At 70.4% G+C, this 57,188-nt stretch carries 52 protein-coding genes (2 of these 52 running past the window's edge); 31 read left to right on the top strand and 21 right to left on the bottom strand.

The window, feature by feature from the left end:
• From OG788_RS13415 to OG788_RS13405, 3 genes are all read right to left on the bottom strand, one after another.
• A protein-coding gene (locus OG788_RS13415; protein ID WP_406370956.1) for a glutamate synthase subunit beta crosses the window boundary here: on the bottom strand, nt 1–109 show its 5' portion. 1,385 nt of this gene lie to the left of the window's left edge; only the first 109 of its 1,494 coding nucleotides appear in the window; its start codon is at nt 107–109; its stop codon lies beyond the left edge, outside the window.
• Nucleotides 110–371: 262 nt separating this feature from the next.
• Nucleotides 372–851: an anthrone oxygenase family protein gene (locus tag OG788_RS13410; RefSeq protein ID WP_356757203.1), complete on the bottom strand. Its 480-nt coding sequence runs from the start codon at nt 849–851 to the stop codon at nt 372–374.
• Between the two features lie 428 nt (nt 852–1,279).
• On the bottom strand, nt 1,280–1,975 hold the full coding sequence (locus OG788_RS13405) for a DUF2293 domain-containing protein (RefSeq protein ID WP_406370954.1): 696 nt from the start codon (nt 1,973–1,975) through the stop codon (nt 1,280–1,282).
• Between the two features lie 169 nt (nt 1,976–2,144).
• Here OG788_RS13405 and OG788_RS13400 point away from each other — a divergent pair, with 169 nt between their 5' ends.
• Nucleotides 2,145–2,786 carry a uridine kinase gene (locus OG788_RS13400; RefSeq protein ID WP_406370952.1) on the top strand — a complete coding sequence of 214 codons (642 nt, stop codon included), beginning with the start codon at nt 2,145–2,147 and terminating at the stop codon, nt 2,784–2,786.
• A 132-nt stretch (nt 2,787–2,918) separates the two neighbouring features.
• Entirely contained in the window at nt 2,919–3,356 is a 438-nt protein-coding gene (locus tag OG788_RS13395) for a CBS domain-containing protein (protein ID WP_406370951.1), read from the top strand.
• 230 nt (nt 3,357–3,586) lie between these two features.
• On the opposite strand, the gene corA is transcribed toward OG788_RS13395, so the two are convergent.
• Nucleotides 3,587–4,714, bottom strand: a complete 1,128-nt coding sequence (gene corA / locus OG788_RS13390; protein WP_351548028.1) for a magnesium/cobalt transporter CorA — start codon at nt 4,712–4,714, stop codon at nt 3,587–3,589.
• A 257-nt stretch (nt 4,715–4,971) separates the two neighbouring features.
• Between corA and OG788_RS13385 the strand changes: the two genes are divergently transcribed.
• A complete protein-coding gene (locus tag OG788_RS13385; RefSeq protein WP_406370949.1) occupies nt 4,972–5,766 on the top strand; it encodes a methyltransferase in 795 nt (264 codons plus the stop codon).
• 57 nt (nt 5,767–5,823) lie between these two features.
• Here the strand turns inward: OG788_RS13385 and OG788_RS13380 are convergent, their stop codons facing one another.
• Together OG788_RS13380 and OG788_RS13375 are read right to left on the bottom strand one after the other, a co-directional pair.
• Nucleotides 5,824–6,819 (bottom strand): carbohydrate kinase family protein, encoded by a 996-nt coding sequence (locus OG788_RS13380; RefSeq protein ID WP_406370947.1) that lies wholly within the window; start codon nt 6,817–6,819, stop codon nt 5,824–5,826.
• A 32-nt stretch (nt 6,820–6,851) separates the two neighbouring features.
• Nucleotides 6,852–7,757 carry a pseudouridine-5'-phosphate glycosidase gene (locus OG788_RS13375; protein WP_351548019.1) on the bottom strand — a complete coding sequence of 302 codons (906 nt, stop codon included), beginning with the start codon at nt 7,755–7,757 and terminating at the stop codon, nt 6,852–6,854.
• Nucleotides 7,758–7,865: 108 nt separating this feature from the next.
• On the opposite strand from OG788_RS13375, the gene OG788_RS13370 reads away from it, so the two are divergent.
• Nucleotides 7,866–8,294, top strand: coding sequence for a VOC family protein (locus tag OG788_RS13370; RefSeq protein ID WP_356757195.1), 429 nt, complete (start codon nt 7,866–7,868; stop codon nt 8,292–8,294).
• Between the two features lie 176 nt (nt 8,295–8,470).
• Nucleotides 8,471–8,833: a cupin domain-containing protein gene (locus OG788_RS13365; RefSeq protein WP_406370945.1), complete on the top strand. Its 363-nt coding sequence runs from the start codon at nt 8,471–8,473 to the stop codon at nt 8,831–8,833.
• Between the two features lie 29 nt (nt 8,834–8,862).
• On the opposite strand, the gene OG788_RS13360 is transcribed toward OG788_RS13365, so the two are convergent.
• Nucleotides 8,863–9,417: a methylated-DNA--[protein]-cysteine S-methyltransferase gene (locus OG788_RS13360; protein ID WP_406370943.1), complete on the bottom strand. Its 555-nt coding sequence runs from the start codon at nt 9,415–9,417 to the stop codon at nt 8,863–8,865.
• A 78-nt stretch (nt 9,418–9,495) separates the two neighbouring features.
• On the bottom strand, nt 9,496–10,362 hold the full coding sequence (locus OG788_RS13355) for a glycerophosphodiester phosphodiesterase (protein ID WP_406370942.1): 867 nt from the start codon (nt 10,360–10,362) through the stop codon (nt 9,496–9,498).
• A gap of 279 nt (nt 10,363–10,641) precedes the next feature.
• Here OG788_RS13355 and OG788_RS13350 point away from each other — a divergent pair, with 279 nt between their 5' ends.
• From OG788_RS13350 to OG788_RS13320, 7 genes are all read left to right on the top strand, one after another.
• The gene (locus OG788_RS13350) at nt 10,642–11,517 is read left to right on the top strand and encodes an MHYT domain-containing protein (protein WP_406370940.1); all 876 of its coding nucleotides are present in this window, start codon (nt 10,642–10,644) and stop codon (nt 11,515–11,517) included.
• A 40-nt stretch (nt 11,518–11,557) separates the two neighbouring features.
• A complete protein-coding gene (gene uvrB / locus OG788_RS13345) occupies nt 11,558–13,690 on the top strand; it encodes an excinuclease ABC subunit UvrB (protein ID WP_356757192.1) in 2,133 nt (710 codons plus the stop codon).
• Nucleotides 13,691–13,850: 160 nt separating this feature from the next.
• Nucleotides 13,851–14,429, top strand: a complete 579-nt coding sequence (locus OG788_RS13340; protein ID WP_351548001.1) for a TerD family protein — start codon at nt 13,851–13,853, stop codon at nt 14,427–14,429.
• A gap of 43 nt (nt 14,430–14,472) precedes the next feature.
• Nucleotides 14,473–16,503: a TerD family protein gene (locus OG788_RS13335; protein ID WP_406370938.1), complete on the top strand. Its 2,031-nt coding sequence runs from the start codon at nt 14,473–14,475 to the stop codon at nt 16,501–16,503.
• Between the two features lie 320 nt (nt 16,504–16,823).
• Nucleotides 16,824–17,813, top strand: a complete 990-nt coding sequence (locus OG788_RS13330) for a TerC/Alx family metal homeostasis membrane protein (protein ID WP_266757501.1) — start codon at nt 16,824–16,826, stop codon at nt 17,811–17,813.
• A 128-nt stretch (nt 17,814–17,941) separates the two neighbouring features.
• The gene (locus tag OG788_RS13325; RefSeq protein ID WP_406370936.1) at nt 17,942–18,244 is read left to right on the top strand and encodes a hypothetical protein; all 303 of its coding nucleotides are present in this window, start codon (nt 17,942–17,944) and stop codon (nt 18,242–18,244) included.
• Between the two features lie 97 nt (nt 18,245–18,341).
• Nucleotides 18,342–19,442 (top strand): ionic transporter y4hA, encoded by a 1,101-nt coding sequence (locus OG788_RS13320; protein ID WP_351547990.1) that lies wholly within the window; start codon nt 18,342–18,344, stop codon nt 19,440–19,442.
• A gap of 7 nt (nt 19,443–19,449) precedes the next feature.
• On the opposite strand, the gene OG788_RS13315 is transcribed toward OG788_RS13320, so the two are convergent.
• Both OG788_RS13315 and OG788_RS13310 read right to left on the bottom strand, forming a co-directional pair.
• Nucleotides 19,450–20,751, bottom strand: a complete 1,302-nt coding sequence (locus tag OG788_RS13315; protein WP_406370935.1) for an MFS transporter — start codon at nt 20,749–20,751, stop codon at nt 19,450–19,452.
• A gap of 60 nt (nt 20,752–20,811) precedes the next feature.
• A complete protein-coding gene (locus OG788_RS13310) occupies nt 20,812–21,858 on the bottom strand; it encodes a S66 peptidase family protein (protein ID WP_406370933.1) in 1,047 nt (348 codons plus the stop codon).
• Between the two features lie 101 nt (nt 21,859–21,959).
• Between OG788_RS13310 and aroQ the strand changes: the two genes are divergently transcribed.
• Entirely contained in the window at nt 21,960–22,433 is a 474-nt protein-coding gene (gene aroQ, locus OG788_RS13305; protein ID WP_406370931.1) for a type II 3-dehydroquinate dehydratase, read from the top strand.
• Nucleotides 22,434–22,502: 69 nt separating this feature from the next.
• Here the strand turns inward: aroQ and OG788_RS13300 are convergent, their stop codons facing one another.
• From OG788_RS13300 to OG788_RS13280, 5 genes are all read right to left on the bottom strand, one after another.
• Nucleotides 22,503–23,270 (bottom strand): amino acid ABC transporter ATP-binding protein, encoded by a 768-nt coding sequence (locus OG788_RS13300; RefSeq protein ID WP_356757189.1) that lies wholly within the window; start codon nt 23,268–23,270, stop codon nt 22,503–22,505.
• Nucleotides 23,267–24,193, bottom strand: coding sequence for an amino acid ABC transporter permease (locus OG788_RS13295; protein WP_406370930.1), 927 nt, complete (start codon nt 24,191–24,193; stop codon nt 23,267–23,269). Before OG788_RS13295 ends, OG788_RS13300 begins: the two co-directional genes overlap by 4 nt.
• A complete protein-coding gene (locus OG788_RS13290) occupies nt 24,190–25,074 on the bottom strand; it encodes an ABC transporter substrate-binding protein (protein ID WP_406370928.1) in 885 nt (294 codons plus the stop codon). The genes OG788_RS13295 and OG788_RS13290 overlap by 4 nt, the downstream gene beginning before the upstream one ends.
• Nucleotides 25,075–25,430: 356 nt before the next feature.
• Nucleotides 25,431–26,087 carry an MBL fold metallo-hydrolase gene (locus OG788_RS13285; RefSeq protein ID WP_356757186.1) on the bottom strand — a complete coding sequence of 219 codons (657 nt, stop codon included), beginning with the start codon at nt 26,085–26,087 and terminating at the stop codon, nt 25,431–25,433.
• A gap of 9 nt (nt 26,088–26,096) precedes the next feature.
• A complete protein-coding gene (locus OG788_RS13280; RefSeq protein WP_351547965.1) occupies nt 26,097–26,786 on the bottom strand; it encodes a maleylpyruvate isomerase family mycothiol-dependent enzyme in 690 nt (229 codons plus the stop codon).
• A 224-nt stretch (nt 26,787–27,010) separates the two neighbouring features.
• On the opposite strand from OG788_RS13280, the gene uvrA reads away from it, so the two are divergent.
• Complete coding sequence (gene uvrA, locus OG788_RS13275) at nt 27,011–30,082, top strand: excinuclease ABC subunit UvrA (RefSeq protein WP_406370925.1); 3,072 nt, start codon at nt 27,011–27,013, stop codon at nt 30,080–30,082.
• 216 nt (nt 30,083–30,298) lie between these two features.
• On the opposite strand, the gene OG788_RS13270 is transcribed toward uvrA, so the two are convergent.
• Nucleotides 30,299–31,210 (bottom strand): carbohydrate kinase, encoded by a 912-nt coding sequence (locus OG788_RS13270; protein WP_406370923.1) that lies wholly within the window; start codon nt 31,208–31,210, stop codon nt 30,299–30,301.
• Entirely contained in the window at nt 31,207–32,274 is a 1,068-nt protein-coding gene (locus OG788_RS13265) for a LacI family DNA-binding transcriptional regulator (RefSeq protein WP_406370920.1), read from the bottom strand. The genes OG788_RS13270 and OG788_RS13265 overlap by 4 nt, the downstream gene beginning before the upstream one ends.
• A 268-nt stretch (nt 32,275–32,542) precedes the next feature.
• On the opposite strand from OG788_RS13265, the gene OG788_RS13260 reads away from it, so the two are divergent.
• The gene (locus OG788_RS13260; protein WP_406370918.1) at nt 32,543–32,968 is read left to right on the top strand and encodes a Rieske (2Fe-2S) protein; all 426 of its coding nucleotides are present in this window, start codon (nt 32,543–32,545) and stop codon (nt 32,966–32,968) included.
• 48 nt (nt 32,969–33,016) lie between these two features.
• Here the strand turns inward: OG788_RS13260 and OG788_RS13255 are convergent, their stop codons facing one another.
• On the bottom strand, nt 33,017–33,964 hold the full coding sequence (locus tag OG788_RS13255) for a hypothetical protein (protein WP_406370916.1): 948 nt from the start codon (nt 33,962–33,964) through the stop codon (nt 33,017–33,019).
• Nucleotides 33,965–34,199: 235 nt separating this feature from the next.
• Here OG788_RS13255 and OG788_RS13250 point away from each other — a divergent pair, with 235 nt between their 5' ends.
• The 13 genes from OG788_RS13250 (at nt 34,200) to pgi (ending at nt 49,677) form a co-directional block, all read left to right on the top strand.
• A complete protein-coding gene (locus OG788_RS13250) occupies nt 34,200–34,571 on the top strand; it encodes a hypothetical protein (protein ID WP_406370914.1) in 372 nt (123 codons plus the stop codon).
• Nucleotides 34,572–34,651: 80 nt separating this feature from the next.
• Entirely contained in the window at nt 34,652–36,826 is a 2,175-nt protein-coding gene (gene uvrC, locus OG788_RS13245) for an excinuclease ABC subunit UvrC (protein ID WP_406370912.1), read from the top strand.
• Nucleotides 36,823–37,842, top strand: coding sequence for an RNase adapter RapZ (gene rapZ, locus OG788_RS13240; RefSeq protein ID WP_351547935.1), 1,020 nt, complete (start codon nt 36,823–36,825; stop codon nt 37,840–37,842). The genes uvrC and rapZ overlap by 4 nt, the downstream gene beginning before the upstream one ends.
• Nucleotides 37,839–38,909 carry a uridine diphosphate-N-acetylglucosamine-binding protein YvcK gene (gene yvcK, locus OG788_RS13235; RefSeq protein ID WP_406370910.1) on the top strand — a complete coding sequence of 357 codons (1,071 nt, stop codon included), beginning with the start codon at nt 37,839–37,841 and terminating at the stop codon, nt 38,907–38,909. Before rapZ ends, yvcK begins: the two co-directional genes overlap by 4 nt.
• Nucleotides 38,900–39,889 (top strand): DNA-binding protein WhiA, encoded by a 990-nt coding sequence (gene whiA, locus OG788_RS13230; RefSeq protein WP_266757464.1) that lies wholly within the window; start codon nt 38,900–38,902, stop codon nt 39,887–39,889. The genes yvcK and whiA overlap by 10 nt, the downstream gene beginning before the upstream one ends.
• Before the next feature lie 191 nt (nt 39,890–40,080).
• The gene (locus OG788_RS13225; protein ID WP_406370909.1) at nt 40,081–43,038 is read left to right on the top strand and encodes a M14 family zinc carboxypeptidase; all 2,958 of its coding nucleotides are present in this window, start codon (nt 40,081–40,083) and stop codon (nt 43,036–43,038) included.
• A 191-nt stretch (nt 43,039–43,229) separates the two neighbouring features.
• On the top strand, nt 43,230–44,240 hold the full coding sequence (gap, locus tag OG788_RS13220) for a type I glyceraldehyde-3-phosphate dehydrogenase (protein ID WP_266757460.1): 1,011 nt from the start codon (nt 43,230–43,232) through the stop codon (nt 44,238–44,240).
• A gap of 128 nt (nt 44,241–44,368) precedes the next feature.
• Nucleotides 44,369–45,580: a phosphoglycerate kinase gene (locus OG788_RS13215; protein ID WP_406370908.1), complete on the top strand. Its 1,212-nt coding sequence runs from the start codon at nt 44,369–44,371 to the stop codon at nt 45,578–45,580.
• A gap of 5 nt (nt 45,581–45,585) precedes the next feature.
• On the top strand, nt 45,586–46,362 hold the full coding sequence (tpiA, locus tag OG788_RS13210; RefSeq protein WP_356757173.1) for a triose-phosphate isomerase: 777 nt from the start codon (nt 45,586–45,588) through the stop codon (nt 46,360–46,362).
• A 98-nt stretch (nt 46,363–46,460) separates the two neighbouring features.
• The gene (secG, locus tag OG788_RS13205; RefSeq protein ID WP_261703385.1) at nt 46,461–46,697 is read left to right on the top strand and encodes a preprotein translocase subunit SecG; all 237 of its coding nucleotides are present in this window, start codon (nt 46,461–46,463) and stop codon (nt 46,695–46,697) included.
• A gap of 236 nt (nt 46,698–46,933) precedes the next feature.
• Complete coding sequence (locus OG788_RS13200; RefSeq protein ID WP_003957010.1) at nt 46,934–47,269, top strand: RNA polymerase-binding protein RbpA; 336 nt, start codon at nt 46,934–46,936, stop codon at nt 47,267–47,269.
• Between the two features lie 109 nt (nt 47,270–47,378).
• Nucleotides 47,379–47,657, top strand: a complete 279-nt coding sequence (locus tag OG788_RS13195; protein ID WP_406370906.1) for a hypothetical protein — start codon at nt 47,379–47,381, stop codon at nt 47,655–47,657.
• 367 nt (nt 47,658–48,024) lie between these two features.
• Nucleotides 48,025–49,677, top strand: coding sequence for a glucose-6-phosphate isomerase (gene pgi, locus OG788_RS13190; protein ID WP_406370904.1), 1,653 nt, complete (start codon nt 48,025–48,027; stop codon nt 49,675–49,677).
• A gap of 247 nt (nt 49,678–49,924) precedes the next feature.
• Here the strand turns inward: pgi and OG788_RS13185 are convergent, their stop codons facing one another.
• Genes OG788_RS13185 through OG788_RS13175 form a run of 3 tightly spaced genes read right to left on the bottom strand, consistent with a single transcriptional unit; the run spans nt 49,925 to nt 53,542 of the window.
• Nucleotides 49,925–52,216, bottom strand: a complete 2,292-nt coding sequence (locus tag OG788_RS13185) for an ABC transporter permease (RefSeq protein WP_406370903.1) — start codon at nt 52,214–52,216, stop codon at nt 49,925–49,927.
• 1 nt (nt 52,217) lies between these two features.
• Entirely contained in the window at nt 52,218–53,030 is an 813-nt protein-coding gene (locus OG788_RS13180) for an ABC transporter ATP-binding protein (protein WP_351546372.1), read from the bottom strand.
• On the bottom strand, nt 53,027–53,542 hold the full coding sequence (locus OG788_RS13175) for a PadR family transcriptional regulator (protein WP_406370901.1): 516 nt from the start codon (nt 53,540–53,542) through the stop codon (nt 53,027–53,029). Before OG788_RS13175 ends, OG788_RS13180 begins: the two co-directional genes overlap by 4 nt.
• 221 nt (nt 53,543–53,763) lie before the next feature.
• Here OG788_RS13175 and OG788_RS13170 point away from each other — a divergent pair, with 221 nt between their 5' ends.
• From OG788_RS13170 to OG788_RS13160, 3 genes are all read left to right on the top strand, one after another.
• Nucleotides 53,764–55,038 carry an ABC transporter substrate-binding protein gene (locus OG788_RS13170; protein ID WP_406370900.1) on the top strand — a complete coding sequence of 425 codons (1,275 nt, stop codon included), beginning with the start codon at nt 53,764–53,766 and terminating at the stop codon, nt 55,036–55,038.
• A 164-nt stretch (nt 55,039–55,202) separates the two neighbouring features.
• The gene (locus tag OG788_RS13165) at nt 55,203–56,876 is read left to right on the top strand and encodes an alpha-amylase family glycosyl hydrolase (RefSeq protein WP_351546363.1); all 1,674 of its coding nucleotides are present in this window, start codon (nt 55,203–55,205) and stop codon (nt 56,874–56,876) included.
• Nucleotides 56,877–56,982: 106 nt separating this feature from the next.
• On the top strand, nt 56,983–57,188 hold the start of the coding sequence (locus tag OG788_RS13160; RefSeq protein WP_406370898.1) for an ABC transporter substrate-binding protein. It continues 1,120 nt past the right edge of the window; only the first 206 of its 1,326 coding nucleotides appear in the window; the start codon lies at nt 56,983–56,985; the stop codon falls past the right edge of the window.

Genomic DNA, 57,188 nt, shown 5'->3' with positions numbered 1-57,188 from the left:
GCAGGGCTCCGGGAACGTACACCTCGTTCCAGTCCCGCACCCGCTCCTGGACGGGGCGGCGCGGATTCTCCTGGCGCGGTGTGGTCATGAAACCCTTGGGATCGGCCATGGCCGTCTCCCTCATGTGCGCGTACCGGTGCGGGGCCGCACGGCCGTCGGCAGCCGTGATCGGCCGCGGAATCCGGACAGCACTCCCTTCCCGCCACGATACGTCGCCTCCGCACGCGGCGCCGCCCCGGACGACGGTGTACGCGGACGCTGCGACCAGGGCTCGGGCCAGGGCCGGACGAGGGCCGGACGAGGGCCGGACGAGGGCGGGACGAGGGCGGGACGAGGGCGGGACGATGGAGGGACTAGGGAGGGCGGACGGCTCAGGTGAGGGCGAGCGTGTACGACACCGCCGCGGCGGCCGAGGCGACCGTGCGCACGTGATTCCACATCGTCCACTCGCGCACATAGGTGGGCCAGTAGACGGCGGCCTCCGGTGTCCCGGACTCCAGCTTCAGCAGCGCGTCATTGCGCGGGACGTTCGCCGCGATCGTCACCCCGAACGAGCCGAACAGATACAGCGCGCTGCCGAGCAGCAATTCCACCGTCCCCTCGTCCGGCAACAGCACGAACGTCACCACCGCCAGCACCGCGCACAGCACCGCCGACCCCATGAACACCAGCATGAACGGGGGACGGACCGCGGCGACGTTGATCGCGTTCATCGCGGCGACCCCCTGCGCCGGCGGCAACTGGGCGAGCGCCCTCATCACGAAGGTCGAGAAGCCGCAGAACACCCCCGCCACCAGCCCGCAGCCGAGCACCCCCAGCAACGTCAGCACGAAATACGGTCCCTCGATCATGTCCACTCCCGCGTCGAAACCGCCAAGCCCAAGATCCTGCACAGCGCCAACCGTCACCACAAGTGAAATCCGCTACGACGACAGTCGCCATGGCCGAGCGACGCGGACACATGCGCGACCGTCCACCCCCCTCGTCGCGGTGACGGCACGTCTCCGCTCCGCTTCCACAGCCGGGTGCCCGGTCCGGTGCACGTACTCCCCCCAGCCCGATTCACGCACCCCACCCGTCCCGGTTCAGCGCACCCTGCCCTGCCCTGCCCTGCCCGGTCCGGTCCGGTCCGGGTCGTCCCGGCCCTCGGTATCCGGCCCGAGCCGCCCCAGCCCACCCGTCTCGGCGGCTGAGCGGACCCAGGCCTCTGCCGCTGACGCCCGCGCGGCCCCTGGTCCTCTGCCCGCTCGCGCCCGCGTGGCCCCGGTCCTCTGTCAGCTCACGCCCGAGCGGTGATGTCGTCGCGCCATTCCCAGAGCCTCGTGTCCACCGTGGCCGCGATCCGGCGGCGCGCCTCGTGCCGCGGAACGCCGCTCATCAGCAACTGGTCGTACGGGGTCTCCGTGTGCCGGACGGACGCGCGGACCGCCGCGGTCACCGCCGCCTCGGACAGCGCGCGGCCCGCCGAGCTCCGTCCGACCCGCCCGCTGCCGCGCACCGAGGCATGTGCGGCGATCGCTCGCGCCCGGTCGGCCGGACAGTGCGGAAACAGCCGGCGTATCTCCCGCGCGAACGCGTCCGTGAAGCGGACGTCCTCCGCCTCCCGGCGCCGCGCGTCGCGTGCCCGCCGTCGCCGACGTGCCTCGGCGTCCGCCAGGCACCGGTCCTCGGCCCGGGCGAGCGCCGCCTCCTCGACCAGGACGCCCTGCCGCTCGTACCGGCCCCGCCGCCGGTTGAACCGCACCACCACGGCCGACAGCGAGCTGCCCTCCCGCGATCTGCGCGTCAGCGCGGTGTCGCCGCGGGCCAGGAACACAAGGTGCCCGAGATCCACGCAGTCCAGACACCGAGGTGCGCCCTCCTCCAGAACCAGCAGGGGGAGCGGCCCGCTCCGGCACTCGGCACAGTGCCGCTTCTTGAGCGGCTGGACGACGAGAGGCCCGTTCCGGTACGGGGGAGCAGCGATCGGTGCCATACGCGGTTCCTTCCCCGCACCGGCCCGACACCTACGTCGTCCGAGGGCGCCTTCTCGCGACCGGTGCCCCGGCCACGCGATGTCGGCCACGCGATGTCGGCCACGTGATGCAGGCCGCGCCCGCTCGCCGCGGGCCTCGCCCACCGGACCCCTTCCCGGTCGCGGCATCATGGGCCCTGTGCGACTCGAAGCGATCACCTGGGAACGGCTCGGCGACCTCCTCGCCGACCGCCTGCTCGACCTGAAACCGGACGATGGCAGCCCCTGGCCACGGATCGCCTTCGACGGAGCCCCGGCCGCCCGCCCCGGCGAACTCGCGCACCGCGTCTCCGAGGCGCTGCGTGTACGCGGCCGTTCCTCGCTGGTCGTCGCCGCCGAGGACTTCCTGCGTCCCGCGTCGCTCCGGTTCGAATACGGCCACCAGGACGTCGACGCCTATTACGACGGCTGGTTCGACACCGGCGCTCTCTGGCGCGAGGTCTTCGGTCCCCTCGAACCCGGCGGCGACGGCAGGCTCCTGCCCGACCTCTGGGACCCCGCCACCGACCGGGCCACCCGCAGCCCCTACGTCCAACTCCCTCCCGGCGGAATCCTGTTGCTCCATGGCCCCCTCCTCCTGCGCCACTGGTTCCCGTTCGACCTCAGCGTCCACATACGCCTCTCCCCGGGCGCCCTGCGCCGCCGTACCCCCGAGGGTGAGCACTGGACCCTCCCCGCTTTCGCCCGCTACGAGAGCGAGGGGGACCCGGCCGGCGCGGCCGACGTCCTCGTGCGCGCCGACGACCCCCGGCACCCCGCGTGGAACGGCTGATCACGAGGGCCGGCCCCGTCCCCTCGATGGTCGCCCAGGTGCGTAGCCCCTGGGGCGCGGCGAGAATGTAGGGCGCCGGGACTAGCGGTGTGTTCCGCGCCGCGCCGGCCGTCCGGCACCGGGAGGTACTACATGACCACCGCCGGAGACATCATGCATCGTGGTGCCCAGTGGATCCCCGCCCACGAGACCCTGGACCGCGCCGCCCAGCTGATGCGCGAGCTCAACGTGGGCGCCCTGCCCATCAGCGACGAGAACGAACGCCTCTGCGGCATCCTCACGGACCGCGACATCGTCGTCGGCTGCGTGGCCATGGGCCACGACCCCGCACGGATCACCGCGGGCGAGATGGCCCAGGGCACACCGCGCTGGATCGATGCCGACGCCGATGTCGGCGAAGTGCTCCAGGAGATGAAGGGGCACCAGATCCGCCGGCTTCCGGTGATCGAGAACAAACGACTGGTCGGCATGATCAGCGAGGCCGACCTCGCCCAGCACGTCAGCGACGAACAACTCGCCGCCTGGGTAGAGAGCGTCTACGCGAGGGGCGCGAGCAGCGCGACGGGCTGAACCCGTCGATCCTCCCGACCCGACCCGACCGACCCGATCCAACTCGACTCGACCCGGCTCGAATTGACCCGGCTCGACTCGACCGAGCCGCCCCGGTCGACTCGATCGACTCCGACCAGGGCGAATGGGTACGGAGACAAGCGAAGCGAGTCACCCGCTCGCGTCTCCGGTCCCTGCGGAGTACGCGACCGCACTCTCGTCCGGCCGGCCGTGCCGGGCGAGAGACGTGTTCAGAGCCAGCCGTTGCGCCGGAACCCCCGGTAGAGGACGAGACAGGCGATGGATATGACGCCGATGACGATGGGGTAGCCGAACCGCCAGTGCAGTTCGGGCATGTTGTCGAAGTTCATGCCGTACACGCCGCAGACCATGGTCGGAACGGCGATGACCGCCGCCCACGCCGTGATCTTCCGCATGTCCTCGTTCTGCGCCACCGTCACCTGCGCCAGATGCGCCTGCAGGATCGAGTTGAGCAGTTCGTCGAAGGCGGCTATCTGCTCCGTGACCCGCAGCAGATGGTCGGAGACGTCCCGGAAGTACGCCTGTATCTCCGGGTCGACGACACGGATCGGCCGGGTCGCCAGCTCCTGGACCGGCCGGGCGAGCGGGACCACCGCCCGCTTCAGTTCGAGGAGTTCGCGCTTGAGCTGGTAGATGCGGCCGGCGTCCGTGCGTGCGCCGTTCTCGGCGAACACATCGGCCTCGACCTGGTCGATGTCGGCCTGGACCGAGTCCGTGACGTTGACGTACTCGTCGACCACGTGGTCCGCGATCGCGTGCAGGACCGCGGCCGGTCCCTTGGACAGCTGCTGCGGATCGGACTCCAGCTCTTCGCGCAGCGGGCCCAGCGACCCGTGTCGTCCGTGCCGCACGGTGATGACGAAGTCCGGCCCGACGAACAGCATGATCTCGCCGGTGTTCACCACTTCGCTGGTCGCCGTCAACTCCGTGTGCTCGACATAGCAGACGGTTTTGAACACCGCGAACAGGGTGTCGCCGTACCGCTCCAGCTTCGGGCGCTGATGCGCCTCGACGGCGTCCTCGACGGCGAGGGGATGGAGGTCGAAGAGCTCGGCGATACCCGCGAACTCCAGGTCGGTCGGCTCGTGCAGTCCGAGCCAGACGAATCCCTCGTCGCGCTTGCGGATCCGCTCCACGGTGTCGACCAGATCGCGGCCCTCGGGGATCCTGGAGCCGTTCTGGTACGCCACGCAGTTCACCACCGCGGAGCCCAAGGGCGACCGGGCGGGGTGGCTCAGGTCGACACGGGTGCGCCGCCGTGTCAGCCGCGCCACCTTGCGGAGGCCGTCGACCGCACCGAGAGCCGTCACCTTCCGCAAATTCCCTGCCATGGACATCTGGATCTCCTCGCGTGGATCTCCTCGGGCCGCACTCTGCGCCTGGCGGGCCAGTCTGCCAGGCCTGATCGGACTCCGGAAAAGGCTGTGGGAACGGAACATTCCGTTCCGTAGTGCGGAACACTCGGACGGCTCGGCGGCATGGGGCGGCACGTGGCGGGGTGTGGTGCCGCGGGCGGTACCCGTCGGGTGACGCGGCGCCGACAACGGGAGCGTCGGCGATTCCGGACAAGCAGGTCAACTGGGATGATCTCCCCATGACGCAAGCCGACGGGTATCTCCTCGACAACCAGCAGACCGAGGCGGGACAGCGTTTCGACGCCTTCGCCACGCTCTTCGACCCCACCACGTTCAGGCACCTGGAGCGCTTCGGCGTCGGGTCCGGCTGGCGCTGCTGGGAGGTCGGGGCGGGCGGTACGTCCGTCGTGTCCTGGCTCGCCAAGAAGGTCGGTCCGACGGGGAAGATCGTCGCGACCGACATCGACACCTCGTGGGCGGCGTCCGTCGCCCGCTCGCCCGTCGAGGTCCGCGTCCACGACGTGGGCGCCGAGGAACCGCCGGGGGAAGGCTTCGACCTCGTGCACGCCCGGCTCGTCCTGGTTCATGTGCCGGACCGGGAGTGGGCGTTGCGGTCGATGATCAAGTCCTTGCGGCCCGGCGGCAGGATCCTGGTCGAGGATGCCGATCCCGCCCTGCAGCCTCTGCTCTGCCCCGACGAGTACGGCCCCGAGCAGCAACTGGCGAACAGGCTGCGCCAGGGCTTCCGCAAGCTGCTCGCCGAGCGCGGTGCCGACCTCGCCTACGGCCGCAAACTCCCGCGGCTTCTCCGGGAGGCGGGGCTGCGGGGCGTGGAGGCCGACGCGTACTTCCCCGTCACCTCACCCGCCTGCACCACCCTGGAATCCGCGACGATCCGGCAGATCCGCGACCAGCTCGTCTCGGCGGGCCTGGCCACCCAGGAGGAGATCGACCGGCACCTGGCGAACGTCGCGGCCGGGTCCATGGATCTGGCGACCGCACCGATGATTTCGGCCTGGGGGCGCAAGAACTGAACGCGATGCGGGAGTTGGGCATCGGTACCCGGGCGCGATGCCATGCGGGTCAGGCGTTCAGCGAACCCGCGTCTCTCCTTCTCCTCCTTCTCCTTCTTCTCGCCGTCGACTTCCCGAGGGCGGCCTTCCACCGACCCGCTCCACCGCCTTCGCCCCCGCCGCGCACCCCGCCGTCGCCGCCTCCTCGGAGCCGGCGCCCGCGAGCAGTGCGGCGAGGAACGCACCGGTGAACGCGTCACCGGCGCCCGTCGTGTCACGCGGCGTCGCGGGCAGCGCCGGGACACGGGCCCGGACGGCTCCGGAACGGGCCACCAGGGCCCCGGCACCTCCCTGTTTGACGACGACCGAGGGGAAATGGCGGCTCAGCTTGGCCGCCGCGTCGGCCGGATCGGGCAGCCCCGTCAGCAGGCACGCCTCGTCACGGCTGGGCAGCAGGACGTCCACGCCCTCGGCGAGTTCGAGGAAACGGCCCACGCCCAGCCTGGTGAGGAACCCCGCCGACGCGGGGTCGAGGCTCACCGGCACCCCCCGCGCTCGCGCGGACTCCAGTGCGGCCGACACCAGCGCCCGGCTCGGCCCGGAGAAGAACAGGTAGCCCGACAGATGCAGCCGCGCGACCCCGTCGAGCAGCGCGGGCGACCAGTCGTCCGGTGCGAGCCGAAGCGACGCTCCGCTGTCCGTGAGGAACGTGCGCTCCGCCGACGCGCCGGTGTCCACCAGGCAGATCACCGTCCCGGTCGGTGCCTCCGGATCGGTCACCAGGAGGGGCCGCACGCCGCTCGCCGCGAGTTCGCGCTCGTGCCACGCCGCTGCGTCGCCGCCCACCCGGCCGAGCAGCCGTACGTCGGCACAGCCCTCGTACGCGGCCCAGCACGCGACATTGGCGCCCGCGCCGCCGGGCACGGTCCGGATGACGGCGGCCGTGTCGGTGCCGGCCGCCAGCGGCCCGCGATGGCGGGCCACGACGTCGGTGACCACGTCTCCGACGACGAGCAGCGCGCCCGCGGCATCCCCCGCGTCCCCTGCGGCCCCCGAGCGTCCCGACCCGCTCACGCCACGCCCCGGGTCGCCCCGATCCGTGCCGCTCACGCCCCCGCCCAGGCCGCCGCGATCCGTCCCGCGAGGCGTACGTTGCCGCGTACCGCCGCCAGATTGGCGTCGAGCGAGGCACCGTCCGTGTGCCGGACCAGATAGCCGAGCAGGAAGGGCGTCACCGCCTGTCCGGTCACGCCCTCCGCCTCGCACGCGTGCAACGCGTCGGCGAGCACGCGCGCGTGGAGCTCGGGATCGAGCTGCTCCTCCTCGGGGACGGGGTTCGCGACGATGAGCGACGACTCGGGGGCGTGCAGCGCGTCCTGGGCGCGCATCACCCGCGCCACCTGTTCGGGGGAGTCCAGGGTCCAGTCCACGGGGTGCCCCGAGTCGGACAGATAGAAGCCGGGGAACCGGTCCGTGCCGTACCCGGCCACCGCCACACCCAGCGTCTCCAGACGCTGCAGCGTCGCCGGCACGTCCAGGATCGACTTGACGCCCGCGCACACCACCGTGATCCGGGTGCGCGCCAACAGGCCCAGATCGGCGGACTCGTCCTGGGTCACCGTCCACTCGCGGTGCACACCGCCGAGCCCTCCCGTCGCGAACACCCGGACCCCCGCGCGGGCCGCCAGCAGGGCTGTCGCGGACACGGTCGTCGCCCCGCTCGCCCCCGCGGCCACCGCGAGCGGCAGGTCGCGGTGGCCCAGCTTGCGGATCCCGTCCTCGTTCGCGACCCGTTCCAGCTGTTCCTTGTCCAGACCGACCCGCGGCCGGCCGTCGAGCACGGCGATCGTCGCGGGTACCGCGCCCTCCTCCCGGACCACATCCTCCAGTTCGAGCGCGACCTGCAGATTGCGCGGGCGGGGCAGCCCGTGCGCGATGATCGTCGACTCCAGGGCCACCACCGGCCGGCGCGCGTCGAGCGCCTCCCGCACCTCATCGGACACCACGATCACGCGCCTGCCTCCTGTCGTCGGTCGACGTTCCCCGTCCCTGGATCTCTGGCGAGCGGCGCGCCCGGCCAAACCCTTGCGACCCGCGGCGTACGACACCAGCCTGGGTGCATGACGGACAACTCGCCACGTCTCGACCATGTCGTCCTCTGGGTACGCGATCCGGTCGCCTCGGCCGACTTCTACGAGAAGGCGGTCGGCCTGGAGTCCCTGAGAGTCACCGAATTCGCCGCCGGAACGGTCTCCTTCCCCTCCGTACGTCTCAACGAGGAGACCGTCCTCGACCTCGCCCCCCTGGCTCTGGCGCCCGGCATGAACATGGTTCCCGGGGGTGCCGACAGCGCAGGCCACCCGGTGAACCATGTGTGCGTCGCGTTCCCGAGAGACACGTTCGACGCGCTCCGGGCCCGCCTGGAGGAACGGTCGGTACCGGTCTCGGACTTCTCGTACGACTCCTTCGGAGCCCGCGGAATGGCCAGGCGCAGCTTCTACTTCCGTGACCCGGACGGGAATGTCTTCGAGGCCCGGCACTACGAGTAGCCCCCTCCGTGCAGGGGGCCGGCCGCAAGTACGTCCTCGATCCGCACGGGGCACTGGCCGGCGTTCGGCCGGGCTGACCCGGCTCGCCGAAGGGGTGCTCCCGCGGAACGGCCTCCCGCCCCACAGGGAGACCCTCGTCGCTCCGGGCGGCGGACAAGCCCCTAGGGTGTCCGCTCATGACCATGAACTCCCAGGCCACGCCCTCCTTCGCCGTGCACATTCCCGATGCCGAACTCGAACCCGAGCCGCTGGATCCGGCCCAGATCGTCTCCGGCGACCCCGCCGTGACGGGCAAGGTGCTCTGGGAGTCCGCCGACGGCAAGCAGCTGCGTGGCATCTGGCAGATCACGCCCGGCGTGGTGACCGACACCGAGGCGAACGAGCTCTTCGTCGTCGTCAGCGGCCGGGCCACCATCGAGGTCGAGGGCGGCGACGTCATCGAAGTGGGGCCCGGCGACGCGGCGTTCCTGCACGAGGGCGACCGGACGACGTGGACCGTCCACGAGACGCTTCGCAAGGCGTACCACATCAGCCTCTGACGACCCCGGGGAAGGCTCCCGCCGCCACCTCAGAACAGTGGCTCCGGGAGCACTCCTTCCAGCGCCAGCAGCTTCCGCTTCGTCTCCAGGCCGCCCCCGAAACCGCCGATCCCGCCGTCTCTCTCGACCACGCGATGGCACGGCACCACGACCGGCAGCGGATTCGATCCCATGGCCACCCCCACGGCCTGCGCCGCGCCGGGCTGGCCGACCCGCGCGGCCAGGTCGCCGTAGCCCACGACGGAACCGAACGGAACACCCGAGTTCAGCTCGCGCAGCACCTGGCGGTTGAACCCCGAGATCAGCGACCAGTCGAGCGGCAGGTCGAAGTCGTGCCGCTCGCCCGCGAAGTACGCCTCGACCTGGAGTATCGCCTCGGCCAGCAGGGGTGACCCGGGCGCCTCGACGGGCTCGCTGCCCAGCCGGGACGCGAGCCGCTCGAGCGTCTTGCCGCGCACCGCGTCCGACGCGTGGAAGACGACGTTGACCAGGCCGGCCGGTGTCGCCGCGAGGAACAGCGGCCCGATGTCCGTGCCGAGGACGGTCCACACGACCTGCTGCTCGTACTGCCCGTGGCTGTTCATGCGATCCACCGTACGGCCCGCCACCGACAACGCCCGTGGCGCGGAAACCGGCACCCGTCCGCGCCACGGGAGAGGACGCTATTCCAGGGCCTCGCGGACCACGTCGGGCGCGTTCGTGATGACCCCGTCCGCGCCGAGGCCCGCCATGCGCCGGGCGGTGGCCGCGTCGTCCACGGTCCAGGCGAAGACCTTCATCGGGCCGTGCGGACCGTGGAGGGCATGGACCGCGGAGACATAGTCGGACGACAGCGACGTGTGGTCCGGGTTGATCTGGTCGGCGAACTCCGCGTACCGGGGCAGCCGCGCGAGCGGAGGTGTCCCCAGGAAGGCCGTCGTGATACCGGGCCGCAGATCGTGCACCGTCCGGACGCTGGCGGCGCTGAAGCTCTGGACGATCAGCCTGTCCCTGAGGTGCACCGGGTCGAGCCAGCCCTCGTTGCTCAGGAGCTTGAGGGTCTGTCGTTCGATGCCGGGGTAGAGCTCGGGGTTCTTGATCTCCAGGACGAGCTTCTGATGGTTGCGCGAGAGGCGTTCCATGTACGCCCGCAGCGTCGGCACCCTCTCGCCCGTGAACCACGGATCGAACCAGCTCCCGGCATCCAGGCGGGCGATCTCGGACGCGGTGAAGTCCTTGACCTTCCAGGGGCTTCGGCCGGGAAAGACCTCCTCGACGTCGGTCGTGCGCGCCAGCGAGGCGTCGTGGAGGACGACCAGCTGACCGTCGCGGGTGCGCTGGACGTCGTTCTCGACCCAGTCGAACCCCAGCTCGGCCGCGCGGTCGATGGCGGCCAGGGTGTTCTCGGGCGCGTAGGCCGAGGCGCCGCGGTGGGAGACGACCAGCGGAGCCGCGCTCCGGCTGTCGGCCCTGGCGTGCGGGCCGGGCAGTATGAAAGCGGTTCCCCCAAGAAGCGCGGCGGTCGTGGCGGCGGCAACGCGCGCGTGCATGCCTTCTCCTCGCGTAGGGCGATCACGGTCAGTACAAGATTGACAGCAGAGAGTCGCCGAAGGGTGGAAGCGAGATGGCCGCGGATTGAATGGAGTTGTCCAAGTCCGGTCGCTGGCGCGGTGCAAGTGAGGAGAGGTCGTGATTCTTTGCCGGATTATCGTTCGACCATTCCGGTGGGGGTCATACTCTCTGCCTCGACCCGGTCCGCTCCGGTGGTCCGGAAGGCGGGGGCAGTTCGGGTATTTCCATGAGTAACGGGGCGGGAAGGGCAGCCGCGCATGCAGGGCACGGTCGACGGCTTCACCTACGGACTCGTCACACCGCTGGTGGCGTACTTCATGGCTTGCCTGGGCGGAGCGCTCGGACTTCGCTGCACCACCAGATCCATGCTCGTCGCCGGTTCCTGGCGGGCCGGCTGGCTCGCGCTCGGCTCGGTCGCGATCGCCTCCGGCATCTGGACGATGCACTTCATCGCGATGATGGGCTTCACGGTCGAGCAGACCCCGGTCCACTACGACAAGCCGACCACGTTCGCGAGTCTGGGTGTCGCCGTCCTGATGGTCGGCGCCGGGATCTTCATCGTCGGCTACCGGGGTGCCACCGGGACGGCACTCTTCACCGGAGGGACCGTCACGGGCCTGGGTGTCGCCTCGATGCACTATCTGGGCATGGCCGGGATGCGGCTCAACGGAAGGCTCGAATACAACACCCTCACCGTCTCCGCCTCGGTCGTCATCGCCGTCGTGGCCGCGACGGCCGCCCTCTGGGCGGCGGGACAAGTGCGTGGATTCCTCTGGAGCGTGGGCGCGAGCCTCGTCATGGGGCTCGCCGTCAGCGGTATGCACTACACAGGCATGGCCGCCCTCAGCGTCCATCTGCACGGTTCGACCGGCGCCAACCCGGCCGGGGATTCGGCCGCCGCACTGCTCGCGCCCATGATGATCGGTCCCTTCGTCTTCCTCTGCCTGGCGGGCGTCGTCGTGATGTTCGACCCGCTGATGGTCATGGGCAAGCCCGACTGGAGCCCCGCGGAGATCAAGCGGCCGGGCGTTCCGGCCCATCCCGTCGCCACGCACGTCGTCGGCCGTCGTCCGGCCGTGCGCCCCGTGCAGGAGCGGGGGCACCGCCGCTCCCGGACCCCGCAGAGCCGCTGATCCCGCCCGGTTGTCAGTGCGGGGTCGTACGGTGGATTCCATGCGGCCCGTATCCAAGATCGAACGTTCGGTGGCGCCCTTCGAGGTCGTCAGCCCCTTCCAGCCGGGCGGCGACCAGCCCACGGCCATCGCCGACCTGGAGAAGCGCATCCGCGCAGGTGAGAAGGATGTCGTGCTGCTGGGCGCGACCGGCACCGGAAAGTCCGCCACCACCGCGTGGATGATCGAGAAGCTCCAGCGCCCGACGCTCGTCATGGCACCGAACAAGACACTGGCCGCCCAGCTGGCCAACGAGTTCCGCGAGCTGCTGCCGAACAACGCCGTCGAGTACTTCGTCTCGTACTACGACTACTACCAGCCCGAGGCCTACGTCCCGCAGTCGGACACCTACATCGAGAAGGACTCCTCGATCAACGAGGAGGTGGAGCGCCTGCGCCACTCCGCGACCAACTCCCTGCTCACCCGCCGCGACGTCATCGTGGTCGCCTCGGTGTCCTGCATCTACGGCCTCGGCACTCCGCAGGAGTACGTGGACCGGATGGTCAGCCTCAAGGTCGGCGACGAGATCGACCGCGACGACCTCCTGCGCCGCTTCGTCGACATCCAGTACACGCGCAACGACGTGGCCTTCGCGCGCGGCACCTTCCGGGTCCGCGGCGACACCATCGAGATCTTCCCGGTCTACGAGGAGCTCGCCGTCCGCATCGAGATGTTCGGCGACGAGATCGAGGCACTGTCCACGCTGCACCCGCTCACCGGTGAGGTCATCACCGACGACAACCAGATCTACGTCTTCCCGGCGTCCCACTACGTGGCGGGTCCCGAGCGCATGGAGCGCGCCGTCAACGACATCGAGAAGGAGCTGGGGGAGCGCCTCGCCGAGCTGGAGAAGCAGAGCAAACTCCTGGAGGCCCAGCGCCTGCGCATGCGTACGACGTACGACATCGAGATGCTCCGCCAGATCGGCTCCTGCTCCGGTGTCGAGAACTACTCGATGCACTTCGACGGCCGTGATCCCGGCTCCCCGCCGAACACGCTGATCGACTACTTCCCGGACGACTTCCTGCTCGTCATCGACGAGTCGCACGTCACCGTCCCGCAGATCGGCGCGATGTACGAGGGCGACGCCTCCCGCAAGCGCACGCTCGTCGACCACGGCTTCCGTCTGCCTTCCGCGCTGGACAACCGCCCCCTGAAGTGGGAGGAGTTCCAGAAGCGCATCGGCCAGACCGTCTATCTCTCGGCGACCCCGGGGAAGTACGAGCTCTCCCGCTCGGACGGCTTTGTCGAGCAGATCATCCGCCCCACCGGCCTCATCGACCCCCAGGTCGTCGTCAAGTCCACCGAGGGCCAGATCGACGACCTGGTACACGAGATCCGGCAGCGCACCGAGAAGGACGAGCGCGTCCTGGTCACCACGCTCACCAAGAAGATGGCCGAGGACCTCACCGACTACTTCCTGGAACTGGGCATCCAGGTGCGCTATCTGCACAGCGACGTCGACACCCTGCGCCGCGTCGAGCTGCTGCGCGAGCTGCGTGCCGGCGAGTTCGACGTCCTGGTCGGCATCAACCTCCTGCGCGAGGGTCTCGACCTTCCCGAGGTCTCCCTGGTGGCCATCCTCGACGCCGACAAGGAGGGCTTCCTGCGCTCGGGAACCTCCCTGATCCAGACCATCGGCCGCGCGGCGCGCAATGTCTCCGGCCAGGTCCACATGTACGCCGACAAGATCACCCCGGCGATGGAGAAGGCCATCGAGGAGACCAACCGCCGCCGGGAGAAGCAGATCGCCTACAACAAGGAGAGGGGCATCGACCCGCAGCCCCTCCGCAAGAAGATCAACGACATCGTGGCGCAGATCGCCCGCGAGGACGTCGACACCGAGCAGCTCCTCGGCTCCGGATACCGCAAGACGAAGGACGGCAAGGGGGCCAAGGCCCCCGTCCCCGCGCTCGGCGGCAAGGCGGCCCGGGCCGCCAAGTCCGCCAAGGGCAAGGAGACCGTGCCGACCGACCGCCCCGCCGCCGAACTCGCCGGGCAGATCGAGGAGCTGACGGAACGGATGCGCGCCGCCGCGGCCGATCTCCAGTTCGAGATTGCGGCCCGGCTGCGCGACGAGGTCTCCGAGATGAAGAAGGAGCTGCGGCAGATGAAGGAAGCGGGGATCGCCTGACCGCCCCGCAGGCGGCGCCGGACCTCGGGCGACGCGCGCTGTGTTGCAAGACCGACACAAAGTGCGCCCCAGGGTTCGGCGCTGTCAGTGCCGCTGCGTAGGGTTCTGCTCATCCGCGGACTCCGCGGCAACAGGGGACAGTTCGAGAGGGGAACAGCGCGTGACGGTCAACATGACCAAGGGTCAGGCCATCAGTCTGCAGAAGAACGACGGGGGCACGCTGACCGCGGTCCGTATGGGACTCGGATGGCAGGCCGCCCCCCGGCGCGGCCTGTTCGGCTCGCGCACCCGAGAGATCGACCTCGACGCCTCCGCCGTGCTGTTCGCGGACAAGCAGCCCGTCGACGTGGTGTTCTTCCGTCACCTCGTCAGCGACGACGGCTCGGTGCGGCACACCGGGGACAACCTGGTCGGCGGTGTGGGTCAGGGCGGTGACGACGAGGCCATCCTCGTCGACCTGCAGCGCATCCCGGTCCACATCGACCAGATCATCTTCACCGTGAACTCCTTCACGGGCCAGACCTTCCAGGAAGTGCAGAACGCGTTCTGCCGCCTGGTCGACGAGACCAACGGCCAGGAGCTCGCCCGCTACACGCTCGCGGGCGGCGGCCAGTACACGGCCCAGATCATGGCGAAGGTGCACCGCGCCGGAACCGGCTGGCAGATGACGGCCCTCGGAACGCCGGCCAACGGCCGCACGTTCCAGGACCTGATGCCCGCGATCCTGCCGCACCTGTAGGCAGCCGGCGCACACGCACGAAGCGACATAGGGGGACAAGACGATGACGGCCGAGCTGGTCAGGGGGCAGAACCACCCGCTCTCCCAGGTCCGTCTCGAGGTCCGTGTCTCGGCCGGGAAGCCGATCGTGGCAGGGGCCACGCTCAGCGACGAGCAGGGCAGGGTCCGAGGCGTCGAGTGGGTGGCACATCCGGGCGCGCCCACGCTGCCCGGACTCGAGGTCTCCAAGCAGGCGGCGGCCGATCACCGCCTGGCCTTCGACCTGGACGCCCTGCCGCCGACCGTGCACCGGGTCAGCGTGCTGCTCGCGCTGCCCACCGGGGTCGGCGGGCCGGTCCGGTTCGGCGCCGTCGCCGCCCCCTTCGTCGCGGTCACCGGCCTCGACGGCTCCGAGGTCGCCAGCTACACCGTCACCGGCCTGGACGCCGAGTCCGCCGTCGTGGCCCTGGAGCTCTACCGTAGGCAGGGCGCCTGGAAGGTCCGCGCGGTCGGCCAGGGCTACGCCGGCGGCCTCGCCGAACTCCTCACCGACCAGGGACTCCCCGAGGCCCGACAGCTCGCCGGAACCATCAACGAGGCGGTGGCCCAGGGCCTGGCCCGGTCCGTGGCGGCGCCCCCGCCCCGCACAGCGGAGGGGGACCGGTCACGGCAGACGGCCACCTCGGCACCGGGACCGGATCAGCCGTACGCCGGACCTGGACCGCAGGGCGCTCCCGGGACCGTGACACCGCACCAGTCCCCGTACGACACGCCCGGTCCGCAGGGAGTCACGGCGCCGCAGACCGGCGGTCCGGTGGGCCCCGTGCAGCCCGACCCCTCCACCGTCACCCAGCCGACGTCACCCACCGGTGGCGGTCCTGTCGACTACAGCCACCCGGGCCGGCAGACCGCTGCCCCGCCACCGCCCCCGCCGACCGCGCCGCCGGTCCAGCCGGGGCAGCCCGCCCAGCCCGTCGCGGGAGACGCGACCGGCTGGTCCATGGAGGAGCGGCTGTACAACCAGGTGTGGGGGATGTTCGAGGACCTGGCCAGGACCGTCGCCGCGTACCGCAGCGCCGTCGACTTCGCCGACTCGCGCATGGAGAAGGAGCTCGACCACGTCCTCTCCGACCCGCGCAGCCGGATCGGCGGGCAGGGCGATGCGGCGCGCGACGCCGCCCGCGCCAAGCACGCACTCCTCGTGGACCAGGCCAGGGCCGCCCTCGACCGGGACCTCGCCCAGCTGACCGCCGAGGCCGAGGTCGTGGAGCCCGCGCTGCCGTTGGCGTACGCGAGCTGGGACAACCCCGTCTGGCACGGCTACCGCGTACCCATGGAGATCCCCATGGCGCTGCGCCTCGGCGAGCTGCGTCTGCCGGAGAGCGAGAACCTGAGCATCCCGATGCTGATGCGCCTGCCGCTGGAGCGCGGCCTGTGGATCGACAGCGGTCGCGCCTCCCTGGACGGCACGCTCGCCGACTCCGACCAACTGCGCCGCCTCGCCATGGACACCGCGGTGGCGCACGCCGCCCGGCTGCTCGCCGCGTATCCCGCGGGCGAGTTCACCGTGCACGTCATCGACGCGGCCGGTGCCGGAGCCTCGTCCCTGTCACCTCTGGTGCAGTCCGGGGTGCTCCACAGCCCGCCGGCCGTGGGTGCGGCGGGTGTGGCGGACGTACTGGCCCGGCTCACCGAGCGCGTCGACCTGGTGCAGATGGCGTTGCGCGGGGGCGCGGCCGACTCGCTGCCGCCGGGCCTCGACACCGCCGAGCAGTTGCTGATCGTCAACGACTTCCCGCACGGCTTCGACGACCGTGCCGTGACCCAGCTCCGCTACCTGGCGGACGAGGGGCCGGCCGTCGGCGTCCATCTGATGATGGTGGCCGACCGCGAGGAGGCGGCCGCGTACGGACCGCTGCTCGACCCGCTCTGGCGGTCGCTGCTGCGGATCACGCCGGTGCCCGACGACCATCTCGCCGACCCGTGGGTCGGACACGCGTGGACGTACGAACCCTCGCTCGTTCCCGCGAACAGCCAGGTGCTCCAGCAGGTCCTCGCCCAGGTGGCGGCGGCCCGCCGGTCCTGGAACCGCTGACTCCGACCTCCTTCGCGCATCCCTGGGCGCAGGGGCCTCAAGCCGCTTTACCAAGCATCGGTAAAGCGTCCTGACCAGGCAATTTGGTCTTTCTTTTACTAATCCCTTTACCTTCCCTTGGTGGTTCGGGTACTCTTTTTCCATACGGAGGGGAGTACTCCCTACCTGCTGCGACGTACCCGTCAATACGGATCAGGCCAGATCCCGGGGCGTCGGCCCGCGGGCTCCGGGCGCACCCAGCGCCCCGGCAGCCGCGGGTGGAAGAGACCTCCGGTAGCGCGACGACGCTGAATCTGCCGTTACGAACTGCCGGAGGCGCAGTGGATGTTTCCCTGACCCTGTGGGTCCTGACCATCGTGGGGCTGGCCGCACTGATCGCGGTCGACTTCTTCATCGGCCGCAAGCCGCACGACGTATCGATCAAGGAAGCCGGAATCTGGACCGTCGTCTGGATCGCCCTGGCCGGGCTGTTCGGACTCGGACTGCTCCTCTTCTCCGGCGGTGAGCCGGCCGGAGAGTTCTTCGCCGGCTTCATCACCGAGAAGTCGCTGAGCGTCGACAACCTCTTCGTCTTCGTCCTGATCATGGCGAAATTCGCCGTGCCCTCGAAGTACCAGCAGCGCGTGCTGCTCGTGGGCGTTCTCATCGCCCTCGTCCTGCGCGCGATATTCATCGCCGCGGGCGCCGCGATCATTGCGAACTTCGCGTGGGTCTTCTACATCTTCGGCGCGTTCCTCATCTACACCGCCTGGAAGCTGATCCAGGAGGCGCGGGCGGACGAGGAGGACGAGGAGTTCGAGGAGAACAAGCTGCTCAAGGCGGCTGAGCGGCGCTTCGGCGTGGCCGACCGCTATCACGGCACCAAGCTGTGGATCCGGGAGAACGGCAAGCGCGTCATGACGCCGATGCTGGTCGTGATGCTGGCGATCGGCACCACCGACGTGCTCTTCGCGCTCGACTCGATCCCCGCGATCTTCGGCCTGACCCAGGACCCGTACATCGTCTTCACGGCCAACGCGTTCGCGCTGATGGGTCTGCGACAGCTGTACTTCCTCATCGGAGGCCTGCTCAAGAAGCTGGTCCACCTCAGCTACGGGCTCTCGGTCATCCTGGGCTTCATCGGCATCAAGCTCGTCCTGCACGCGCTCCACGAGTCCGGCGTCCACGTTCCCGAGATCTCCATACCGGTCTCCCTCGGCGTGATCTGCGCGGTCCTCGTGGTCACCACGATCACGAGCCTGACCGCCACCAGGAAGCAGGCGGCGCGCGAGCGGGCCGAGAGCGCTCCGAAGGAAAGCATCGACGTCTGACCACATCGAACGGAGAAACAACCACCCCCGGGAGCGGTGCGTGACGAATTGCCGACCACCGCTCCCGGTGCTTGCTTGGATCCCGAGCGTCTCCCGCCCGGGAGCGCCCGGGCCGGGTGGAGGAATCCATGAAGTTCGTACAGATCATCGACATCGAATCCGAGCGAATGGACGAGATGCGGCTGCTCGTCGAGCAGGCGGAAGGGCGCAGCGCCGGACGCGAGGGCGGCCCCACCCACCGTCTCGTGCTGAAGGACCGCAACACGCCCAACCGCTACCTCGTGCTGATCGAGTTCGCCTCGTACGAGGAAGCCATGCGCAACAGCAGCGACCCGGAGACGGGCAAGATGGCGGAGCAACTGGCCGCGCTGTGCACCAGGCCGCCGGTCTTCACGGACTGCGACGTACAGGAGACGACCGAGCTGAAGTAGCGGGCCGTTTCCGAGGGCGGACTCGTCCGCCGCGCTTCCGGAGCGAGCCTCGCGCCGCCGGAGTGCGGGGCACGCTCTCGACTGCGACGATCGCGTCATGATCGTTCGGCTCCGGGCACTCGCGAGGCAGTGGACCGCCGTGGTGCCCGTGATCGCGGTGGTGCTGCTGGCCTTCACTTGGGGGCGCGACCTGCCCGCCGCGATGGTCGCCCTGGTGACGCTGGTCCTCGCGGGCGCCGTGCTCGCCGCGGTGCATCACGCCGAGGTGGTCGCGCACCGGGTGGGCGAACCCTTCGGTTCCCTCGTCCTCGCGGTCGCGGTCACGGTCATCGAAGTCGCCCTCATCGTCACCCTGATGGCGGACGGCGGCGACAAGAGCTCGACGCTGGCCCGCGACACGGTGTTCGCGGCCGTGATGATCACCTGCAACGGCATCGTCGGTCTGTGTCTGCTCGTCGCCTCACTGCGCCACGGACTCGCCGTCTTCAACGCGGAGGGCACGGGGGCAGCCCTGGCGACCGTCGCCACACTGGCCACACTCAGCCTCGTCTTCCCGACCTTCACCACGAGCAAGCCGGGCCCGGAGTTCTCCACCGCGCAGCTCACCTTCGCCGCGCTCGCCTCCCTGGTCCTGTACGCCCTGTTCGTGACGACCCAGACCGTCCGGCACCGGGACTACTTCCTGCCGATCACCCGGCAGGGCCAGGTCATCGACGTGGACGACCACGCCGACGCCCCGACCGCTCGCATGGCCGGAATCAGCCTGGGACTGCTCGGCCTGGCCCTGGTCGGCGTGGTCGGCCTGGCCAAGGGTGTGTCGCCCACCATCGAGTCCGGGGTCGAGGCGGCCGGTATGCCGCACTCCGTGGTCGGTGTGATCATCGCGCTGCTCGTGCTGCTCCCCGAGACGATCGCGGCACTGCGGTCCGCCCGCCGCGACCGGGTGCAGACCAGCTTGAACCTCGCCCTCGGCTCCGCGATGGCCAGCATCGGACTGACCATCCCCGCCGTCGCCCTGGCGTCGCTCTGGCTGTCGGGACCACTCGTTCTCGGCCTCGGCCCGACCGAGATGGTTCTGCTCGCCCTGACCGTGGTGGTGAGCGCCCTGACCGTCGTGCCCGGGCGGGCCACCCCGCTCCAGGGAGGCGTCCACCTGGTCATCTTCGCCGCCTATCTGGAGCTGGCCATCAACCCCTGACCAACCGTCACTCCGCGGCTCTGACGACCGCCAGGCGAGGCACCGACCGGGTCTCCGGGAGCAGCGCGAAGCACCCCAGGCTCAGCAGCGCGATCCCCGTCAGATAGGCGGCCACGCCCCACGGCACGCCTTCCCCGCTCGCCACCGCCGTCGCCACGATCGGGGTGAGCGCGCCCCCGAGGACCCCGCCCAGGTTGTATCCGACGGCCGCGCCCGTGCAGCGCACCCGCGGCTCGTACAGCTCCGGCAGATACGCGGCGATCACCGCGAACATCGTGATGAACGCGATGAGCGCCACCAGGAATCCGAGGAACATCAGGAGGGGTTCGCCGGTCGACAGCAGCCCGATCATCGGGAACATCCACAGTGCGGCCCCCGCACAGCCCGCCATGCACAGCGGCCGCCGACCGTAGCGGTCTCCCAGCAGGGCCACCAGGGGCGTCAGGCATCCCTTCACGACCACGGCGGCCATGATGCAGGTCAGCATGACGGTGCGGCTCACATCGAGCCGTTCGACGCCGTAGGCGAGCGCCCAGGTCGTCACCGCGTAGAACACGGCGTATCCGACGGCGAGTCCGCCGGCCGTCAGCAGGACGAGCCGCCAGTGGTCGCGCACCACCTCGGCGAGCGGTACGCGCGCGTGGTCCCCCATCTCCAGGAACCGCGGGCTCTCCGCGAGCGAACCGCGCAGCCACAGCCCCGCCGCCGCGAGCACTCCCGCCGCCCAGAACGGCACCCGCCACCCCCACGCCGCGAACTGCGCGTCGGACAGCGTCGCCGACAGTGCCAGCATCACGCCGTTGGCCAGCACGAATCCGAGGGACGGGCCGATCTGGGGGAAGCTCGACCACAGTCCGCGCCGCTCGGCGGGCGCGTGTTCGACCGTCAGCAGCACGGCCCCTCCCCACTCGCCGCCGAGTCCGAGCCCCTGCAGAAAGCGCAGCACCAGAAGAAGCACGGGAGCGGCGACACCGATGCGGTCGTACGTCGGAACACAGCCGACGGCGACGGTCGCCGCGCCGGTCAGTAGCAGCGAGGCCACCAGAACGGGCCGCCGCCCGCGCCGGTCCCCGATGTGCCCGAACAACACCGAGCCCAGCGGACGGGCGACGAATCCGACGCCGAACGTCGCGAAGGCCGCCAGCGTCCCCGCCAGCGGCGAGAACGTCGGGAAGAACAGCGGCCCGAGAACCAGCGCGGCCGCGGTCCCGTAGACGAAGAAGTCGTAGAACTCGATGGCGGTCCCGGCGAGCGAGGCGGCCGCGAGCCGCAGCATGGAGGGCGCCCTTACGGTGCGTACGTCGTGCATGCCGGGTCAACTACCCACAGTGACCGGCGGTTACGGGGGCGCGCGGGAGTGCGGCGTGCGTCAGTAGGTGACGGTGATGCGCCGGGCCGGGCCGTCGACGCGGATGAGCCCTCCATAGGGGATGACGATCTGCGGATCGGTGTGACCGAGGTCCACATCGAAGACGACCATCATGTCCGGGGCATATATGTCGATGGTCCGGAGCACCGCTTCGCGCTGGTCGCGCGCGTAACGGGCCCTGGCCTCCGGATCAAGGGGTTGCTCGAACGACCACGCCTTCGGGCGGCCCATGAGGAGTGCCGGGAAGTGTCGCAGCAGGCCGCGCTCGCCCATGCTGCGAAGGATCCAGTAGACCTCGTCCGCCCCGGGCATGTCCTCCGAGGTCTCCAGGAACAGGACGTGACCGTCGTACGCGGAAGGGTCCCGGGCGATCTCGCGGTCGGCCATCAGCAGCCACGACAGGATCTCGATGTTGCCGCCCCAGGAGCGGCCCTCGACCACCCGGTCGGGGCGGAGCCAGGTCCAGCCGGCGCCCGGCTCGGTCCGCGGCTCGGAGACGAAGCTCTCCGGCTCCTCCCAGGGCGCGTCGACCTGGCGGAAGCGGTCGGCGGGGCGCAGTTCGTACGGCCCGGAGGTGAACAGCGCGGCCCGCAGCGACTCCGCGGTCAGCGGGTCCATGGAGCCCGGGCGGCCGAACTCGCACATCACCGTTGCGCCGTGATAACCGACGATTCCGGCGTTCCACAGGTGGACGAGGAAGTTGGTGTTGTCGCTGTATCCGAAGAAGGGCTTGGGGTTCGCCCGGATCAACTCGGTGTCCAGCAGCGGCAGCACGGTGATCTGGTCGTCGCCCCCGATGGACGCGATGACCGCCTTGACCGTCGGATCGGCGAACGCAGCGTGGAGGTCGTCGGCCCGTTCCCGAGGGGTCGAACCCATCTTCCGGGTCGTCGGGTACTCGACCGGTTCGAGGCCGAACTCCTTGCGCAGCCGCTCCAGGCCCAGCTCGTACGGGAGCGGGAAGAGGCCGGGCAGCCCGCTGGACGGCGAGATCACGGCCACCCGGTCACCGGGCAGGGGCTTGGGAGGGTAGGCGGGTGTCGTCATGGCGAGAGGGTACGAGCCGTCACCCTTTCGGTGCATCGTGATAAACCGGGTCCGAACAGCGGTCCTGGACGGGCCGGCAGACCTGAAGGCCCGGAGGAAACGTGCCCCGCACCCTCGCCAACGCCCCGATCATGATTCTCAACGGCCCCAACCTGAACCTCCTCGGGCAGCGGCAGCCGGAGATCTACGGCTCCGACACGCTCGCGGACGTGGAGGCGCTGTGCGCCAAGGCAGCGGCCGCGCACGGGGGCACGGTGGACTTCCGGCAGTCCAACCACGAGGGCGAGCTGGTGGACTGGATCCACGAGGCCCGCCAGAATCACGCGGGGATCGTCATCAACCCGGCCGCCTACTCGCACACGTCCGTCGCCATCCTGGATGCGCTCAACACCTGTGACGGACTTCCTGTGGTGGAGGTCCATATCTCCAACATCCACCAGCGCGAGGAGTTCCGGCACCACTCCTATGTCTCGCTGCGGGCCGACGGGGTCATCGCGGGCTGTGGCGTGCAGGGGTACGCGTTCGCGGTGGAGCGGGTCGCGGCGCTCGTGGGCACGGGACGGGCGGACACCTGACCGCTGCGGGAGAGGCGTCCGCCCGTGCCACCGAGCGGGCGTCCGCCCGAGGCCGCGGACGCCCGGGCGTCACAGACGCCCGGCCTCCACGATCCGCTTGAGGAAGCGTCGCGTGCGCTCCTGCTGAGGATCCCCGAAGACCTGCTCGGCCGTGCCGCGTTCCAGGATCACGCCGCCGTCCAGGAAGCAGACCTGGTCAGCGACCTCGCGGGCGAAGCCCATCTCGTGCGTGGCCAGGACCATGGTCATGCCGTCCTCCTTCACATCGCGGACGACATTGAGGACCTCGCCCACGAGTTCGGGGTCCAGGGCGGCGGTGATCTCGTCCAGGAGAAGCAGCTTGGGGCGCACGGCCAAGGCGCGGACGATCGCGGCCCGTTGCTGCTGGCCACCGCTCAACCGGTCGGGGTACTCGTCCGCCTTGGCACCGAGCCCGAGCCGTTCCAGCAGTTCACGCGCGTGGGCCTCGGCGTCCGCGCGGCCCACGCCGTGCACGCGGCGCGGGGCGAGGGTGATGTTCTCCAGGACGGTCATGTGCGGGAAGAGGTTGTAGGCCTGGAAGACGACGCCGATCCGCCGGCGCACCGCGTCCTGGTCGGCCCGCGGGTCGGTGATCTCCTCGCCGTCCAGCCAGATCGCGCCGTCGTCGATCTCCTCCAGGAGGTTGGCACAGCGCAGCAGGGTGGACTTGCCGGAGCCGGAGGCGCCGATCAGCGTGGTGACCGTGTGCGGGGCGACCTCCAGATCGACGTCCCGCAGCACCAGCGAATCGCCGAAGGTCTTGCGGACGGACTCCATCCGCAGCATCGGACCGTCGGGGACGGGTGCCTTGCTCATACGGTGCCTCCCTGGCTGCGGCGCCGGTCCATACGGGCGGTGACCCAGTCGGTGAAGCGCGTCATGGGGATGGTCAGCGCCACGAAGAGCAGCGCCGCGACGATGTACGCCGTGTAGTTGAGGCTGCGGCCCACGATGATGTCCGCGGAGCGCATCGCCTCCACCGCGCCGCCGATCGAGACGAGGCTGGTGTCCTTCTGCAGGGACACCATGTCGTTGAGGAGCGGCGGGACCTGACGGCGTACCGCCTGCGGCAGCACCACATGGCGCAGGGTCTGCCGGGTCGTGAGGCCCAGCGAACGGGCCGCCGCCCGTTGCGAGGGATGCACGGACTCGATGCCGGCGCGGACGACTTCGGCGACGTACGCCGAGTACGTCAGCACCAGGCCCGCCCCGCCGAGCAGGACGGGGTCGTTGGTGACGCCCTGCAACTGGAGCGCCGGTACGCCGAACACGACGATCGACAGACAGATGATCAGCGGCAGACCGCGGAAGAAGTCGGTGTACGCCGTGGCGAGGGCACGCACCGGCCAGTACATCGGCCCCCGCAGCGTGCGCGCCACGGCTATCAGGGTGCCGAGCACCAGCACCACGACACCGCACACCACGAACAGCCGGAGGTTCAGCCACAGGCCTTCGAGGACCTTCGGGAACGCCTCACGCGCGAACGACGCGTCGAAGAACGTCTCCTTCGTACGCGGCCAGCCCGGCGCGTCGACGACGACGAGGTACAGCACCACGGCCGTGGCGAGCGTGGAGAGCGCGGCGACGGCCGCGGAACGGCGGGCCCGCACGCGCCGGTGGCGCTCGCGCTCGATCCTGCGCCGCGACGGGACGTACGGGTCGCGCCCGCCGGGCCCGTCCCGTTCGGGTACCTCTCCTTCGGGGGCGTCCTCTCCCGACTCCTCCTTCATCGCCGTCACTTGAGCACCGGGGCGTCGACGGCCTCGGACAGCCACTGCTTCTCGATCTTCGCGAGCGTGCCGTCCGCGCGCAGGGCGTCCACGGCCTTCGTCACGCAGGAGGTCAGTGCGCTGCCCTTGTCCAGGACGAGCCCGAACTGCTCGGGCGTACCACCCCGGTTCTCGAACTGCCCGACGATCCTCGCGTCGGTCACCTCGGCGGCCGTGATGTAGAAGGCGGTCGGCAGATCGGTGACGATGGCGTCCACCTGACCGTTCTTCAGCGCCGACTTGGCCTGGTCGTTCTTCGCGTACGCGGCCGGTTCCTGGTCCGGCTTCACCACGTCGTCGATGTAGTTCAGGCTGGTGGTGCCGACCTGGGCGCCCAGCTTCAGGCCCTTGAGGTCCGCGAGGCTCGTCGCCTTCGCGGCCTTGGAGCTCTTCAGCGCGATCACGGCCTGGCGCACGTCGTAGTAGCCGGACGAGAAGTCCACGGCCTTCTTGCGCTCGGCGCTGATCGACACCTGGTTGATGTCGAAGTCGAAGGTCTTCGCACCGGGCGCGAAGGCCTTGTTGAAGGGCACGCTCTGCCAGACGACATCACCGTCGGCGTAGCCGAGTTGCCGCGCCACGGCGTACGCCACCGCCGACTCGAAGCCCTTCTTGTTGGCGGGCTTGTCGTCCTTGAACCACGGCTCGTACGCGGGTTCGTCGGTGGCGACCGTGAGCTTGCCGGCCGTCCGCGTGCTCAACGAGCCCTTGGCGCAGGTCTCGGCTGTGCTTCCGGAAGCCTTGCCGGACGCCTTCCCCTCCGGCTGCGGTGCGCAGCCCACGGCGAGGGCGAGCAGGGCGACGGTTCCGGCGGACGCGGCACGGCGCAGGGCGCGTTGGGGTCGATGCATGGCGGGAGAGTGGCAGCGAAACCCGCCGTTTGTCCAGGTCACAGCGGTAATTGTCCGCATGGTGGGAACGGGTGTTGCAGTCCCGTGAACACTTCCGCCACAGCCGCCCCCCGCACGCGATCCTGCCGTCGACTGCGGGGGCGGAAGGGCGGGGCCCGGGCCGCCGGCCGAGGGCGGGGATCGACGGGCCGGCGGCCCTGCCGCACAGGAGCCGTCATCCCGCGCGGGGCCGCCTCCAGTGGACTGCACCGGTGCCGGACCGGGGGAGCGCGCGCGTGAGACCGGCGCGTGCGCTCGGTTCACACGGGGCGCGCGCGTGAGGCGTCACGCCCCGCGTGCGCGCCCCGCGTTCGCGTTCACCAGCCCCGTGCGTGCCACTCCGGCAGATGGGGTCGCTCGGCGCCCAGCGTCGTGTCGTTGCCGTGGCCGGGGTAGACCCACGTCTCGTCCGGCAGTACGTCGAAGATCCGGGTCTCCACGTCGTGGATGAGACGGGCGAAGGCCTCCGGGTCCTTGCGCGTGTTGCCCACCCCGCCGGGGAAGAGGCAGTCGCCGGTGAACACGTGAGGATGGCCGTGCGGGTCGTCGTAGACGAGGGCGATCGAGCCCGGCGTGTGCCCGACGAGATGGCGCGCGGTGAGTTCCACGTTCCCGACCCTGACCGTGTCGCCGTCATCGAGGGGAACGTCGGTCGGCACCGGGATGCCGTCGGCGTCGTCCCGGCCCGCGTACGTGCGCGCGCCCGTGGCGGCCACGACCTCGGCGAGCGCCTGCCAGTGGTCGCCGTGCTGATGAGTGGTCACGAGGGACGCGATGCCGTCGTCACCGATGAGGGTGAGCAGCGTCGAGGCGTCGTTCGCCGCGTCGATCAGGAGCTGCTCGTCGGTGGCCCGGCAGCGCAGCAGATAGGCGTTGTTGTCCATCGGACCGACCGCGACCTTGGAGATCATCAGGTCCTGCAGCTCGTGCACGTCGGCAGGGCCGCCGACCTTCACCGCTCCGCTGTACGTCATGACGGCAGCCTATAGCGGCGGGAGGGCCGGAAGCGTTCCTCCGGCGACCGTCAGGCCGGTGCCGTCGCGGCGGCCGCAGAGCCAGCCGAGCAGATCGGCCGCCGGGCCCCGGACCGCGATCGGTCCGCCCTCGGCGCCCCCGCCCGTGGTCCACACCCGGCCGTCGCCGGCGTCCAGTGCCGTGGAGGGCACGTCCTTGTGTCCGCCGAAGCGCTCCGCGAGGAAGTCGATCTCCCGGGTCACGAACTCCTCCGGCAGATCTTCGAGCTCGTATCCGATGCCCAGATCGACATGGTGGAGATCGACCTCGACCCACCGCCGGAACGGCACCCGGGCCGCTGAGTCGGTGACCCCGTTGCGCAGCTCCACCGTGCGGGACCAGTCCGCGGGAGCGGCTCCGGTCTCCCCGAAGCGGGCCGCGCTCTCGCGCAGGTCCGCCAGCTGGGCGTCCAGGGGGCGCGGGGCGTCCCGCTCGATGTCGGCGTCCCGGGCGGTCGCCGAGGCGTACATGGGGCGCCCGTCCAGGACGTTCACCAGGGCGTCCGCGTTGCGGGCGAGGTGGGCGAGCACATGCCCACGGCTCCAGCCGGGAAGCCGTGACGGCTCGGCCACGGAAGCGTTGTCCAACTTGGCGGCTGCGCTGAGCAGCCGTTCCGTCGCGTCACGTACAGATGCCAGGTCGCGCACATGATCAATCATGAGGCCGACCCTAGCTCTGCCACACGTTCGGGTGAAGGTGCTCGGTCACCCCCGCAAATCGAATACACGTGCTATAAGCTCGACGGTGGCGTCGGGCATGCTGGATGGCCCGGGATTGTTGTGAACCAGGGAAACCAACCGGCGCTGTCAGTGGCTCCCCCTAGTCTGAGAAAGACGGGGGCCTGCGGCCCCTGTCACTTCTCTCAAGAAAGGTGCGGACCGGCGTGGCCGACCGTCTCATCGTCCGTGGAGCGCGCGAGCACAACCTGAAGAATGTCTCGCTCGACCTCCCGCGCGACTCGCTCATCGTCTTCACGGGCTTGTCGGGGTCGGGCAAGTCCTCCCTCGCCTTCGACACGATCTTCGCCGAGGGCCAGCGGCGCTACGTGGAGTCCCTGTCCTCGTACGCACGGCAGTTCCTCGGCCAGATGGACAAGCCGGACGTGGACTTCATCGAAGGTCTCTCCCCGGCCGTCTCCATCGACCAGAAGTCGACCTCGCGCAACCCGCGCTCGACGGTCGGCACCATCACCGAGGTCTACGACTACCTGCGGCTGCTCTTCGCGCGGATCGGCAAGCCGCACTGTCCCGAGTGCCGCCGTCCCATCTCCCGTCAGTCGCCGCAGGCCATCGTCGACAAGGTTCTGGAGCTTCCGGAGGGGAGCCGCTTCCAGGTCCTGTCGCCGCTGGTGCGCGAGCGCAAGGGAGAGTTCGTCGACCTCTTCGCCGACCTCCAGACCAAGGGGTACAGCCGTGCCCGGGTCGACGGCGAGACGATCCAGCTCACCGAGCCGCCGACGCTGAAGAAGCAGGAGAAGCACACCATCGAGGTGGTCATCGACCGCCTCACGGTGAAGGACTCCGCCAAGCGCCGTCTCACCGACTCCGTGGAGACCGCGCTCGGCCTCTCCGGCGGCATGGTCGTGCTCGACTTCGTCGACCTCCCCGAGGACGACCCCGAGCGCGAGCGCATGTACTCGGAGCACCTGTACTGCCCGTACGACGACCTGTCCTTCGAGGAGCTGGAGCCCCGTTCCTTCTCCTTCAACTCGCCCTTCGGCGCCTGCCCCGAGTGCAGCGGTATCGGTACGCGCATGGAGGTCGACCCCGAGCTGATCGTCCCGGACGAGGAGAAGTCCCTCGACGAGGGCGCCATCCACGCCTGGTCGCACGGGCACACCAAGGACTACTTCGGCCGTCTGATCGGCGCCCTCGCGGACGCGCTGGGCTTCCGGACCGACATCCCCTTCGCCGGTCTGCCGCAGCGCGCGAAGAAGGCCCTGCTCTACGGGCACAAGACGCAGATCGAGGTCCGCTACCGCAACCGGTACGGGCGGGAGCGCGTGTACACCACGCCCTTCGAGGGGGCCGTCCCCTTCGTCAAGCGCAGGCACGGCGAGTCCGAGAGCGACGCCAGCCGTGAGCGCTTCGAGGGCTACATGCGCGAGGTGCCCTGCCCCACCTGCCAGGGCACGCGTCTGAAGCCGCTGGTCCTCGCGGTCACGGTCATGGAGAAGTCCATCGCCGAGGTCGCCGCCATGTCCATCAGCGACTGCGCCGACTTCCTCGGGAAGATGAAGCTCAACGCGCGCGACAAGAAGATCGCCGAGCGCGTGCTGAAGGAGGTCAACGAACGCCTGCGCTTCCTGGTCGACGTCGGCCTCGACTACCTGTCGCTGAACCGCGCGGCCGGCACCCTCTCCGGCGGCGAGGCCCAGCGCATCCGCCTGGCCACCCAGATCGGCTCCGGACTCGTCGGCGTCCTGTACGTCCTCGACGAGCCCTCCATCGGTCTGCACCAGCGGGACAACCACCGGCTGATCGAGACCCTGGTCCGCCTCCGTGACATGGGCAACACGCTCATCGTCGTCGAGCACGACGAGGACACCATCAAGGTCGCCGACTGGGTCGTCGACATCGGCCCCGGCGCGGGCGAGCACGGCGGCAAGGTCGTGCACAGCGGACCCTTGAAGGAACTCCTCGACAACGCCGAGTCGATCACCGGCCAGTACCTGTCGCGCAAGAGGCAGATCCCGACCCCGGACATCCGCCGCCCCGCCGACCCGGGCCGCAGGCTCACGGTGCACGGCGCCCGCGAGAACAACCTCCAGGACATCGACGTGTCCTTCCCGCTGGGCGTCCTCACGGCCGTCACCGGTGTGTCGGGCTCCGGCAAGTCGACGCTGGTCAACGACATCCTGTACACGCACCTGGCGCGTGAGCTGAACGGCGCGAGGAACGTACCGGGCCGGCACACCCGCGTGGACGGCGACGACCTCGTCGACAAGGTCGTGCACGTCGACCAGTCGCCCATCGGCCGTACGCCCCGTTCCAACCCGGCGACGTACACCGGAGTCTTCGACCACGTCCGCAGGCTGTTCGCCGAGACGACCGAGGCGAAGGTGCGGGGCTATCTGCCCGGCCGCTTCTCCTTCAACGTCAAGGGCGGCCGCTGCGAGAACTGCTCCGGCGACGGCACCATCAAGATCGAGATGAACTTCCTGCCGGACGTGTACGTCCCCTGCGAGGTCTGCCACGGGGCGCGCTACAACCGGGAGACCCTGGAGGTCCACTACAAGGGGAAGTCCATCTCCGAGGTCCTGGACATGCCGATCGAGGAGGCGCTCGGCTTCTTCGAGGCGGTGCCGGCGATCGCCCGTCACCTCAGGACGCTCAACGACGTCGGCCTCGGCTACGTCCGGCTCGGCCAGTCCGCGCCGACGCTGTCCGGCGGTGAGGCGCAGCGCGTCAAGCTCGCCAGCGAGCTCCAGAAGCGCTCCACCGGCCGCACCGTGTACGTGCTCGACGAGCCGACCACCGGTCTGCACTTCGAGGACATCAGCAAGCTCATCACGGTGCTGTCCGGCCTGGTCGACAAGGGCAACACGGTCATCGTCATCGAGCACAACCTCGATGTCATCAAGACCGCGGACTGGGTCATCGACATGGGCCCCGAGGGTGGCAACGGCGGCGGTCTCGTGATCGCCGAGGGCACGCCCGAAGAGGTCGCCGGTGTCCCCGCCAGCCACACCGGCAAGTTCCTGCGGGAGATCCTCGGCGCCGACCGGATCAGCGACGCCGCTCCCGTGAGGGCCCCCCGCACGACCGCGGCCAGGAAGACGGTCGCGGCCGGGACGACGGCGAAGAAGACGGCCACGAAGACCGTCAACAGCACGGCCACCAAGAAGGCGGCCGTGGCGAAGAAGACCGCCGCGAAGTCGACGGCCGCCACGAAGTCGACGGCCGCCAAGAAGGCGACCCCCGCGAAGAAGACCACGCGGGCTCGCAAGGCCTGAACCGGCCGGTCCGACGCACCGGTTGACCCAACAGGCGGCTTGTAGGGGCCCGGACCGACGGAGCTGTCCGGGCCCGGCAGCCGCCGAGAACGGCGTACGACACGGCGCCCCGCGGGAGCTTCCCGCGGGGCGCCGTGTCGTACCGCGGCCGGCCGGCCGGCCCGCCACCAGGGGGCGAGGGCCGGCTGGGTGGCGGACTGGTGTTCCCGTGGGCCCCTACGGGGCGCCGACCTCGGAGGCGTACGGCGGTTCGGCTCCGGCGCGGGAGCAGGTGACGGCGGCCGCGCGGGCCGCGAAGCCCAGAAGCTCGGTCCAGCCGCGAGCGCCCAGTTCCGCCAGCGCGGTCGGGGACAGGGCGTCCCTGGCGGCCAGACCGTGCAGCAGGGCCGCGTTCACCGTGTCGCCCGCGCCGATGGTGTCCACGACGTCGACCGTTTCGCCGGGCACGGAGTGGACCGAGCCGTCCCGGGTGAACGCGATGAGACCGTCGCCGCCCTGGGTGATCACCACGGCCGAGGGGCCGGAGGCCAGCCACTCGCGCGGGGTGCCGCCGAGCCACCGGGCGTCCTCCTCCGACAGCTTGAGCAGGGACACCGACGGCAGCCAGCTCTTGAACTGGGCGCGGTAGGCGTCCGGATCGGGGATCAGACCGGCGCGGATGTTCGGGTCCAGTGCCGTGAAGACGCCCTGCGCGGAGGCGGCCCGCATCAGCTCCTCGTAGGCGCTCGCGCCCGGTTCCAGCACGAGGGAGCAGGTGCCGAAGGACACCGCCCGCGCGGCGTCGGGGAGCCGGTCCGGGGCAGAGAAGAGCCGGTCGGCCGTGCCCTCGACGTAGAAGGAGTAGGCGGCGGACCCGTCCGTACCGATCGTGGCGACGGCCAGGGTCGTCGGTTCGCCACCGCGCTGCACCGACGACACGTCGACGCCCGCGTCGCCCAGCCCGCTCAGAAGTGCTTCGCCGAACGCGTCGCGTGAGACGCGGGAGCAGAAGGCGGTGGGGGAGCCGAGGCGGCCGAGCGCCACCGCCGTGTTGTAGGGGCCGCCGCCGAGACGGGGCAGCAGGCCCGCCAGGGCCCCCGCTCCCTGCGGCACCAGATCGATCAGGGCCTCACCGGCGACGACGATCACGACGCGGGTCCTTTCCTCGGTACCTCGGGGCTTTCGGGGCGTACGGGGTTCTCGGGGCAGCCGCACGAGGTGCGGTGGACGAAGGCGGAGGGCAGCCGCACGGTGCGGCTCTCCAGGCGCGGCGAGGCCAGCCGTTCCAGGAGCAGGCGCACGGCGCCGGCGCCGATCTCCTTGCTGGGCTGGGCGATCACGGTGAGCCGGGGGGTGAACAGATCCGCCCAGGAGAAGTCGTCGAAGCAGCACAGGGCCAGGTCGTCGGGCACGGACAGGCCCCGGTCACGCAGGGCACGCAGCGTGCCGATGGTCATGGCGTTGTTGGCGGTGACGAGCGCGCTGGGCGGCGCCCCCAGGGCCAGCAGCCGGTGGGTGGCCTCCTCGGCCGTCTCCGCCCGGGAGTCGCCGTGCGCCACGAGCCGTTCGTCGTAGGGGAGTCCGGCCCGCGCGAGGCCGTGCCGGTAGCCGGTGATCCGCTCGGTCGTGGTGCTGAGGCCGGGCAGACCCGCGACCAGTCCGATCCGCCGGTGGCCTCGTTCGGCGAGATGACCGACCAGGCCCGCCATGGGGCCGGTGTTCTCGGCGCCGACCTGGTCATGGCGGAAGCCGCTCCCGGCGGGAGGGTCCACGAGCCGGTCCAGGAGGACGGTGGGTACGTCGTGCCGCGCGAGGTAGCGCAGGAGCGCGTCCGGGGTCGCCGACGGCGCGATGATCATTCCGTCCACGCGCCGCTCGTGCAGCAGTTGGGCGACCTTGCGCTCGTGCTCCGGGTCGTCGTGCGGATCGGCGATCAGCAGGCCGTAGCCGTGTTCCAGGGCACCGGCTTCGACCCCCTGGAGGATCTCCGTGAAGTACGGATTGCTGATGGCCGACACCGCGAGTCCTATGGACCGCGTACGGGAGGTGACGAGCGAACGGGCGAGGGTGTTGGGCGTGTAGCCCAGCTCGTCGATCGCGTCGAGAACGGCCTGGCGTGTCTGCGGCAGCACCGGCCGTGTGTCGTTGAGGACGTGCGAGACGGTCGCGATGGACACGCCTGCCCGCCGGGCCACATCGACCATCGTCGCCATGGCGCCCCCTCCCTGGAACTCGCGCTCGCACCCGGACGGAACCCGGTGGTTCGCCCGCGAAGGTATCTCATCCGACGGCTGACGTAAACGCTTACGCGCATCGGTGCGTAAGCGTTTACGTCCCTGATCGCGCCGGGCCCGCCCCGCCTGGAGCGGAATGATCTGTACCGGTATCGTCGACGCGCGACTCTCCGTGTCCCGCCGGTGGAATGTCCGCTGCCGTGCTCGGCCGAGTCGCCGCGAAACCGCCTCGACCAGTGGAGATGCCATGTCCGGCCGTCCGACCGCGAGCCGCCGTACCGTCCTGCGGGGAGCGGCGCTCACCCCGGTCGCCGGGCTCGGCCTCGCCGCGTGCTCCGGCGGCAGCGCCGGTGGAGGCCCCGCGGCGCCGACCGCCCCCGTCGTCCTGGGCGCGGAGAGCGAGGTCGCCAAGGGCGGTGCCCAGCTCTACCAGGACCAGAACGTCGTGGTCAGCCGCGCCGAGAACGGTTCGCTCAAGGCCTTCAGTTCGGTCTGCACCCATGCGGGGTGCGCCATCAACAAGCTGGAGGGCACGAGGCTCGTGTGTCCGTGCCACGGCAGTGAGTTCGACGCCACGACCGGCAAGGTGCTGCGGGCGCCGGCCACGGTGCCGCTCGACGAGCTGTCGGTCGAGGCGAAGGACGGGAAGATCGTCGCCGGGCCGGGCGCCTGAGCCGAGGCGCGGGCCGGACCGACCCGGCGACCGCGCCCGGGCGGGCGGTCACTCCCAGTCCCACCCGATCCCCACGATCCCCGACCGCACGCGCGGCTCGACCAGGTGCACCGAGCGGTGGCGGCCGCTCAGGGCCAGTTCCTGGCGGCCACTGCGCGGCGCGGCCGCCGAGTGCTGGGTGAAGCGGTGGCAGCGCACGGGCAGCGCGTTCTCGGCGAAGTGCACCTGAAGCGCGTACTGTCCGCCCGCGAAGCCGAATCCGCGGACGTACTCGCTGGACGTCCCCGCCGTGCCGTCCTCGAAGCCGTAGCGGAAGAGGAACGTATCGCCTGCCCGGAGCCGGGTGTCGAAGAGCAGTTCGGCGACGAGCACACCGGTGTCGCGGTGCCAGCGCACCCGGCCCGTACGGCAGTTCTCCAGGGCCCGGACCGTCGTACGCTCCGGCTCGCATCCAGGGTCGCCGTGGTGAATGGCCATATAGCGGTCCACGCCGTCCTTGTGGGCGCGCACTATGTGGTGCGACTCGCGGCCCAGCAGTTCGCGATGGGTGCCTATGTGGACCCGCTCGTGATGGCCGATGGTGTGCAGACCGTTGTCGAGCGGTGACTCCAGCTCGGTCAGGAGTCGTTCGAGGACACCGGAGGCCTCCACCAGGGAGCGGTACGAACGCCCCGTCGGACGTTCGGGGTCCGCGCGCTCCTCGGCCTTGGCCAGCAGCCTGATCAGTGACTCGTCGGGCAGCTGGAGGATCTCCTCCAGCGCGCGCACGGCCCGCAGCGACTCGGGCCGCTGGGGGCGCCGGGCGCCCTGCTGCCAGTAACTCAGGCTCGTCACCCCGACCTTGACGCCGTAGCGCGACAGATGGTGCTGGACGCGTTGCAGCGGCAGTCCGCGGGCGGCGATCGCGGCGCGCAGCGCGACATGGAAGGGGCCGCCCCGCAGGGCCGTCTCCAGTTCCGCCGTGGCGACGTCCGCGTGCTGTGTGCCGTGCCGCATGCAGGGGGCCTTTCTGTGGATGTTCACTACGGCTGGTCAGGCCGTTCGTGCGGGTCGTCGGGGCCGCCCGTCGAGCGCGCGGGGGCTGTTCACCCGCGGGTTTCGCCGTTCACGCCCCGAGTTCCCCCGCATTGAAGCGTGTTGACCAAGTCCCGACAACACCTGATGCTCAACATGGCTCACCGCAGCCCCGGACGTGCTCCGTCCCTCCTCGACCCCACCCGGGAGCAACTCGATGCGCCACGGACGACGACTTGTCGCTCTCGCTGCGGTTCTGGCCGCCCTGGGCACCGCCCCGGCGGACGCGGCCGCCGGGCGCGCGGACGGCCACCCCGGTGCGGCGCTGCGCGCGGACAGGGCGCCGGGCACCGTGTCCCCGCCGCTCGGCGCGGCGGCCGGACACGGCGCACCGCGGAACGGGCGCGGAGCCCACCGGGACGGCAGGGACCCGGGCGAGGACAAGGGAGCCGGGCGGGAAGGGGCTCGTACCGACGGTGCCGGCCGGACCGACCCCTTCGTCGTGGCCGCGTCCGCGCTGGCCGGCGTGGGAGCCCTCGTCGCGCTCGTCCTGAGCGTCTCGCGGGCCCTGCGCCGACGCCGCGGCTGACCTCGCGGGGGCTCTGCCCCCGTCCACAGGCGGGCCGGGAGCCGACCGCGCTGTCGGCCCGCGCCAGTAGGGTGTGTGGCATGGCCGACCCCTCCAGCTACCGCCCCAAGCCGGGACAGATCCCGGACTCTCCCGGGGTGTACAAATTCCGCGACGAGCACCGCCGGGTGATCTACGTCGGAAAGGCGAAGAGCCTGCGCCAGCGCCTGGCGAGCTACTTCCAGGACCTGGCGAATCTCCACCCGCGCACCCGCACCATGGTCACCACGGCCGCGTCGGTGGAGTGGACGGTCGTGTCCACCGAGGTCGAGGCCCTTCAGCTGGAGTACTCCTGGATCAAGGAGTACGACCCCCGTTTCAACGTCAAGTACCGCGACGACAAGAGCTATCCCTACCTCGCGGTGACGATGAACGAGGAGTTCCCGCGGGTACAGGTGATGCGCGGCCACAAGAAGAAGGGCGTGCGCTACTTCGGTCCCTACGGGCACGCGTGGGCCATCCGCGACACGGTCGACCTGCTGCTGCGTGTCTTCCCGGTCCGCACCTGCTCCGCGGGCGTCTTCAAGAACGCCTCCCGCACGGGCCGGCCCTGCCTCCTCGGTTACATCGGCAAGTGCTCCGCCCCCTGCGTCGGACGGGTCACGCCGGAGGAGCACCGCGAGCTGGCCGAGGAGTTCTGCGACTTCATGGCGGGCCGTACGGGGACGTACATCCGCCGTCAGGAACAGCAGATGACGGATGCCGCCGAGGAGATGGAGTACGAGCGCGCGGCCCGGCTGCGCGACGACATCGAGGCCCTGAAGAAGGCCATGGAGAAGAGCGCGGTCGTGCTCGCCGACGCGACCGACGCCGACCTCATCGCCGTCGCCGAGGACGAGCTGGAAGCCGCGGTGCAGATCTTCCACGTGCGCGGCGGACGCGTGCGGGGCCAGCGGGGCTGGGTCACGGACAAGGTCGAGGCGGTCACCACCGGTGACCTCGTCGAACACGCGCTCCAGCAGCTCTACGGCGAGGAGACGGGCGACTCCGTCCCCAAGGAAGTGCTCGTCCCGGCGCTGCCCGAGCCGGTGGAGCCCGTTCAGGAGTGGCTCACTGCGCGCCGCGGGTCGAACGTGTCGCTCCGCATCCCGCAGCGCGGCGACAAGAAGGCGCTCATGGAGACAGTGCAGCGCAACGCGTTCCAGGCGCTCGGCCTGCACAAGACCAAGCGCGCCTCCGACCTGACCACCCGCTCGCGCGCCCTGGAGGAGATCGCCGAGGCGCTCGACCTGGACAGCGCGCCCCTGCGGATCGAGTGCTACGACATCTCGCACCTCCAGGGCGACGACGTCGTGGCGTCCATGGTGGTCTTCGAGGACGGGCTCCAGCGCAAGAGCGAGTACCGGCGCTTCCAGATCAAGGGCTTCGCGGGCCAGGACGACGTCCGCTCCATGCACGAGGTGATCACCCGCCGCTTCAAGCGCTACCTCGTCGAGAAGGAGAAGACGGGGGAGTGGACGGACGGCCAGGACGCCTCTTCGGAGACACTCTCCCCGGGAGCCCCAGGAGCGCAGGCCTCCGGGACCACAGTTTCAGGGACCACAGTTTCAGAGACCACCGTTTCAGGGACCACGCTCTCCGAGGAGCCTCTCTCCATGAGTGCCTTCTCCGAGGACGACGGCCGCCCCAAGCGCTTCGCCTACCCTCCCCAGCTCGTCGTCGTCGACGGCGGACGGCCGCAGGTCGCCGCCGCCCAGAAGGCCCTCGACGAGCTGGGCATCGACGACATCGCCGTGTGCGGACTCGCCAAGCGCCTGGAGGAGGTGTGGCTGCCGGACGAGGACGACCCGGTGGTCCTGCCGCGCACCAGCGAGGGCCTGTACCTGCTCCAGCGGGTCCGGGACGAGGCCCACCGCTTCGCGATCACCTACCAGCGCGCCAAGCGGGCCAAGCGCTTCAGGGCGGGCCCCCTGGACGATGTGCCGGGCCTCGGCGAGTCGCGCAAACAGGCACTGATCAAACACTTCGGTTCCGTGAAGAAGCTGCGGTCCGCGACGATCGACCAGATCTGCGAGGTTCCCGGCATAGGCCGAAAGACGGCGGAGACCATCGCCGTGGCCCTCGCCCAGGCGGCTCCGGCCGCACCCGCCGTGAACACGGCGACTGGAGAGATCATGGAAGACGACGAAGACGCGGCGCCCGAGACGACGGCGGGCACCGCGGAGGAGCCCGTGACCGCGGGCGCCTCGGACGAGCGACGGGGGCAGGAGACATGACCGAGAACGACGCGCGTGAAGCGGAACGGCCGGCGCAGGGCCAGGAAGAACACAAGGAAGCAAGCGAAGATCACGCGGAGCGGGAAGCACCACGGGAAGACGGAGCACAAGTGGGTACGGGCATCGAGACCGCGGGGACCGCAGTCCCTGACGCGGCCATTCCCGAGCTGGTGATCATCTCCGGCATGTCCGGAGCCGGCCGGTCCACGGCCGCCAAGTGTCTGGAGGACCTCGGCTGGTTCGTCGTCGACAACCTGCCGCCCGCCCTGATCCCCACCATGGTGGAGCTCGGGGCCCGCTCCCAGGGCAACGTGGCACGGATCGCCGTCGTCGTCGACGTGCGAGGCCGCCGCTTCTTCGACAACCTCCGCGAATCCCTCGCCGACCTGGAGTCCAAGCACGTCACCCGGCGGATCGTCTTCCTGGAGTCCTCGGACGAGGCCCTGGTGCGCCGCTTCGAGTCCGTGCGCCGGCCGCACCCCCTCCAGGGCGACGGCCGCATCGTGGACGGCATCGCCGCCGAGCGCGAGCTGCTGCGTGAGCTGCGCGGTGACGCCGACCTGGTCATCGACACCTCCAGCCTGAACGTCCACGAGCTGCGCGCCAAGATGGACGCCCAGTTCGCGGGCGAGGAGGAGCCCGAGCTGCGGGCCACCGTCATGTCCTTCGGCTTCAAGTACGGCCTCCCGGTCGACGCCGACCTGGTCGTGGACATGCGCTTCCTCCCCAACCCGCACTGGGTCCCCGAGCTGCGCCCCTTCACCGGCCTGAACGAAGAGGTCTCGGCCTACGTCTTCAACCAGCCCGGTGCCAAGGAGTTCCTCGACCGCTACGCCGAGCTGCTCCAGCTCATCGCCGCCGGATACCGGCGCGAGGGCAAGCGTTATGTGACCATCGCGGTCGGCTGCACCGGCGGCAAGCACCGCTCGGTGGCGACCGCCGAGAAGCTCGCCGCCCGTCTCGCCTCCCAGGGCGTGGAGACCGTGAAGGTGCATCGGGACATGGGGCGCGAGTGACCGGACGTACCACCCTGCGGCTGAACAGGCTGCGCCGGGACACCTCCGGGGAACGCGCCGGCCGGCCGGTCGCGGCGCGCGGTGCCAAGCCGCGCCGCCGTGGTGCTCAGCCCAAGGTCGTCGCCCTCGGCGGCGGCATGGGGCTGTCCGCCTCGCTCGCCGCGCTGCGCCGGATCACCGGAGACCTCACCGCTGTCGTCACCGTGGCCGACGACGGCGGCTCCAGCGGGCGCCTGCGCGACGAGCTGGGCGTCCTCCCGCCCGGTGATCTGCGCAAGGCGCTGGCGGCGCTGTGCGGCGACGACGACTGGGGCCAGACCTGGGCCCGGGTCATCCAGCACCGCTTCCAGTCCAAGGGCGACCTGCACGAACACGCGGTCGGCAATCTGCTGATCGTGGCCCTGTGGGAGCAGCTCGGCGACCACGTCCAGGCCCTGGACCTGGTCGGCAAGCTGCTGGGCGCGCACGGCCGGGTGCTGCCCATGTCCGCCGTGCCCCTGGAGCTCCAGGCCCTGGTCAAGGGGCACGACCCGGACCGGCCCGACGAGGTCGACACGGTCCGGGGCCAGGTGAACGTGGCCCTCACCACCGGTGAGGTCCAGTCCGTGCACGTCGTACCGCACGATCCGCCGGCCGTGCCCGAGGCGGTCGCGGCGGTCCTCGACGCGGACTGGGTGGTGCTCGGCCCCGGCTCCTGGTTCTCCTCGGTGATCCCGCATCTGCTGGTGCCCGAACTCCTGGACGCCCTCATCCAGACGAAGGCGCGCCGGGTACTCTCCCTTAACCTCGCCCCGCAGCCCGGAGAAACCGAAGGCTTCTCCCCGCAGCGTCATTTGGAGGTTTTGGGACGACACGCCCCTAAACTCGCCCTGGACGTGGTGCTGGCCGACGTGGCCGCCGTGCCCGACCGCGACTCTCTCGTCGACGCCGCCAAGCGGTTCGGCGCCGCGGTCGAGCTGGCGCCGGTGGCCCGGACCGACGGATCTCCGCGGCACGACCCGGAGCTGTTGGCCGCCGCGTACGACCGTATTTTTCGGATGCATGGAAGGATCGGCCCATGGCGATGACGGCAGCGGTGAAGGATGAGATTTCCCGGCTCCCCGTCACCCGGACGTGCTGCAGGAAGGCGGAGGTCTCCGCCATTCTGCGGTTCGCGGGCGGCCTTCACCTGGTGAGCGGCCGGATCGTGATCGAGGCGGAGCTCGACACCGCGATGGCGGCGCGCCGCCTGAAGCGCGACATTCTGGAGATCTTCGGCCACAGCTCCGAACTGATCGTGATGGCGCCCGGCGGACTGCGCCGAGGCTCGCGCTACGTCGTGCGCGTCGTCGCGGGCGGCGACCAGCTGGCCCGCCAGACCGGGCTCGTGGACGGCCGTGGCCGCCCGATCCGCGGGCTGCCGCCGCAGGTGGTCTCGGGGGCCACCTGCGACGCCGAGGCGGCCTGGCGCGGGGCGTTCCTGGCCCACGGCTCGCTCACCGAGCCCGGCCGCTCCTCGTCCCTGGAGGTGACCTGCCCGGGACCGGAGGCCGCGCTCGCGCTGGTCGGCGCCGCCCGCCGGCTGTCGATCGCGGCGAAGGCCCGCGAGGTGCGCGGGGTGGACCGTGTGGTCGTCCGCGACGGGGACGCGATCGGCGCGCTGCTGACCCGTCTCGGCGCGCACGAGTCGGTGCTGGCCTGGGAGGAGCGGCGGATGCGCCGCGAGGTCCGCGCCACGGCGAACCGGCTCGCCAACTTCGACGACGCCAACCTGCGCCGCTCGGCGCGCGCCGCCGTCGCCGCCGGGGCCCGCGTCCAGCGCGCCCTGGAGATCCTCGCCGACGAGGTGCCGGAGCATCTCGCCGCCGCCGGACGGCTGCGCATGGAGCACAAGCAGGCCTCCCTGGAGGAGCTCGGCGCCCTCGCCGACCCGCCGCTGACCAAGGACGCCGTCGCGGGCCGTATCCGCCGACTGCTGGCGATGGCCGACAAGCGGGCGCAGGACCTCGGCATCCCCGGGACGGAGTCGAACCTGTCCGAGGAGATGGCGGACAACCTCGCGGGCTGACCCGGACACCGCGGCACGACGTGCACGACGTGCGGGACGACCTGACGGAAGCTCAATACGCCGGTGCCGACACCCACTTGGGTGATCGGCACCGGCGTCCGTCCTTCGGCGAGGCACCCTTGACTTGACCATGAAGTGTCATGAGCCTGGCATCTGTTCGCTGCTGTGGCGGACCAGTGCAAGGGGGGCTCATGAGACGAAGAGCGAGCGCGATCCTCGCTACCGGCGCGCTCCTGCTGGGCGGTGCGGCGATGGCGCCCATCGCCCGGGCGCAGAACGACAGTTCACCCAAGCCCGACGCGAACGCCGTGAAGGTGTTCCGCGCAGAGGTCACGAAGCAGCAGGTACCCCTGCTGCTCGCGGCCGGCCAGGACGGTCACGAACTCGGCGACGCGACCTGGAAGAACGGCAGGAGCACGGTCGAGGTCTACGTCACGGACAAGCAGGCCCGGAAGCTGGAGAAGCAGGGCGTCGACCTCACCGAGCACACGCTCTCCGCCAAGGCGGAGAACCGGGTCGAGGACGCCGCCCAGGGAGTGTTCCGCCCGTACAGCGGGAAGGGCAACCTCCAGGAGGAGATCATCAGGACGGGTCAGGCCAATCCGGGCCTGACCAAGGTCGTCTCCATCGGCAAGACCCTGAACGGCCAGGACATCCTCGCGCTCAAACTGACCAAGGGCGCGAAGAAGACCAAGGACGGCGCCAAGCCGTCGGTGCTGTACATGTCCAACCAGCACGCGCGCGAGTGGATCACGCCCGAGATGACGCGGCGGCTGATGCACTACTACCTGGACAACTACGCGACCGACAAGCGCGTCAAGAAGATCGTCGACTCCACCGAGCTGTGGTTCGTCCTGTCGGCCAACCCCGACGGCTACGACTACACCTTCAAGGACGCCGACACCCGCCAGTGGCGCAAGAACCTGCGGGACGTCAACGGCGACGGCGTCATCTCCACCGGTGACGGCGTGGACCTCAACCGCAACTTCGCCTACAAGTGGGGCTACGACGACGAGGGATCGTCGCCGAACCCCACCAGCGAGACCTACCGCGGCACCACTCCGGCCTCCGAGCCGGAGACCAAGGCCCTGGACGCCTTCGAGAAGCGCGTCGGCTTCACGTACGGCATCAACTACCACTCCGCCGCGGAACTGCTGCTCTACGGAGTGGGCTGGCAGGTGGCGACGCCGACCCCGGACGACGTGCTCTACAAGGCGCTCGCCGGAACCCCCGAGAACTCGGCGATCCCGGGCTACCACCCCCAGGTCTCCTCGGAGCTCTACACCACCAACGGCGAGGCGGACGGCCACGCGGGCAACGTCAACGGCACGGCGATGTTCACCCCTGAGATGTCGACCTGCCAGACCGCGTCGGACCTCGACCCGAACGACGCCTGGAACGCGGCGGACTGCGCCTCCGTCTTCACCTTCCCGGACGACGAGAAGCTGATCGAGCAGGAGTTCGCGAAGAACGTCCCGTTCGCGCTCTCCGTCGCCGAGACCGCGGCCCACCCCGACCAGCCGGCCTCCTCGGTCGGCATCGACGCCCCCGACTTCACCCCCGTCACCTTCGCCACGTCGTACTCCCGCGGGGCCGACCAGGAGATCTCCGTCGTCGCCCGCAGGTCCGTGCGCGACAAGGAGCTCAAGTACCGCGTCAACGGCGGCCGTACGCACGACATGGCGCTCAGGCCCTGGCAGGGCGGCGAGACCTACGGCGGCTACGACAACCTCTACTTCGACGAGTACCGCGCCAAGGTCAAGGACGGCGACCCCGGCGACAAGGTCGAGGTGTGGTTCACCGGCGAGACCAGGAAGGGAAAGCCCACCACCGGCCCGCACTTCACGTACACCGTGGCCGAACGGCCGCGGGCCGACGTGCTCGTGGTGGCCGAGGAGGGCGCGGCCGCCACGCAGGCGCAGACGTACGTCGACGCGCTGAAGGCCAACGGGGAGAAGGCCCTCGTCTGGGACGTCGCCACCCAGGGCGCGCCGGACGCGCTCGGCGTCCTCGGTCACTTCGGGACCGTCGTCCACTACACGGGCGCCCTGCGGCCCGGCAACGCCACCCAGCTCCAGCTGCGGGCCTTCCTCAACGAGGGCGGCAAGCTGGTCGAGGCGGGCGAGCTGGCCGGCGGCAGCGTCGACCTCGGGGGCGGCACCCTCTCGAACGACTTCAGTCAGTACTACCTGGGCGCCTACTCCCGTACCTCCACCCCTGGCGCCAGCGGCTTCACCGGCTCGGGGAAGCTCGGCGGCGCCACCGGAACCCTCGGCGCCGCGCCCGGCAACCCGCTGAACGCGGCCGGCACCTACGGCGTCACCTCGGACTCGCTCGCCGCCACGCAGTACCCGCAGTTCGCCTCCAGCGCGGGAGCGGGCCAGTTCACCGGGACCGTCAACCCGTACGGACCGTACGCGGGCTCCTACATGGCCGCCGCGGTCCACACGGACGACGCCTACAAGCGCCTCACCCGCACCGTCGACCTCACCGGGGTCGGCGCGGCCGACAAGCCGACACTCCGTTCCCAGATCCTGTGGGACACCGAGCCCGGCTACGACCACGCGGTCGTCGAGGTCCACACGACCGGCGCCGACGACTGGACCACGCTTCCCGAGGCGGGCGGTGCCACCTCGGCCACCGTTCCCACCGAGTGCGAGGCCGGCTTCCTCGCCCGGGAACACCCCTGGATCAAGCACTACCTGACCGTGAACGCGGCCGGCTGCACCGGCACCGGCACCAGCGGCTCGTGGAACAGCCTCACCGGCGCCTCCAGCGGGTGGCAGCAGGTCGAGTTCGACCTGAGCGCGTACGCCGGCAAGTCGGTCGAGGTCTCGTTCAGCTACATCAGTGACCCGAGCGCGGGCGGCCACGGTCTCCTCGTCGACAACGCCTCCCTCGTCGTCGGCGGCACCGCCACCGAGACGGAGGGCTTCGAGTCGTCGTTCGGAGCCTGGAGCGTCGCCGGACCTCCCGCGGGCAGCCCGGCCGTTCTGCGGAACTGGGCGCGCACGGGAGAGCTGTTCAAGACATATGGAGCGGTCACCACCGACGACTCCGTACTGCTGGGCTTCGGCCTGGAACACATCACCGCGGCAGCCGACCGCGCGGCTCTGATCGGAAAGGCGCTCTCGGCACTGCACAGTTGACTGTGCGTGACCATCGCATGAACGGCGTGGGTGATCCGTACCCCTACTGGCGGGTACGGATCACCCTGCCGTGTATGGCCCTACTCGATGTCACTCCGGGGCCTCCAGGGAGGTAGGGTCGGAGGCGGTCGGGGACATCCCATACAACTCGCCGACATCTGAGTCGGCGTACCTAACGAGGAGATCGGTTCGTGACGATCCGCGTAGGCATCAACGGCTTTGGCCGCATCGGTCGTAACTACTTCCGCGCGCTGCTGGAGCAGGGTGCTGACATCGAGATCGTGGCTGTCAACGACCTGGGTGACACCGCGACCACCGCCCACCTTCTGAAGTACGACACCATCCTGGGCCGCCTCAAGGCCGAGGTGTCGCACACCGCCGACACGATCACCGTCGACGGGCACACGATCAAGGTCCTGTCCGAGCGCAACCCCTCCGACATCCCGTGGGGCGAGCTGGGCGTCGACATCGTCATCGAGTCGACCGGCATCTTCACGAAGAAGGCCGACGCCGAGAAGCACATCGCCGGCGGCGCCAAGAAGGTCCTCATCTCGGCTCCGGCCAAGGACGAGGACATCACGATCGTGATGGGCGTCAACCAGGACAAGTACGACCCGGCGAACCACAACATCATCTCCAACGCGTCCTGCACCACCAACTGTGTGGCGCCGATGGCCAAGGTTCTCGACGAGAACTTCGGCATCGTCAAGGGCCTGATGACGACGGTTCACGCGTACACGAACGACCAGCGCATCCTGGACTTCCCGCACTCGGACCTGCGTCGCGCCCGCGCCGCCGCCGAGAACATCATCCCGACCACGACGGGTGCCGCCAAGGCCACCGCCCTGGTCCTCCCGCAGCTCAAGGGCAAGCTGGACGGCATCGCCATGCGCGTCCCGGTCCCGACCGGTTCGGCCACCGACCTGGTCGTGACGCTGCAGCGCGAGGTCACCAAGGACGAGGTCAACGCCGCGTTCAAGAAGGCCGCCGATGACGGCGACCTCAAGGGCTTCCTGGCGTACACCGAGGACCAGATCGTCTCCTCGGACATCGTCGGCGACCCGGCGTCCTGCACCTTCGACTCCTCCCTGACCATGGTCCAGGAGGGCAACACGGTGAAGATCCTCGGCTGGTACGACAACGAGTGGGGTTACTCCAACCGCCTCGTCGACCTCACGGTCTTCGTCGGCGGCCAGCTCTAACTCCCAGAGCAGGCACCTCGATGTGAGCCAGGGCTCGGGCAGCGCGACGCCGCGCTGTCCGGGCCCTGTGCTACGTAGTGATCGATCAGCCCTCTCGGATCTGAAGAGCCTTCCCTAGGAGTCCCTTTATGAAGACGATCGACGAGCTTCTCGCCGAAGGCGTGGACGGCAAGCGGGTCTTCGTCCGCGCCGACCTCAACGTCCCGCTGGCCGACGGCCTCATCACCGACGACGGCCGCATCCGCGCCGTCCTGCCCACCGTCAAGGCCCTGGCCGGGGCGGGCGCCAAGGTGATCGTCGCCTCGCACCTGGGCCGTCCCAAGGGCGCCCCGGACCCGGCCTTCTCCCTGCTCCAGCCCGCCGAGCGCCTCGGTGAACTGCTCGGTGCGCCGGTCGCGTTCGCGCAGGACACGGTCGGCCCCGCCGCCCACGACGCGGTGAACGGCCTGGAGCCCGGTCAGGTCGCGGTCATCGAGAACCTCCGCTTCAACGCCGGCGAGACGTCCAAGGACGACACCGAGCGCGGCGAGTTCGCCGACCAGCTCGCCGCCCTGGCCGATGTCTACGTGGGCGACGGCTTCGGCGCCGTGCACCGCAAGCACGCCTCGGTGTACGACCTCCCGGCCCGCCTGCCGCACTACGCCGGCTACCTCATCGCCACCGAGGTCGGCGTCCTGAAGAAGCTCACCGAGGACGTCCGGCGGCCCTACGCCGTCGCGCTCGGCGGCTCCAAGGTCTCCGACAAGCTCGCCGTCATCGACCAGCTGCTCGGCAAGGCCGACCGCATCCTGATCGGCGGCGGCATGGCCTTCACCTTCCTCAAGGCCAAGGGCTACGAGGTCGGCTCCTCGCTGCTGCAGGAGGACCAGATCCCGGCCGTCACCGAGTACATGGAGCGCGCCGAGAAGCTGGGCGTCGAGCTGGTGCTCCCGGTCGACGTCGTGGTCGCCCCCGGATTCCCGGACCTGAAGACCAAGGCGCCCACCGAGCACAGCGCCGTCGACGCGGACCAGATGCCCGAAGGGCAGCTGGGCCTGGACATCGGCCCGAAGACCGGTGCCCTGTACGCAGCCAAGCTCGCCGACGCCGAGACCGTGTTCTGGAACGGTCCCATGGGCGTCTTCGAGCACCCCGACTACGCCGAGGGCACCAAGGCGGTCGCCCAGGCCCTTCTCGACTCCGAGGCCTTCACGGTCGTCGGTGGTGGCGACTCCGCCGCCGCCGTGCGCACCCTGGGCTTCGACGAAACGGCATTCGGCCACATCTCGACCGGTGGTGGCGCCTCCCTCGAATACCTCGAGGGCAAGACGCTCCCCGGCCTCGCCGCACTGGAGGACTGACCTAGATGAGCACGCGCACGCCGCTGATGGCGGGCAACTGGAAGATGAACCTCAACCACCTCGAGGCCATCGCGCACGTCCAGAAACTCGCCTTCGCCCTGGCGGACAAGGATTACGAGGCCTGCGAGGTCGCCGTCCTGCCGCCCTTCACCGACCTGCGCTCCGTGCAGACCCTGGTCGACGGCGACAAGCTCAAGATCAAGTACGGTGCCCAGGACCTCTCGGCGCAGGACTCCGGTGCCTACACCGGTGAGATCTCCGGCTCGATGCTGGCCAAGCTGAAGTGCACGTTCGTGGCCGTCGGCCACTCCGAGCGCCGGCAGTACCACAACGAGACCGACGAGATCGTGAACGCCAAGGTCAAGGCCGCCTACAAGCACGGTCTGACCCCGATCCTGTGCGTCGGCGAGGAGCTGGACGTCCGCGAGGCGGGCAACCACGTCGCGCACACGCTCGCGCAGGTCGAGGGCGGTCTCAAGGACATTCCGGCCGAGCAGGCCGAGTCCGTCGTGATCGCGTACGAGCCCGTCTGGGCCATCGGCACCGGCAAGGTCTGCGGCTCCGACGACGCGCAGGAGGTCTGCGCCGCGATCCGCGCCAAGCTCGCCGAGCTGTACTCGCAGGAGCTGGCCGACCAGGTCCGCATCCAGTACGGCGGCTCGGTGAAGTCCGGGAACGTCGCCGAGATCATGGCGAAGCCCGACATCGACGGCGCTCTGGTCGGTGGTGCGTCGCTCGACGCCGACGAGTTCGTCAAGATCGTCCGGTTCCGCGACCAGTAAGTATGCGGTAGCGGCGATTCGTCGTACCCTTGCGGGGGTCTGGTGCCGTTGCACCGGACCCCCGTCGTCCATCCAGTTCCGAGGAAGTTGGTCCAGCCGTGGTTTTGGGGTTCTCGATCGCCCTGATCGTCTTCAGCCTGCTGCTGATGCTGCTGGTGCTGATGCACAAGGGAAAGGGCGGCGGCCTGTCCGACATGTTCGGTGGCGGCATGCAGTCGTCCGTCGGCGGCTCCTCGGTCGCCGAGCGCAACCTCGACCGCATCACCCTGATGATCGGTCTGCTCTGGTTCGCGTGCATTGTCGTGCTCGGCGTTTTGATGAAGATCAACAACTGATCACCGCCCTACATCGGTACGGCAGCACAACTGCACATTACGCAAGCACATTCCGCACGTAAGGCCCCATGTCCGGTACGCGCCCTCAGGCGCGGCCTATCATGGGGCTTGCGTCTAGGGGTGGGGATGTAACTCCAATCACTGGACGCGCGTTGGGCCTTACGTAGACTGAGGCGCTCGCAGCGAAGCGTCACGCCGACTCGCTTCGCGGCACCATCACGCAGGGAGTTACGACCGTGGCAAGTGGCAACGCGATCCGAGGAAGCCGGGTCGGGGCGGGGCCGATGGGCGAGGCCGAGCGCGGCGAGTCCGCGCCGCGGCTGCGCATCTCCTTCTGGTGCTCCAACGGGCACGAGACGCAGCCCAGCTTCGCCAGCGACGCGCAGGTCCCCGACACCTGGGACTGTCCGCGCTGCGGCTTCCCCGCCGGACAGGACCGGGACAACCCGCCGGACCCGCCGCGCACCGAGCCGTACAAGACGCACCTCGCGTACGTGCGGGAGCGGCGCAGCGACGCGGACGGCGAGGCGATCCTCGCCGAGGCGCTCGCCAAACTGCGGGGCGAAATCTAGGAGTTGAGAACCGGCCGGGCGCCCACAGGTGCCTGGCCGGAGCAGTTTCACGGCGCCCGGGCGCGGGCTCTGTTGCGCGCCGGGACGCGCGCCGACGATCGCCGACCCCGTGGATCGGCGGCGCACGATGCGGGCCGTCGACACCGTGCGCGGCACGCCGGCCGCCTGCCTCGCCCTGGCCGTCGGGCTCGGGCCCGCGTCGGTCGGCCTGCTGATCGCCCTCGCCTTCACCCTGATCACCCTCCGGACACCCTTCGACAGCGCGTCCACGGCTCTGCTCCCGGCGCCGGTGGACCGAGCGGCGCTCGGCGGCGCCGACGCGCGGCTGATGTCCGGCCGGCAACCGGCCGGCGGCCTGCTCGCGAGCCCGTGCTGCTGCTCGGCCTGATGAACAGGGTGCGGAACGTCAACCAGCTCACGCTGATGCAGCAGCGCAGCCCGGAATCCATGATCGGGCGCGTCAGCCCGGCGTCCCGCGCGGCCTCGGCCTCGGGCACCTGCTCGTGCCCTGCCGGGCGGTGCCGTCGCGGCGGTCCGCGGGCTGCCGCAGCGGCCCTGTTCGCGGCCTGTTCGCGGCCCTGTTCTTCGCCCTCGCCGTCATCGCGCTGATACCTGCGGTCAAGCGGGACGTATCTGTTGTTGAGCCGGAGGACGGCGCCACGACAGCTCACGTCCAGCCCTGATCAATTAGGTTGGGACCGGCAGCGGGGCAAGGTACGCAGCAGCACAGGCAGGAAAGAAGGCGGAAGTCCGAGATGAACGCAGAAAGCCGTACCCGGCTCAACCACACGCCCGAGTGGACCGCTCTGGCCGAGCACCGCGAGGAGCTCGCGGACACCCATCTGCGCGACCTGTTCGCGGCCGATCCCGGGCGCGGCTCCGGGTACTCGCTCCAGGTCGGCGATCTCCACGTCGACTACTCGAAGCACCTGGTCACCGACGAGACGCTGCGGCTGCTGCGCGAGCTGGCGGTGGCGACCGATGTGTTCGGGCTGCGGGACGCGATGTTCCGGGGCGAGAAGATCAATGTGACCGAGGACCGGGCGGTGCTGCACACGGCGTTGCGGGCGCCGCGGGACGCGGTGGTGGAGGTCGACGGGGAGAACGTCGTGCCGGGCGTGCACGCGGTGCTGGACAAGATGGCGGGTTTCGCCGGGCGGGTCCGTTCGGGTGAGTGGACCGGGCACACCGGCAGGCGCATCAAGAACGTGGTGAACATCGGTATCGGTGGTTCGGATCTGGGTCCGGCGATGGCGTACGAGGTGCTGCGTTCGTTCACCGACCGGGGTCTGACGCTGCGTTTCGTGTCGAACGTGGACGGCGCGGATCTGCATGAGGCGGTGCGGGACCTGGACCCGGCGGAGACGCTGTTCGTCATCGCGTCGAAGACGTTCACGACGATCGAGACGATCACGAACGCCACCTCGGCGCGCTCGTGGCTGCTGACCGGGCTGAAGGCCGGTCAGGAGGCGGTGGCGCGGCATTTCGTGGCGTTGTCGACGAATGCCGAGAAGGTCGCGGACTTCGGGATCGACACGGCCAACATGTTCGAGTTCTGGGACTGGGTCGGGGGCCGCTACTCCTACGACTCGGCGATCGGGCTCTCGCTGATGATCGCGATCGGTCCGGACCGGTTCCGGGAGATGCTCGACGGTTTCCACCTGGTCGACGAGCACTTCCGCACGGCTCCCGCCGAGGCCAACGTGCCGTTGCTGCTGGGTCTGCTGGGCATCTGGTACGGCAACTTCCACGACGCGCAGTCGCACGCCGTCCTGCCGTACTCGCACTACCTGTCGAAGTTCACCGCCTATCTCCAGCAGCTGGACATGGAGTCCAACGGCAAGTCCGTGGACCGTGACGGCAACCCGGTCGAGTGGCAGACCGGCCCGGTGGTGTGGGGCACGCCCGGCACCAACGGCCAGCACGCCTACTACCAGTTGATCCACCAGGGCACCAAGCTGATCCCCGCCGACTTCATCGGCTTCGCCAACCCCGTCGGCGAGCTCAGCGACGAACTCCAGGCGCAGCACGACCTGTTGATGGCGAACTTCTTCGCGCAGACCCAGGCGCTGGCCTTCGGCAAGACCCCGGACGAGGTGCGCGCCGAGGGTGTGCCCGTGGAACTGGTGCCGCACAAGACGTTCCAGGGCAACCACCCCACGACCACGATCCTGGCGAGGGAGCTGACCCCCTCGGTCCTCGGCCAGCTGATCGCGCTCTACGAGCACAAGGTGTTCGTCCAGGGCGCCGTCTGGAACATCGACTCCTTCGACCAGTGGGGCGTCGAGCTCGGCAAGGTGCTCGCCAAGCGCGTCGAACCCGCCCTGACCGAGGGCGCGGACGTGCCCGGGCTGGACGAGTCGACCAAGGCACTGGTCAGCAAGTACCGGGAGCTGCGCGGCCGTTAGGCACGCATGCGTGGAAGCGGGCGGCGGGAGTCCGTCCGCTTCCCGTGGACCCGCCGCCCGGCGGCTTCGTTCCGCCGTGGGGGACTCCTTCCGGGTCGTGGGACCCGTACGCCCCATCCCCGCGGCATCCCGTCGGGCCCGTTTCCGTCGGGCGGTCCGTACGTCCCCCACCTTCAGGGGGAACCCGCCCGCGCCCGGCACGCGGCAGAACCCGTACGGGGGCGGGTCGTACGGGACCTGACCGGGATCAGGCCGCCGCGCTGAGGGTGTCCGCCAGCCGGCGGCGGGCCGCTCGGGACGCCGGCAGGGCGGCGAGCGCTGCGGCGCCCAGCACGGCGGCGCCGCCGAACAGCAGCAGAAGCAGGGCGGACGGTCCTCGGGCGACGCCCGCGCCGATGCCGCTCGACCTGCCCTGGGCGTCGATCAGCCAGTGCGCGAGGGGCAGCCCCAGGGCCGTACCGACGAGGACCGCCGCGAAGGCCGTGCACCCTGTGGCCGTCACGGTGATCGCGGTGATCTGCCGCGGCGTCAGCCCGATCGCCTTCAGCGCCAGCAGATCCCGCTCGCCCTCGCGGACCGTGCCGCCGATCGCGGTGAGCAGCTCGATGAGCCCGATCAGGGCCAGCACGGCGATCAGTCCCACGACGACTCCGCGCAGCGGCGAGAGCCCGTCGGCAGGATTGGTCACGGCGTGCACGTCGAAGCGTCCGTGCGCGGCGGTGGCCAGTTCCGTGGCCACCCGGTGGGGGTCCGCGCCCGGGCGCAGCCGGAGCTGGTAGAGGGTCGGCCGGAGTTCCGGGTCGTTCTCTCGGAGAGTGTCGAGCGAGGTGGAGATGACCCGGCCGCCGTTCTCCGGCTCGATGCTCCGACCCACGATGTGCAGGATCTGCGGCTGAGGGCCCACGGTCACGCGTACCCAGTCGCCGACCCGCACGTCCAGCAGGTCGAGCAGGCCCTGGCCGGCCACCGCCTCGTCGGGGCCGCGCGCCGGGCGGCCCTCGGCCAGCGAGAACGGGTAGGGGTCCTGGCGTGTGCCGAGGCCGCGCAGCGCGATCGTGCCGGTCTGGCCGGGGACCAGGGCGGGCACCTGGATGCCCGGGTGGACGCCGGTGACCTGCGGGTTCCGGTCGAGCAGGGCCCGTACGCCGGAATCGCTCAGAGTCCCGTCCGGCCGGACGGTGAGCGCGGCCGCGAGACCGAGCTCCTCGGGCCTGTTGTGGAAGCGGTCGATGGTCGTCCAGGCACTCATGGCCACCACGATCAGCAGCAGGGGCAGTGCGAGGCGGGCGACCGTGGCCGACGAGCGCGGCCGACGGGTGAACGCCTTGTGCCAGCCCAGGACCAGTGCGGACGGCAGCCGCAGGCCCAGCGCCCCGTATGCCAGACGCGGCAGCCCGCCACCGAGCGGTGCCGCGGCGCGCAGCCCCGGCACCGGTGACACCCGTCCGGCCCGCCACGCGGCGAGCCCGGTGGTCGCGGCGATGAACAGCACCGCGCCCGCGGGCACCGAGAAGAGCGCCGCGGTGTGTCCCGGCAGTCCCTGCCACACGCCGACCGCGTCCCCGAGACGCCCCGGGACCCGGCTGCCCAGCGCCTGCGTGAGGGCACCCGCGAGCACGGCGCCCAGGAGCGCGAACGCCACGTGCTGCAGCAGGAAGATCCGTACCACCTGGCCCGGCGTGAAGCCGATCGCCTTCAGCACCGAGATGTCCCGCAGATGGCCACGGATACGGGTGCCGATCGCACCGTGCACGGCGAGCCCGGCGGCGACCAGCGCACCCAGGCCGAACAGGCCGAGAACCTGCCCGAGCAGCCGGTTGTCGCCCTGCGCCTCGGCCCGCGCCTGCTGCCAGGAGGAGACCTCGGTGACCGCACCGGCGCCGAGGAGGGTGACGGCCCGCTGGACCGCGTAGTCCGTGTCGCCGGGATCGGTCAGCCGCAGCCCGATCACCTGCCCGGCGCGTCCGGGGGTGCCCCGCACGGCCGACGGGAGCGCCCACACCAGACCGGACCGCTCGCCCGGGCTGTACCGGGGCTCGGCGCTGTCGGCCACGCCCAGCACGGTCAGCTCCCGGGCGGTGCCGGGCACGGTGAGGGTGTCGCCCGGTTCGGCCCACAGCGCCCGGGCGAGGCTGCTCTCCAGGACCACGCCGTCCGCCTCGGTGGGATCGAGCCAGCGTCCGGAGGCGAGCAGCGGGCGCCCCGTGGCGGGCTGCTCGGTGGCGCCGCGCAGTTCGACCACGGCACGGGTCCCCCGTGACTCGACGGCGGTCGCGGCCGTGGGGTAGGGGCCCGCGACGGAGTCCACGCCGTCCACGTCGGCGAGGCGGTCCGCGTCCGAGGACGGACCGGTGTGGATCCACACGTGCGCCCCGTGCGACTGGGTGAAGACCCGCTGCCAGGGGTTGGTCGCGTAGCCGAAGAGCGCGGTGGCCAGCAACAACGAGGCGACGATCCCGGCGGTGGCGAGCACGATGAACAGCGCCTCACCCCGGTGGGTGCGCAGATCGGCGTGCGCCCAGCGCAGCGTGGCACGCATCTCAGTCCTTCAGTTCCAGCACGCCGGATATCCCCACGCCCCGCGACGGCGTGCCGTCGAGTTCCGCGTCGTCGGCGATCCTGCCGTCGAAGAAACTGATCACGCGGTCCGCGGCGCTCGCGAGCCGCGCGTCGTGGGTGACCAGCACGATCGTCTGGCCGCGCTGGTGGAAACGGGACAGCAGCCGGGTCACCTCGCGGGTGCCCTTGCTGTCCAGGCTGCCTGCGGGCTCGTCGGCGAGCAGCAGGGGCGGATGGTTGACCAGCGCCCTCGCCAGTGCGACGCGCTGCTGCTCACCGCCGGACAGCTCGCCCGGCATGCTGCGCTCCTTGCCCTGAAGGCCCAGCTCGGCGAGCAGCTGTTCGCGCTCGGCGCGCGCCTGCTTGGGAGAGGCCCCGGCGAGCAGGGCGGGCAGCTCGACGTTGTCGGCGACCGACAGGTTCGACACCAGGTTGAAGAACTGGAACACGATGCCGATGCGGCGCCGGCGCTCGACCGCCCAGCGGGCCTCGCCGTATCCGTCCGTGCAGACACCGTCCAGCCAGATGCTGCCGGAATCCGGCCGCTGGAGCCCGCCGAGCAGATGCAGCAGGGTCGACTTCCCGGCGCCGGACGGGCCGGTGACGGCCACGAACTCGCCCCGCCGTACGGAGAGGTCGACGCCGCGCACGGCGTGTGCGGGAGCCCCTTCGCCGTAGTGGGTCTTGACCAGGTTCTCCGCGCGCAGCACAGCGGTCTCCCCGGCACGCGGCGAAGGGCTCTCGGGCTGCGTCGACGGGTTCTCGGCGCGCGGCGCGGGAGGGGTGCGGCTCATTCCTGCTCCTCCAACTCCTCCTGGCAGCGTTCCAGCCAGTCGAGATCGGCCTGCAGATGCAGCATGGCGCCCTCGATGAGCAGCTGGGAGATGCGGTTGTCCCGGTTCTCGGTCGTGGCGAGCTTCGACAGTTCGCGCATGGTGTTCAGATACCGGCGCCGCTGCTTGTTGATCAGGGCGACCTGGTCGGCGAGACCGGTCTGCGGCGCGAGCGCGAGCTTCATGAAGAACTCGTCCCGTACCCGCGGTTCGTCCGCCGCCTCCTCGTACCAGGCGCGCAGCGCCTCCCGCCCGGTGTCGGTGAGGTGGTAGATCTTCTTGTTGGGCCGGCTCGACTGCTCGACTTCCTCGCCCTCGATCAGTCCCGACTTCTCAAGGCGGCCGAGCGTCACATAGATCTGGCCGACGTTCGGCTGAGGGTACGCGGAGCCCAACAGTTGCTCAAGGCCCTGCTTGAGCTCGTAGCCATGGGCCGGTCCGCGCGCCAGCAGGGCCAGGAGGGGCAGCCGCACTCGTGCTCTCCTCCCCCTCTTCTCTCTCTTTTTCTCGGTTCGCCCTCGGGGCGTCCCGGCCGCTCACGGCATGCTCGTCATCTGTTGCGGGTCCATGTGCCGAACACCGATGAGCCGGAGGCCAATGTGCCGCAGGCCCTAGTATCGCCCATACCTAACAGGTATACATGGCCTCTGACTCCGGGCGAAGGTGCCCGGTGCCGGTGTACAGGGAGGAACCTATGCGGTGGATACGCGCCGCCGGTAGGGGCCTCCTGGTCGTCGCGGTGGTCCTGTCCGGTTACGTCGCCTCGGGTTCGCCCGCCGACAGCGCGCGCGGGGGCGGACGCGGTCCGCTGACGCTGGCCACCGCCGGTGACCTCACCAACTATCTCGGGCCGCTGCTCGACGACTGGAACCGCGCGCACCCCGGCGAGAAGGTCACCCTCGTCGAACTCCCCGACTCCGCGGACGAGACCCACGCGCAGATGACCACCGACCTGCGCGGCGGTGACCGGAGCCGCTTCGACGTCCTCAACATCGATGTCGCGTGGACCTCGGAGTTCGCCGCCGCGGGCTGGATCTCCCCGCTGCCCCGCGACCGCTTCCCGCTCGACGGCTTCCTGTCGCCGGTGGCCGACACGGCGAGGTACGACGGGAGGCTGTACGCCGTCCCGTACGTCACCAACGCCGGTCTGCTCCTCTACCGCAAGGACGTCCTGGCCAAGGAAGGCGTCGCGCCGCCACGCACCTGGGCCGAGCTGGAGAAACAGGCGAGGACCATCGCGCCGAAGTACGGACTCGACGGATACGCGGGCCAGTTCCTGCCCTACGAGGGCCTCACCGTGAACGCCGCCGAGGCGGTCTACTCGGCGGGCGGCACGATCCTCGGCGACGAGGGCGAGCGCGTCACCGTGGACTCCGCGGCGGCCCGCGAGGGCATCGGCTTCCTCGCCGACGGCGTTCGCGACGGCTGGATACCGAGGAAGGCGCTGACCTACAAGGAGCAGGAGTCCAAACAGGCCTTCCAGGACGGCCATCTCCTCTTCCTGCGCAACTGGCCCTACGCCTACGTCAGCGCCTCCGCCCCGGGGTCGGCCGTCGCGGGGAAGGTCGGCGCGGTTCCGCTGCCAGGCCCCGACGGACCGGGGACGAGCGTGCTCGGCGGTTCGAACCTCGCGGTCAACGCGAGGGCCGAGCACCCCGATTCCGCCGCGAGGCTGATCGCGTACCTCACGAGTGAGCGGGTGCAGCGGCAGGTCCTCACCAAGGGCGCGCTGCCGCCCGTACGGGCCGACCTCTACGAGGATCCGGAGCTGGTCCGGAAGTTCCCGTACCTGCCGACGCTGCGTGCCGGTGTGCGCGCCGCCGCGCCGCGCCCCAAGAGCCCTCGCTACGACCAGGTGAGCCTCGCCGTGCAGGCCGTGGTGCACGACGCGATGACCGGGGCCCAGACGCCCGAGGCCGCCGTGCGCCGGCTGGCGCGCGAACTGGCCGACATCTCGCGCCGGGGCTGAGCCCCTTCTTCGTCGCATCCAGCGACCCTTCCTAGTTACATGTTAGGTAACGCCGCCGTCTCATCTCGGACGGGGCGGGCCAAAAAATGCCCATTTAAAGGGGCAGCTTTCCCTGACCTCTCGCCTGCTCGTTGACATCTCCGCGACATGCCTACCTAACATGCATGCATAACCGAAGGCACGCACAGACAGGTCAACGGGTGACGCTCAACATGCACCGCTGGTGGCGCGACGCAGTGATCTACCAGGTGTACGTCCGGAGCTTTCTGGACAGCACCGGGGACGGCATCGGCGATCTCGCCGGCGTCCGGGCCGGACTGCCGTATCTGAAGAAGCTCGGGGTGGACGGCATCTGGCTGAGCCCCTTCTACCCCTCGCCGCAGCACGACCACGGTTACGACGTGGCCGACCACTGCGACGTGGACCCGCTCTTCGGCGACCTCGCCGAGTTCGACCTGCTGATGACGGACGCCCGGCGCCTCGGCGTCCGGGTGCTCCTGGACATCGTCCCCAACCACTGCTCCAGCGAGCACCCGTGGTTCCGCGAGGCGCTGGACTCGGCGCCCGGCGGCACCGCCCGCGCCCGCTTCCACTTCGCCGACGGCCGGGGGCCGGACGGCGCCGAACCGCCCAACAACTGGCACGCCATGTTCGGCGGCCCCGCCTGGAGCAGGGTCACCGAGCGGGACGGCACGCCCGGACAGTGGTACCTCCACATGTTCACGCCGGAGCAGCCCGACCTGAACTGGCGCAACCCCGAGGTCGGCGGCCACTTCGACCACGTACTGCGCTTCTGGCTCGACCGGGGCGTCGACGGCTTCCGCATCGACGTGGCCGCCGGGCTCTACAAGCACCCCGGCCTGCCGGACTCGCCCGACCCCGAGGCCGACGCCCGCACCCGCGACTCGGTCAACCCGCTCGCCTGGAACCAGCCGGAGGTGCACGACGTCTGGCGCCACTGGCGGTCCGTGTGCGAGGAGTACACCGCCGAGGACGGCCGGGAGCGGCTGCTCGTCGGCGAGGTCTCCGTGCCGACCGCCCGCGAACACGCCCGGTACGTCCGCCACGACGAGCTGCACCAGGCCTTCTTCTTCGACCTGCTGAGCGCGCCCTGGAACGCCGACGCCTTCCGCAAGGTCATCTCCGAGGCCATGCAGGACATCGCCGGCACCGGCTCGACGGTCACCTGGGTGCTCAACAACCACGACCAGGTCCGCACGGTCACCCGCTACGGCGAACTGGGCACCGAGGGCAGCGGTCTGGGTGCCGCCCGCGCCCGCGCCGCGGCGCTGCTGATGCTGGCACTGCCCGGAGCCGCGTACATCTACCAGGGCGAGGAGCTCGGACTGCCCGAGGTCGTCGACCTTCCCGACGACGTGCTCACCGATCCGATATTCCGCCGCACCGGAAGCCGCGCACGCATCCGCGACGGCTGCCGGGTGCCGCTGCCGTGGTCGGGGCACGCGTCGCCGTTCGGTTTCACCTCGGGTGCGGAGAGCGCCAAGCCGTGGCTGCCGCAGCCCGCCTACTTCGCCGAGTACGCCACCGACCGCGCCCTCGCCGACACCCGCTCCTTCTGGCACCTCTACCGCGACGGACTCCAACTGCGCTCCGGGCTACCCCAGTTGGGGGAGGGGGAGCTGCGCTGGCTGGACACCCAGCCCGGTGTCCTCGGCTTCGTCCGCGGCGACGGCCTGGTGTGTGCCGTCAACTTCGGCTCGGCACCCGCGCCCGCGCCGGTCTCCGGCACCCCGCTGCTCTCCAGCGGCCCCTGCGCCCCGGGCGTCCTGCCCGGCGCGACGGCCGCCTGGTGGATCAGCGACTCCACCAATCCCTGAGCCCTCCTGCCTGGTCCGGGCCCACGACCTTCCCGCCGAGCCCCGCTCTCCTTCCAGCACTCCTTGACGATCCGTCAATTCCCATTTCCCCGAAGGGACATCAACGATGATGCGACGACGTACGACCCTGCTCGCGAGCTGCACCGCCCTCGCCCTGGCACTCGGCGCGACCGCCTGCGGAGGCGGCCCCGTCTCCGCGGGCGGCGGCGACAAGTCGCTCGACGGCCAGACGATCACCGTGGCCGGTGTCTGGTCCGGCAGCGAGCAGAAGAACTTCCAGAAGGTGCTGGACGCCTTCACCGAGAAGACCGG

It is taken from the genome of Streptomyces sp. NBC_00647 (assembly GCF_045207245.1).
Classification (GTDB): Bacteria; Actinomycetota; Actinomycetes; order Streptomycetales; family Streptomycetaceae; genus Streptomyces.
The sequence above is the reverse complement of the archived record's forward strand: the minus strand, read 5'-3'. Positions and strand labels throughout refer to the sequence as shown.

Bases quoted from the DNA above. Each gene is read 5' to 3' on its own strand.
- OG788_RS13410 (WP_356757203.1), bottom strand. From the start codon at position 851: ATGATCGAGGGACCGTATTTCGTGCTGACGTTGCTGGGGGTGCTCGGC.
- OG788_RS13405 (WP_406370954.1), bottom strand. From the start codon at position 1,975: ATGGCACCGATCGCTGCTCCCCCGTACCGGAACGGGCCTCTCGTCGTC.
- OG788_RS13400 (WP_406370952.1), top strand. From the start codon at position 2,145: ATGGGCCCTGTGCGACTCGAAGCGATCACCTGGGAACGGCTCGGCGAC.
- OG788_RS13395 (WP_406370951.1), top strand. From the start codon at position 2,919: ATGACCACCGCCGGAGACATCATGCATCGTGGTGCCCAGTGGATCCCC.
- corA (WP_351548028.1), bottom strand. From the start codon at position 4,714: ATGTCCATGGCAGGGAATTTGCGGAAGGTGACGGCTCTCGGTGCGGTC.
- OG788_RS13385 (WP_406370949.1), top strand. From the start codon at position 4,972: ATGACGCAAGCCGACGGGTATCTCCTCGACAACCAGCAGACCGAGGCG.
- OG788_RS13370 (WP_356757195.1), top strand. From the start codon at position 7,866: ATGACGGACAACTCGCCACGTCTCGACCATGTCGTCCTCTGGGTACGC.
- OG788_RS13365 (WP_406370945.1), top strand. From the start codon at position 8,471: ATGACCATGAACTCCCAGGCCACGCCCTCCTTCGCCGTGCACATTCCC.
- OG788_RS13360 (WP_406370943.1), bottom strand. From the start codon at position 9,417: ATGAACAGCCACGGGCAGTACGAGCAGCAGGTCGTGTGGACCGTCCTC.
- OG788_RS13355 (WP_406370942.1), bottom strand. From the start codon at position 10,362: ATGCACGCGCGCGTTGCCGCCGCCACGACCGCCGCGCTTCTTGGGGGA.
- OG788_RS13350 (WP_406370940.1), top strand. From the start codon at position 10,642: ATGCAGGGCACGGTCGACGGCTTCACCTACGGACTCGTCACACCGCTG.
- uvrB (WP_356757192.1), top strand. From the start codon at position 11,558: ATGCGGCCCGTATCCAAGATCGAACGTTCGGTGGCGCCCTTCGAGGTC.
- OG788_RS13335 (WP_406370938.1), top strand. From the start codon at position 14,473: ATGACGGCCGAGCTGGTCAGGGGGCAGAACCACCCGCTCTCCCAGGTC.
- OG788_RS13325 (WP_406370936.1), top strand. From the start codon at position 17,942: ATGAAGTTCGTACAGATCATCGACATCGAATCCGAGCGAATGGACGAG.
- OG788_RS13320 (WP_351547990.1), top strand. From the start codon at position 18,342: ATGATCGTTCGGCTCCGGGCACTCGCGAGGCAGTGGACCGCCGTGGTG.
- OG788_RS13315 (WP_406370935.1), bottom strand. From the start codon at position 20,751: ATGCACGACGTACGCACCGTAAGGGCGCCCTCCATGCTGCGGCTCGCG.
- OG788_RS13310 (WP_406370933.1), bottom strand. From the start codon at position 21,858: ATGACGACACCCGCCTACCCTCCCAAGCCCCTGCCCGGTGACCGGGTG.
- OG788_RS13300 (WP_356757189.1), bottom strand. From the start codon at position 23,270: ATGAGCAAGGCACCCGTCCCCGACGGTCCGATGCTGCGGATGGAGTCC.
- OG788_RS13290 (WP_406370928.1), bottom strand. From the start codon at position 25,074: ATGCATCGACCCCAACGCGCCCTGCGCCGTGCCGCGTCCGCCGGAACC.
- OG788_RS13285 (WP_356757186.1), bottom strand. From the start codon at position 26,087: ATGACGTACAGCGGAGCGGTGAAGGTCGGCGGCCCTGCCGACGTGCAC.
- OG788_RS13280 (WP_351547965.1), bottom strand. From the start codon at position 26,786: ATGATTGATCATGTGCGCGACCTGGCATCTGTACGTGACGCGACGGAA.
- OG788_RS13265 (WP_406370920.1), bottom strand. From the start codon at position 32,274: ATGGCGACGATGGTCGATGTGGCCCGGCGGGCAGGCGTGTCCATCGCG.
- OG788_RS13260 (WP_406370918.1), top strand. From the start codon at position 32,543: ATGTCCGGCCGTCCGACCGCGAGCCGCCGTACCGTCCTGCGGGGAGCG.
- OG788_RS13255 (WP_406370916.1), bottom strand. From the start codon at position 33,964: ATGCGGCACGGCACACAGCACGCGGACGTCGCCACGGCGGAACTGGAG.
- OG788_RS13250 (WP_406370914.1), top strand. From the start codon at position 34,200: ATGCGCCACGGACGACGACTTGTCGCTCTCGCTGCGGTTCTGGCCGCC.
- uvrC (WP_406370912.1), top strand. From the start codon at position 34,652: ATGGCCGACCCCTCCAGCTACCGCCCCAAGCCGGGACAGATCCCGGAC.
- rapZ (WP_351547935.1), top strand. From the start codon at position 36,823: ATGACCGAGAACGACGCGCGTGAAGCGGAACGGCCGGCGCAGGGCCAG.
- whiA (WP_266757464.1), top strand. From the start codon at position 38,900: ATGGCGATGACGGCAGCGGTGAAGGATGAGATTTCCCGGCTCCCCGTC.
- OG788_RS13225 (WP_406370909.1), top strand. From the start codon at position 40,081: ATGAGACGAAGAGCGAGCGCGATCCTCGCTACCGGCGCGCTCCTGCTG.
- OG788_RS13215 (WP_406370908.1), top strand. From the start codon at position 44,369: ATGAAGACGATCGACGAGCTTCTCGCCGAAGGCGTGGACGGCAAGCGG.
- tpiA (WP_356757173.1), top strand. From the start codon at position 45,586: ATGAGCACGCGCACGCCGCTGATGGCGGGCAACTGGAAGATGAACCTC.
- pgi (WP_406370904.1), top strand. From the start codon at position 48,025: ATGAACGCAGAAAGCCGTACCCGGCTCAACCACACGCCCGAGTGGACC.
- OG788_RS13185 (WP_406370903.1), bottom strand. From the start codon at position 52,216: ATGCGTGCCACGCTGCGCTGGGCGCACGCCGATCTGCGCACCCACCGG.
- OG788_RS13180 (WP_351546372.1), bottom strand. From the start codon at position 53,030: ATGAGCCGCACCCCTCCCGCGCCGCGCGCCGAGAACCCGTCGACGCAG.
- OG788_RS13170 (WP_406370900.1), top strand. From the start codon at position 53,764: ATGCGGTGGATACGCGCCGCCGGTAGGGGCCTCCTGGTCGTCGCGGTG.
- OG788_RS13165 (WP_351546363.1), top strand. From the start codon at position 55,203: ATGCATAACCGAAGGCACGCACAGACAGGTCAACGGGTGACGCTCAAC.